General features: G+C 74.9%; 58 protein-coding genes and 4 tRNA genes (1 of these 62 cut by a window edge). 12 read left to right on the plus strand and 50 right to left on the minus strand.

The window, feature by feature from the left end; translation table 11 throughout:
• The 5 genes from carB to pyrR form a co-directional block, all read right to left on the minus strand.
• Nucleotides 1-791, minus strand: the 5' end (the start) of a protein-coding gene (carB, locus tag BLS21_RS11250; RefSeq protein WP_091217920.1) for a carbamoyl-phosphate synthase large subunit. It extends 2,539 nt beyond the left edge of the window; the window shows 791 of its 3,330 coding nt (coding positions 1-791); it begins with the start codon at nt 789-791; its stop codon lies beyond the left edge, outside the window.
• A gap of 64 nt (nt 792-855) precedes the next feature.
• Nucleotides 856-2,028, minus strand: a complete 1,173-nt coding sequence (gene carA, locus BLS21_RS11255) for a glutamine-hydrolyzing carbamoyl-phosphate synthase small subunit (RefSeq protein WP_091217923.1) — start codon at nt 2,026-2,028, stop codon at nt 856-858.
• Nucleotides 2,025-3,326, minus strand: a complete 1,302-nt coding sequence (locus BLS21_RS11260; protein ID WP_091217927.1) for a dihydroorotase — start codon at nt 3,324-3,326, stop codon at nt 2,025-2,027. The genes carA and BLS21_RS11260 overlap by 4 nt, the downstream gene beginning before the upstream one ends.
• A 37-nt stretch (nt 3,327-3,363) precedes the next feature.
• The gene (locus BLS21_RS11265; RefSeq protein ID WP_091217930.1) at nt 3,364-4,287 is read right to left on the minus strand and encodes an aspartate carbamoyltransferase catalytic subunit; all 924 of its coding nucleotides are present in this window, start codon (nt 4,285-4,287) and stop codon (nt 3,364-3,366) included.
• Nucleotides 4,284-4,868: a bifunctional pyr operon transcriptional regulator/uracil phosphoribosyltransferase PyrR gene (gene pyrR / locus BLS21_RS11270; RefSeq protein ID WP_091217933.1), complete on the minus strand. Its 585-nt coding sequence runs from the start codon at nt 4,866-4,868 to the stop codon at nt 4,284-4,286. The genes BLS21_RS11265 and pyrR overlap by 4 nt, the downstream gene beginning before the upstream one ends.
• A gap of 217 nt (nt 4,869-5,085) precedes the next feature.
• Between pyrR and bldD the strand changes: the two genes are divergently transcribed.
• Nucleotides 5,086-5,637 (plus strand): transcriptional regulator BldD, encoded by a 552-nt coding sequence (gene bldD, locus BLS21_RS11275; protein WP_091217936.1) that lies wholly within the window; start codon nt 5,086-5,088, stop codon nt 5,635-5,637.
• A gap of 109 nt (nt 5,638-5,746) precedes the next feature.
• Here the strand turns inward: bldD and nusB are convergent, their stop codons facing one another.
• From nusB to BLS21_RS11350, 15 genes are all read right to left on the minus strand, one after another.
• Nucleotides 5,747-6,154 (minus strand): transcription antitermination factor NusB, encoded by a 408-nt coding sequence (nusB, locus tag BLS21_RS11280; protein ID WP_091217938.1) that lies wholly within the window; start codon nt 6,152-6,154, stop codon nt 5,747-5,749.
• A gap of 10 nt (nt 6,155-6,164) precedes the next feature.
• Nucleotides 6,165-6,725, minus strand: a complete 561-nt coding sequence (gene efp, locus BLS21_RS11285) for an elongation factor P (RefSeq protein ID WP_091217941.1) — start codon at nt 6,723-6,725, stop codon at nt 6,165-6,167.
• Nucleotides 6,726-7,841 carry a M24 family metallopeptidase gene (locus BLS21_RS11290; RefSeq protein ID WP_091217944.1) on the minus strand — a complete coding sequence of 372 codons (1,116 nt, stop codon included), beginning with the start codon at nt 7,839-7,841 and terminating at the stop codon, nt 6,726-6,728.
• Entirely contained in the window at nt 7,838-8,272 is a 435-nt protein-coding gene (gene aroQ / locus BLS21_RS11295) for a type II 3-dehydroquinate dehydratase (RefSeq protein WP_091217947.1), read from the minus strand. The genes BLS21_RS11290 and aroQ overlap by 4 nt, the downstream gene beginning before the upstream one ends.
• Before the next feature lie 73 nt (nt 8,273-8,345).
• Nucleotides 8,346-9,443, minus strand: a complete 1,098-nt coding sequence (gene aroB / locus BLS21_RS11300; RefSeq protein ID WP_091217950.1) for a 3-dehydroquinate synthase — start codon at nt 9,441-9,443, stop codon at nt 8,346-8,348.
• A complete protein-coding gene (locus tag BLS21_RS11305; RefSeq protein WP_091217952.1) occupies nt 9,440-10,000 on the minus strand; it encodes a shikimate kinase in 561 nt (186 codons plus the stop codon). Before BLS21_RS11305 ends, aroB begins: the two co-directional genes overlap by 4 nt.
• Entirely contained in the window at nt 9,997-11,190 is a 1,194-nt protein-coding gene (gene aroC / locus BLS21_RS11310; protein ID WP_091217955.1) for a chorismate synthase, read from the minus strand. The genes BLS21_RS11305 and aroC overlap by 4 nt, the downstream gene beginning before the upstream one ends.
• Before the next feature lie 130 nt (nt 11,191-11,320).
• Nucleotides 11,321-11,995, minus strand: a complete 675-nt coding sequence (locus BLS21_RS11315) for a prepilin peptidase (RefSeq protein ID WP_091217958.1) — start codon at nt 11,993-11,995, stop codon at nt 11,321-11,323.
• Between the two features lie 5 nt (nt 11,996-12,000).
• Nucleotides 12,001-12,804 (minus strand): shikimate dehydrogenase, encoded by an 804-nt coding sequence (locus tag BLS21_RS11320; RefSeq protein WP_091218437.1) that lies wholly within the window; start codon nt 12,802-12,804, stop codon nt 12,001-12,003.
• Nucleotides 12,801-14,438 carry an endolytic transglycosylase MltG gene (mltG, locus tag BLS21_RS11325; RefSeq protein WP_091217960.1) on the minus strand — a complete coding sequence of 546 codons (1,638 nt, stop codon included), beginning with the start codon at nt 14,436-14,438 and terminating at the stop codon, nt 12,801-12,803. Before mltG ends, BLS21_RS11320 begins: the two co-directional genes overlap by 4 nt.
• On the minus strand, nt 14,435-15,103 hold the full coding sequence (gene ruvX / locus BLS21_RS11330) for a Holliday junction resolvase RuvX (protein ID WP_217636094.1): 669 nt from the start codon (nt 15,101-15,103) through the stop codon (nt 14,435-14,437). Before ruvX ends, mltG begins: the two co-directional genes overlap by 4 nt.
• A 5-nt stretch (nt 15,104-15,108) precedes the next feature.
• Nucleotides 15,109-17,814, minus strand: coding sequence for an alanine--tRNA ligase (gene alaS, locus BLS21_RS11335; RefSeq protein WP_091217962.1), 2,706 nt, complete (start codon nt 17,812-17,814; stop codon nt 15,109-15,111).
• 62 nt (nt 17,815-17,876) lie between these two features.
• Entirely contained in the window at nt 17,877-18,155 is a 279-nt protein-coding gene (locus BLS21_RS11340; RefSeq protein WP_091217965.1) for a hypothetical protein, read from the minus strand.
• Nucleotides 18,155-18,580 carry a DUF948 domain-containing protein gene (locus BLS21_RS11345; protein ID WP_091217968.1) on the minus strand — a complete coding sequence of 142 codons (426 nt, stop codon included), beginning with the start codon at nt 18,578-18,580 and terminating at the stop codon, nt 18,155-18,157. Before BLS21_RS11345 ends, BLS21_RS11340 begins: the two co-directional genes overlap by 1 nt.
• Before the next feature lie 147 nt (nt 18,581-18,727).
• A complete protein-coding gene (locus BLS21_RS11350; protein WP_091217971.1) occupies nt 18,728-20,059 on the minus strand; it encodes a replication-associated recombination protein A in 1,332 nt (443 codons plus the stop codon).
• A 36-nt stretch (nt 20,060-20,095) separates the two neighbouring features.
• Here BLS21_RS11350 and BLS21_RS11355 point away from each other — a divergent pair, with 36 nt between their 5' ends.
• On the plus strand, nt 20,096-20,956 hold the full coding sequence (locus BLS21_RS11355; protein ID WP_091217974.1) for an aldo/keto reductase: 861 nt from the start codon (nt 20,096-20,098) through the stop codon (nt 20,954-20,956).
• Nucleotides 20,957-21,716: 760 nt separating this feature from the next.
• Complete coding sequence (locus BLS21_RS11360) at nt 21,717-21,944, plus strand: DUF559 domain-containing protein (protein ID WP_091217977.1); 228 nt, start codon at nt 21,717-21,719, stop codon at nt 21,942-21,944.
• An 89-nt stretch (nt 21,945-22,033) separates the two neighbouring features.
• Here the strand turns inward: BLS21_RS11360 and aspS are convergent, their stop codons facing one another.
• Genes aspS through BLS21_RS11380 form a run of 4 tightly spaced genes read right to left on the minus strand, consistent with a single transcriptional unit; the run spans nt 22,034 to nt 26,772 of the window.
• Nucleotides 22,034-23,809: an aspartate--tRNA ligase gene (aspS, locus tag BLS21_RS11365; RefSeq protein ID WP_091217980.1), complete on the minus strand. Its 1,776-nt coding sequence runs from the start codon at nt 23,807-23,809 to the stop codon at nt 22,034-22,036.
• A 37-nt stretch (nt 23,810-23,846) separates the two neighbouring features.
• Nucleotides 23,847-24,833, minus strand: coding sequence for an aldo/keto reductase (locus BLS21_RS11370; protein WP_245700315.1), 987 nt, complete (start codon nt 24,831-24,833; stop codon nt 23,847-23,849).
• The gene (gene hisS, locus BLS21_RS11375; protein ID WP_091217985.1) at nt 24,830-26,092 is read right to left on the minus strand and encodes a histidine--tRNA ligase; all 1,263 of its coding nucleotides are present in this window, start codon (nt 26,090-26,092) and stop codon (nt 24,830-24,832) included. Before hisS ends, BLS21_RS11370 begins: the two co-directional genes overlap by 4 nt.
• Nucleotides 26,089-26,772, minus strand: a complete 684-nt coding sequence (locus BLS21_RS11380; protein WP_091217988.1) for an MBL fold metallo-hydrolase — start codon at nt 26,770-26,772, stop codon at nt 26,089-26,091. The genes hisS and BLS21_RS11380 overlap by 4 nt, the downstream gene beginning before the upstream one ends.
• 153 nt (nt 26,773-26,925) lie before the next feature.
• Here BLS21_RS11380 and BLS21_RS11385 point away from each other — a divergent pair, with 153 nt between their 5' ends.
• From BLS21_RS11385 to BLS21_RS11395, 3 genes are read left to right on the plus strand one after another with little or no spacing between them, the layout of a single operon-like run.
• Nucleotides 26,926-27,753: a peptidylprolyl isomerase gene (locus BLS21_RS11385; protein WP_091217991.1), complete on the plus strand. Its 828-nt coding sequence runs from the start codon at nt 26,926-26,928 to the stop codon at nt 27,751-27,753.
• Nucleotides 27,750-28,469 (plus strand): peptidylprolyl isomerase, encoded by a 720-nt coding sequence (locus tag BLS21_RS11390; protein ID WP_091217995.1) that lies wholly within the window; start codon nt 27,750-27,752, stop codon nt 28,467-28,469. The genes BLS21_RS11385 and BLS21_RS11390 overlap by 4 nt, the downstream gene beginning before the upstream one ends.
• Complete coding sequence (locus tag BLS21_RS11395; RefSeq protein WP_091217998.1) at nt 28,466-29,125, plus strand: class I SAM-dependent methyltransferase; 660 nt, start codon at nt 28,466-28,468, stop codon at nt 29,123-29,125. Before BLS21_RS11390 ends, BLS21_RS11395 begins: the two co-directional genes overlap by 4 nt.
• A 6-nt stretch (nt 29,126-29,131) precedes the next feature.
• Here the strand turns inward: BLS21_RS11395 and BLS21_RS11400 are convergent, their stop codons facing one another.
• From BLS21_RS11400 to BLS21_RS11500, 21 genes are all read right to left on the minus strand, one after another.
• Nucleotides 29,132-30,127 (minus strand): acyl-CoA dehydrogenase family protein, encoded by a 996-nt coding sequence (locus BLS21_RS11400; protein WP_091218000.1) that lies wholly within the window; start codon nt 30,125-30,127, stop codon nt 29,132-29,134.
• 65 nt (nt 30,128-30,192) lie between these two features.
• On the minus strand, nt 30,193-32,670 hold the full coding sequence (locus BLS21_RS11405; protein ID WP_091218003.1) for a RelA/SpoT family protein: 2,478 nt from the start codon (nt 32,668-32,670) through the stop codon (nt 30,193-30,195).
• 92 nt (nt 32,671-32,762) lie between these two features.
• Nucleotides 32,763-33,356, minus strand: a complete 594-nt coding sequence (locus BLS21_RS25555; protein ID WP_091218442.1) for an adenine phosphoribosyltransferase — start codon at nt 33,354-33,356, stop codon at nt 32,763-32,765.
• A complete protein-coding gene (secF, locus tag BLS21_RS25135) occupies nt 33,353-34,765 on the minus strand; it encodes a protein translocase subunit SecF (RefSeq protein WP_245700317.1) in 1,413 nt (470 codons plus the stop codon). The genes BLS21_RS25555 and secF overlap by 4 nt, the downstream gene beginning before the upstream one ends.
• On the minus strand, nt 34,762-36,489 hold the full coding sequence (secD, locus tag BLS21_RS11420) for a protein translocase subunit SecD (protein ID WP_091218006.1): 1,728 nt from the start codon (nt 36,487-36,489) through the stop codon (nt 34,762-34,764). Before secD ends, secF begins: the two co-directional genes overlap by 4 nt.
• A 14-nt stretch (nt 36,490-36,503) precedes the next feature.
• Nucleotides 36,504-36,839, minus strand: a complete 336-nt coding sequence (yajC, locus tag BLS21_RS11425) for a preprotein translocase subunit YajC (RefSeq protein ID WP_091218009.1) — start codon at nt 36,837-36,839, stop codon at nt 36,504-36,506.
• A 155-nt stretch (nt 36,840-36,994) separates the two neighbouring features.
• Nucleotides 36,995-38,119: a Holliday junction branch migration DNA helicase RuvB gene (gene ruvB / locus BLS21_RS11430; protein ID WP_091218013.1), complete on the minus strand. Its 1,125-nt coding sequence runs from the start codon at nt 38,117-38,119 to the stop codon at nt 36,995-36,997.
• A complete protein-coding gene (ruvA, locus tag BLS21_RS11435; protein WP_091218016.1) occupies nt 38,116-38,757 on the minus strand; it encodes a Holliday junction branch migration protein RuvA in 642 nt (213 codons plus the stop codon). The genes ruvB and ruvA overlap by 4 nt, the downstream gene beginning before the upstream one ends.
• 61 nt (nt 38,758-38,818) lie before the next feature.
• Entirely contained in the window at nt 38,819-39,385 is a 567-nt protein-coding gene (gene ruvC, locus BLS21_RS11440) for a crossover junction endodeoxyribonuclease RuvC (RefSeq protein WP_091218019.1), read from the minus strand.
• Between the two features lie 156 nt (nt 39,386-39,541).
• Nucleotides 39,542-40,291 carry a YebC/PmpR family DNA-binding transcriptional regulator gene (locus BLS21_RS11445; protein WP_091218022.1) on the minus strand — a complete coding sequence of 250 codons (750 nt, stop codon included), beginning with the start codon at nt 40,289-40,291 and terminating at the stop codon, nt 39,542-39,544.
• Between the two features lie 76 nt (nt 40,292-40,367).
• Nucleotides 40,368-41,021, minus strand: a complete 654-nt coding sequence (pdxT, locus tag BLS21_RS11450) for a pyridoxal 5'-phosphate synthase glutaminase subunit PdxT (protein WP_091218025.1) — start codon at nt 41,019-41,021, stop codon at nt 40,368-40,370.
• Nucleotides 41,022-41,046: 25 nt separating this feature from the next.
• A complete protein-coding gene (locus BLS21_RS11455) occupies nt 41,047-42,168 on the minus strand; it encodes a heparan-alpha-glucosaminide N-acetyltransferase domain-containing protein (protein ID WP_091218027.1) in 1,122 nt (373 codons plus the stop codon).
• A 4-nt stretch (nt 42,169-42,172) separates the two neighbouring features.
• Complete coding sequence (gene pdxS / locus BLS21_RS11460) at nt 42,173-43,096, minus strand: pyridoxal 5'-phosphate synthase lyase subunit PdxS (protein WP_091218032.1); 924 nt, start codon at nt 43,094-43,096, stop codon at nt 42,173-42,175.
• A 41-nt stretch (nt 43,097-43,137) separates the two neighbouring features.
• Entirely contained in the window at nt 43,138-43,686 is a 549-nt protein-coding gene (locus tag BLS21_RS11465) for a LemA family protein (RefSeq protein ID WP_091218035.1), read from the minus strand.
• 11 nt (nt 43,687-43,697) lie between these two features.
• A complete protein-coding gene (locus BLS21_RS11470; protein WP_091218037.1) occupies nt 43,698-44,915 on the minus strand; it encodes a glycosyltransferase family 4 protein in 1,218 nt (405 codons plus the stop codon).
• Nucleotides 44,915-45,976: a phosphatidylinositol mannoside acyltransferase gene (locus BLS21_RS11475; RefSeq protein ID WP_091218040.1), complete on the minus strand. Its 1,062-nt coding sequence runs from the start codon at nt 45,974-45,976 to the stop codon at nt 44,915-44,917. Before BLS21_RS11475 ends, BLS21_RS11470 begins: the two co-directional genes overlap by 1 nt.
• Nucleotides 45,973-46,641, minus strand: coding sequence for a phosphatidylinositol phosphate synthase (pgsA, locus tag BLS21_RS11480; RefSeq protein ID WP_091218043.1), 669 nt, complete (start codon nt 46,639-46,641; stop codon nt 45,973-45,975). Before pgsA ends, BLS21_RS11475 begins: the two co-directional genes overlap by 4 nt.
• 1 nt (nt 46,642) lies before the next feature.
• Nucleotides 46,643-47,221 carry an HIT family protein gene (locus tag BLS21_RS11485; protein WP_091218045.1) on the minus strand — a complete coding sequence of 193 codons (579 nt, stop codon included), beginning with the start codon at nt 47,219-47,221 and terminating at the stop codon, nt 46,643-46,645.
• Complete coding sequence (gene thrS / locus BLS21_RS11490) at nt 47,218-49,245, minus strand: threonine--tRNA ligase (RefSeq protein WP_091218048.1); 2,028 nt, start codon at nt 49,243-49,245, stop codon at nt 47,218-47,220. Before thrS ends, BLS21_RS11485 begins: the two co-directional genes overlap by 4 nt.
• Nucleotides 49,246-49,327: 82 nt before the next feature.
• Nucleotides 49,328-49,882 (minus strand): MOSC N-terminal beta barrel domain-containing protein, encoded by a 555-nt coding sequence (locus tag BLS21_RS11495; RefSeq protein ID WP_091218050.1) that lies wholly within the window; start codon nt 49,880-49,882, stop codon nt 49,328-49,330.
• A complete protein-coding gene (locus BLS21_RS11500; RefSeq protein ID WP_091218445.1) occupies nt 49,879-50,256 on the minus strand; it encodes an HNH endonuclease in 378 nt (125 codons plus the stop codon). Before BLS21_RS11500 ends, BLS21_RS11495 begins: the two co-directional genes overlap by 4 nt.
• Nucleotides 50,257-50,516: 260 nt before the next feature.
• Here BLS21_RS11500 and BLS21_RS11505 point away from each other — a divergent pair, with 260 nt between their 5' ends.
• Complete coding sequence (locus BLS21_RS11505; RefSeq protein WP_091218053.1) at nt 50,517-51,062, plus strand: dihydrofolate reductase family protein; 546 nt, start codon at nt 50,517-50,519, stop codon at nt 51,060-51,062.
• Between the two features lie 52 nt (nt 51,063-51,114).
• Here BLS21_RS11505 and BLS21_RS11510 read toward each other — a convergent pair.
• The 4 genes from BLS21_RS11510 to BLS21_RS11525 form a co-directional block, all read right to left on the minus strand.
• Nucleotides 51,115-51,186: transfer RNA gene (locus BLS21_RS11510), tRNA-Val, on the minus strand.
• A 25-nt stretch (nt 51,187-51,211) separates the two neighbouring features.
• Nucleotides 51,212-51,685, minus strand: a complete 474-nt coding sequence (locus BLS21_RS11515) for a TIGR02611 family protein (protein WP_091218056.1) — start codon at nt 51,683-51,685, stop codon at nt 51,212-51,214.
• A 14-nt stretch (nt 51,686-51,699) separates the two neighbouring features.
• Nucleotides 51,700-52,581 (minus strand): anti-sigma factor, encoded by an 882-nt coding sequence (locus BLS21_RS11520; RefSeq protein WP_091218058.1) that lies wholly within the window; start codon nt 52,579-52,581, stop codon nt 51,700-51,702.
• Nucleotides 52,578-53,225, minus strand: a complete 648-nt coding sequence (locus tag BLS21_RS11525; RefSeq protein ID WP_091218448.1) for a sigma-70 family RNA polymerase sigma factor — start codon at nt 53,223-53,225, stop codon at nt 52,578-52,580. Before BLS21_RS11525 ends, BLS21_RS11520 begins: the two co-directional genes overlap by 4 nt.
• A 213-nt stretch (nt 53,226-53,438) precedes the next feature.
• Here BLS21_RS11525 and BLS21_RS11530 point away from each other — a divergent pair, with 213 nt between their 5' ends.
• From BLS21_RS11530 to BLS21_RS11545, 4 genes are all read left to right on the plus strand, one after another.
• Complete coding sequence (locus BLS21_RS11530; RefSeq protein ID WP_245700319.1) at nt 53,439-53,798, plus strand: SsgA family sporulation/cell division regulator; 360 nt, start codon at nt 53,439-53,441, stop codon at nt 53,796-53,798.
• 87 nt (nt 53,799-53,885) lie between these two features.
• Nucleotides 53,886-53,958: transfer RNA gene (locus tag BLS21_RS11535), tRNA-Gly, on the plus strand.
• A 41-nt stretch (nt 53,959-53,999) separates the two neighbouring features.
• Nucleotides 54,000-54,070, plus strand: a tRNA-Cys gene (locus tag BLS21_RS11540).
• Nucleotides 54,071-54,115: 45 nt separating this feature from the next.
• A tRNA-Val gene (locus BLS21_RS11545) sits at nt 54,116-54,187 on the plus strand.
• Nucleotides 54,188-54,500: 313 nt separating this feature from the next.
• On the opposite strand, the gene coaE is transcribed toward BLS21_RS11545, so the two are convergent.
• Entirely contained in the window at nt 54,501-55,097 is a 597-nt protein-coding gene (gene coaE, locus BLS21_RS11550; protein WP_091218065.1) for a dephospho-CoA kinase, read from the minus strand.
• Nucleotides 55,098-55,243: 146 nt separating this feature from the next.
• On the opposite strand from coaE, the gene BLS21_RS11555 reads away from it, so the two are divergent.
• Nucleotides 55,244-55,516: a hypothetical protein gene (locus BLS21_RS11555; protein WP_091218068.1), complete on the plus strand. Its 273-nt coding sequence runs from the start codon at nt 55,244-55,246 to the stop codon at nt 55,514-55,516.
• The last annotated feature ends 160 nt before the right edge of the window (nt 55,517-55,676 follow it).

Consider the following 55,676-nt stretch of genomic DNA (forward strand, 5'->3'; position numbering starts at 1 on the left):
ATCCGCTGGTACTCGCGGTCGGTGAGGGTCATCGCCGGGGCGACGGTCACCGAGTCGCCGGTGTGCACGCCCATCGCGTCGACGTTCTCGATCGAGCAGATGACCACCACGTTGTCGCTGCGGTCGCGCATCAGCTCCAGCTCGTACTCCTTCCAGCCCAGCACCGACTCCTCGATGAGGACGGTGTGCACCGGGGAGTCGGCCAGGCCGTGGGAGGCCATGCGACGCAGGCTGGCCTCGTCGGTGGCGAAGCCCGAGCCCAGCCCGCCCATGGTGAAGCTCGGCCGGATGACGACCGGGTAGCCGACCTCGGCGGCGGTGTCCAGCGCCTCCTCCACCGACGAGCAGACCCGCGAGCGCGGGGCGTCGGCGCCGATGGACCGCACGATGTCCTTGAACTGCTGCCGGTCCTCGCCGCGGTTGATGGCGTCGACGTCGGCGCCGATCAGCCGGACGCCGTACTTCTCCAGCACGCCGTTCTCGTACAGGCCGATGGCGATGTTGAGCGCGGTCTGCCCGCCGAGGGTGGCCAGCAGCGCGTCGGGGCGCTCCTTGGCGATCACCTTCTCGACGAACTCCGGGGTCAGCGGCTCGACGTAGGTGGCGTCGGCGATCTCCGGGTCGGTCATGATCGTCGCCGGGTTGCTGTTGACCAGGCTGACCCGCAGCCCCTCGGCCTTGAGCACCCGGCAGGCCTGGGTGCCGGAGTAGTCGAACTCGGCGGCCTGGCCGATGAGGATCGGCCCCGAGCCGATCACCATCACGTGGTGGATGTCTGTCCTCCTCGGCACGATCAGGCCTCCTGTCCGTCACGTCGGCCGCTGACGTCGTGCGCGTACCGCTGCACGTGTCGCATCAGGCGCTCTTCTCCGCGGTGCTGTGCTCGACCCGCGGCGGCGGCCCACCGGCCTGCGCGTCCCCGGTGCGGGCGGTCTCCATGAGGTCGACGAACCGCTGGAACAGCGGCGCGGCGTCGTGCGGGCCGGCGGCGGCCTCGGGGTGGAACTGCACGCTGAACGCCGGCAGGTCGAGGCAGCGCAGCCCCTCCACCACGTCGTCGTTGAGGCCCACGTGGCTGACCTCGACCCGCCCGTAGGGGGTGTCGGCCGGCCGGTCCAGCGGCGCGTCGACGGCGAAGCCGTGGTTGTGGCTGGTCACCCGCACCGTGCCGCTGACCCGGTCGAGCACCGGCTGGTTGAGGCCGCGGTGGCCGAAGCGCAGCTTGTAGGTGCCCAGGCCCAGCGCCCGGCCGAGGATCTGGTTGCCGAAGCAGATGCCGAACAGCGGCCGGCGGGCGTCGAGCACCCCGCGCACGGCGTCGACCGCGTAGTCGGCGGCGGCCGGGTCGCCCGGGCCGTTGGAGAGGAAGACGCCGTCGGGACCCGCCTCGAGGAGGTCCTCGGCGGTCGCGGTGGCCGGCAGCACGTGCGTCTCCACGCCGAGCTCGGCCAGGTGCCGCGGGGTGGCGGTCTTGATGCCGAGGTCGAGCGCGGCGATGGTGAACCGCTTCTCCCCCACCGCCGGGACGACGTAGGGGTCGTTCGCGGTGACCGACGGCGCGAGGTCGGCGCCGCTCATGCTCTCCGATGCGCGCACCCGGGTCAGCAGCTCCTCGGCCGAGAGGCCCTCGCTGCTGATGCCGGCGCGCATCGCGCCGCGCTCGCGCAGGTGGCGGGTCAGCGCGCGGGTGTCGATGCCACTGATGCCGACGACGCCCTGCTCGGCCAGCTCGTCGTCCAGGCTGCCGGTGGCCCGCCAGTTGGCCGGGCGGCGGGCGGGGTCGCGGACGACGAAGCCGGCCACCCAGATGCGGCGGCTCTCGTCGTCCTCCTCGTTGACCCCGGTGTTGCCGATGTGCGGCGCGGTCATCACCACGATCTGGCGGGCGTAGCTGGGGTCGGTCAGCGTCTCCTGGTAGCCGGTCATCCCGGTGGCGAACACCGCCTCGCCCAGCGTCGTCCCGACCGCGCCGTAGGCCTCGCCCCGGAACGTGCGCCCGTCCTCCAGGACGAGCAGCGCCTCTGTCACTTCTGAGCCTTTCCGTCGAGCACGGTGGGGACGCCCCGCAGGAACGTCGCGACCACTCGGCCGGGCAGCTCCCGACCGGCGTAGGGGCTGTTGCGGCTGCGGCTGGCCAGCGCGGCGGGGTCGACGACCGCGCGCGCTCCCGGGTCCAGCAGCAGCAGGTTGGCCGGCTCGCCCGGGGCCAGCGGGCGGCCGTGTGCCTCGAGACCACGGCCGTCGAGCCGGCCGATGGCCGCCGGGCGGGTCGACATCCGGTCGGCGACGCCGCGCCAGTCGAGCCGGCCGGTCTCCAGCATCGTCGCGACGACCACCGACAGCGCCTGCTCCAGGCCCAGCATCCCGGGCCGGGCGTGCGCCCACTCGGTCTCCTTGTCCTCGACCGCGTGCGGCGCGTGGTCGGTGGCCACCGCGTCGATCACGCCCTCGGCCAGCCCGGCGCGCAGCGCCTCGACGTCGGCGTCGGTGCGCAACGGCGGGTTGACCTTGAAGACCGGGTCGTAGCCCTCGGCGCACTCGTCGGTGAGCAGCAGGTGGTGCGGGGTGACCTCGGCGGTGACCTGCACCCCTCGGGACTTCGCCCAGCGGAGGATCTCCACCGAGCCCGCGGTCGAGACGTGGCAGACGTGCAGCCGGGCGCCGACGTGGTCGGCGAGCAGCACGTCGCGGGCGATGATCGCCTCCTCGGCGGCGGCCGGCCAGCCGGTCAGCCCGAGGCGGGCGGAGCGGTCGCCCTCGTGCATCTGCGCGCCGACGGTGAGCCGCGGCTCCTCGGCGTGCTGGGCGACCACGCCGTCGAGCGCCTTGACGTACTCCAGCGCCCGGCGCATCAGGGCGGGGTCGGCGACGCAGTGGCCGTCGTCGGAGAAGACGCGCACCCGCGCGGCGGAGTCGGCCATCGCACCGAGCTCGGCCAGCCGCTCCCCCCTCAGCCCCACGGTCACCGCGCCGACGGGGACGACGTCCACCAGGCCGGCCTCCTGGCCCAGGCGCCACACCTGCTCGACGACGCCGGCGGTGTCGGCGACCGGGTCGGTGTTGGCCATGGCGTGCACCGCGGTGTAGCCGCCCAGCGCGGCGGCGCGGCTGCCGGTCTCGACGGTCTCGGCGTCCTCCCGGCCGGGCTCGCGCAGATGGGTGTGCAGGTCGACCAGGCCGGGCAGCGCGACCAGCCCGGCGGCGTCGACGACGTCGGCGCCGGGGACCGACAGCGACGCGCCGATCGCCGCGATCCGGCCGTCCTCCACCAGGATGTCGGCGGCGTCCTCGCCGTAGGGGCGGGCGCCCGTGATCAGGGTGCTCATGCCGCGTCCCCTCGCTCCCTGGCGCTCGCTGCGATGCTCACTCACCCGCGCGTCCTCCCAGCAGCAGGTAGAGCACGGCCATGCGCACGGAGACCCCGTTGCCGACCTGCTCGACGATCGTGGAGCGGACCGAGTCGGCCACCTCGGCGGCGATCTCCATCCCGCGGTTCATCGGACCCGGGTGCATGACGATCGCGTCGTCGCCCAGGGCGCCCATCCGGTGGGCGTCCAGCCCGTAGCGGCGGCTGTACTCGCGGGCGCTGGGGAAGTACGAGGCGTTCATCCGCTCGGCCTGGACCCGCAGCATCATCACCACGTCGGCCTTGGGCAGGACGGCGTCCAGGTCGTAGGAGACCTCCGCCGGCCAGCTGCCCACCCCGACCGGGAGCAGCGTCGGCGGCGCGACCAGGGTGACCTCGGCGCCGAGGGTGTGCAGCAGCCGCACGTTGGAGCGGGCCACCCGGCTGTGCAGCACGTCGCCGACCACCGCCACGCGCACGCCCTCGAGCCGGCCCAGCCGGTGCCGGATCGTGTAGGCGTCCAGCAGCGCCTGGGTCGGGTGCTCGTGGGTGCCGTCGCCGGCGTTGACCACGCTGCCGCGCACCCAGTTGGCCAGCCGGTGCGGGGCGCCCGACGCCGAGTGCCGGACCACGATGGCGTCGGAGCCCATCGCCTCCAGCGTGAGCGCGGTGTCCTTGAGGCTCTCGCCCTTGGAGACGCTGCTGCCCTTGGCGGAGAAGTTGATGACGTCGGCCGACAGGCGCTTGGCGGCCAGCTCGAAGGAGATCCGGGTGCGGGTGGAGTCCTCGTAGAAGAGGTTGACCACCGTCCGTCCGCGCAGCGTGGGCAGCTTCTTGACCTCGCGGCCGGCCAGCGCGGCGTCGATCTGCGCGGCGGTGTCGAGCACCAGCGTCGCGTCGGCGCGGTCCAGGTCGGCGGCCTCCAGCAGGTGCCGCTTCACTGCTCGCCTCCCGTGACCAGGACGGCGTCCTCGCCGTCGACCTCGGCCAGCCGGACCCGCACCGACTGGCTGCGCGAGGTCGGCAGGTTCTTGCCCACGTAGTCGGCGCGGATGGGCAGCTCGCGGTGGCCGCGGTCGACCAGCACCGCGAGCTGCACCGCGCGCGGGCGGCCGAGGTCGCGCAGCGCGTCCAGCGCCGCCCGCACGGACCGGCCGGAGTAGAGGACGTCGTCCACCAGGACGACGAGGCGGCCGTCGATGCCGCCCTCGGGCAGCACGGTCTCCTCCAGCGCGCGGACGCCGCGCATCCGCAGGTCGTCGCGGTAGAGCGTGATGTCTACGGTGCCGACGTCGACCGGGAAACCGGAGAACGCCTCCACGCGGGCGGCCAGCCGGCGGGCCAGCGGGGCGCCGCGGGTGGGGATGCCGACGAGGACCACGTCGGCGCGGCCGTCGTCCCCCGCGCACTTCTCGATGAGCTGGTGGGCCATCCGGTCGACCACGCGGGTCACGTCGGCGGCGGAGAGCACTGCGGACGGCGACGCTGCGTCGCCGTGGGCGTGCTCGGTCGTGCGGGCCATCAGGCCTCCTTCCCCGCCTCACGGGACGGGTCGTTAAAGGAGTGGTCGGACCGGGACCGACGGTACTGCACGCTGCGATGTGACCCGCGACGCGCCGGGGTGGGCGTGATCGGGTCCCGTGTGACCCGGAGGAGTGTCCCGGTGTCCTTGGACCCGCTCGACCAGTACGCTCCGTGACGACAACCCGCCCCCGACGACGGACAGTGAGCAGGAAGCGATGAGCACCGACTACTCACGGGCCCTCGGTGCCCGGCTCCGCGCCATCCGCAACCAGCAGGGCCTCTCGCTCCAGGGAGTCGAGGACAAGTCCCACGGCCGCTGGAAGGCAGTGGTCGTGGGCTCCTACGAGCGCGGCGACCGCGCGGTGACCGTGCAGCGGCTCTCCGAGCTGGCGGTCTTCTACGGGGTCCCGGTCTCCGAGCTGCTGCCCGACCCGCGGCCCAGCTCGGCGGTCACCTCGACGACGAAGATCGTGCTGAACCTCGAGTCGCTGGGCTCGCTGCCTGCGGACGAGGCCGGCCCGCTGGCCCGGTACGCCTCGACCATCCAGGCGCAGCGCCACGACTACAACGGCAAGGTCCTCTCCATCCGCGCCGAGGACCTCAAGTCGCTGGCGATCATCTACGACATGAGCCCCGACGAGCTGACCAGCCGGCTCATCGAGTGGGGCGTCCTCTCCCCCGGCATGGAGAGCGTCGTCGGCTTCGGCGGCGACGAGGACGAGGACGAGGTCAACCCGAACTGGGAGCGCCGCCGCACCCCGCGCTGAGCACCGAACGCCGAGGACCCACTCCGACGATCGGAGTGGGCCCTCGGCGTTCTGGCCCCGTCCCGGGGCTCGCCGCGAGCGGGCGAGCGGTGCGGAGGACGGGGTCCTCTCAGCTGGTCGGGACCTCGGCGTCGAGGATCGCGCCCAGGACGCCGTTGACGTAGGACGGCGAGTCGTCGGTCGACAGCGACCGGGCGAGCTCGACGGCCTCGTCGATGACGACCGGGTCGGGCACGTCGTCGACCCACAGCAGCTCGAACACCGCCATGCGCAGGATCGCGCGGTCGACGTCGGGCAGCCGGTCGATCGACCAGCCGTGCGCGTGCCGGTCGATCAGCTCGTCGATGCGGTCGGCGTGCTCGGCCACCCCCTCGACCAGCCGGACGGCGTGGTCGGGGATGGGCGGCGAGGCGAGCGCCACCCGCTCGCGGAGCAGCTCCAGCGGGTCGCTGCCTCGGACGTCGGCCTCGTAGAGGACGTCGACGGCGCGCTTGCGCGCCTTGCTTCGGGCAGCCATGCGAGCGGCGTCAGTTGGCCCGGCCGAGGTACCGGCCGTCGCGGGTGTCGACCTTGAGCCTGTCGCCGGTGTTGACGAACAGCGGGACCTGGATCTGCGCGCCGGTCTCCAGGGTGGCCGGCTTGGTGCCGCCGGTGGAGCGGTCGCCCTGCAGGCCCGGGTCGGTGTGCTGCACGACCAGCTCCAGGGTCACCGGGAGCTCGACGTAGAGGGGGGTGCCCTCGTGGACGGCGACCACGACCTCGGTGTTCTCCAGCAGGTAGTCCGCGCCACCGCCGACGGTCTCGGCGGGGACGTGGATCTGGTCGTAGGTCTCGCCGTCCATGAAGACGAAGTCGGTGCCGTCCTTGTACAGGTACGTCATGCTCCGCTTGTCGACGGTGGCGGTGTCGACCTTGGTGCCGGCGTTGAAGGTCCTGTCGACGACCTTGCCCGAGAGCACGTTCTTCAGCGTGGTGCGGACGAACGCGCCGCCCTTGCCCGGCTTGACGTGCTGGAACTCGGTGACGGTCCAGAGCTGGCCGTCGAGGTTGAGGACCATGCCGTTCTTGAGGTCGTTGGTGGTAGCCATCTAGAGGACCAGCAGTTCCTTGCTCGTGAGGGTCAACAACTCGGGCTCGTCGTCCGTGACGATCAGCGTGTCCTCGATCCGGACACCGCCGTGGCCGGGCAGGTAGACCCCCGGCTCCACGGTGACGGCCATGCCGGCGGCCAGCCTACCCGCGCCCAGCTGCCCGATGCCCGGCGCCTCGTGGATCTCCAGCCCCACCCCGTGGCCCAGGCCGTGGGTGAAGTGCTCGGCGTGACCGGCGGCGGCGATGACGTCGCGGGCGGCGGAGTCGACGGCCACCACGTCGGCGCCCACGGCCAGCGCGGCCCGGCCCGCCGCCTGCGCGGCCGCGACGAGCCCGTAGACCTCGCGCTGCCAGTCCGCCGCCTCCCCGAGCACGACCGTGCGGGTCATGTCGGAGTGGTACCCGTCGACGGTCGCGCCGAAGTCCAGCTTGAGGAAGTCGCCCGGCCGCAGCTCGGTGCTGTCGGGCCGGTGGTGCGGGATGGCGGAGTTCGCGCCGGTGGCCACGATCGTCTCGAAGGACGGCGCCTCGGCGCCCATCGACAGCATGCGGGCGTCGAGCTCGCGGCCGACCTGCCGCTCGGTGCGCCCGGGCCGCAGCGCGCCCTCGGCGGCCAGCTCGGCCAGCGCCGCGTCGGCGACCGCGCAGGCGCGGCGCAGCGCGTCGACCTCGTCGTCGTCCTTGACGGCGCGCAGCGCCTCCACGGCCCGCCGCACGCTGGTCAGCTCCGGCACCGTGCCGCCGGCGGCGGCGTCGGCGAGCACCGACTCCAGCGCGCGCAGCCCGTCGACGGTCAGGTGGTGGCTCTCGTAGCCGATGCGCCGGGCGGTCGGGCCACCTGATCGAGGCAGCACCGCCTCACGGGCGAGGGCGGAGACGGTGGCGCGGTCGACCAGCAGCTCGACGTCGGGCACCTGGGTGCCGGCCTGGGTCGTGTAGCGGCCGTCGGTGCCGAAGACGTCGGCGCCGTCGGTGCGCAGCAGGAGCGCGCCGTTCGAGCCGGTGAAGCCGGTCAGGTACCGCACGTTGAGCAGCTCGGTCACCAGGACGGCGTCCAGACCGCGGTCGGCCGCCGTCGCCCGCAGCCGCTCCCTCCGCTCGGCGTACCTCACGAGACCCCCTGCGCGGCCAGCCAGCGCAGCGCCAGCACGTAGCCCTGCACGCCCAGCCCGGCGATCACCCCGTCGGCGACCGCCGAGACGTAGGAGTGGTGCCGGAACTCCTCGCGCTTGTGGATGTTGCTGATGTGCACCTCGACCAGCGGGGCGGTCAGCATCGCCAGCGCGTCGCGCAGCACCACCGAGGTGTGCGACCAGCCGCCCGGGTTGAGCACCACCGGGTCGCCGGCGTCAGCGGCGGCGTGCACCCAGCGCAGCAGCTCGCCCTCGTCGTCGGTCTGCCGGACCCGGACCTCCAGGCCCAGCTCGTCGCCCGTGGCCGCGATCAGCTCGACCAGCTCCGCGTGGGTCGTCGTCCCGTACTTCTCCGGCTCGCGCGTGCCGAGACGGCCGATGTTGGCGCCGTTGAACACCTGGACCGTCACGTCGTCTCCTCGCTGGCGCTTGTCGTCGCCGTGCCGAAACGTGCCCCGTCCCTGCGTGACCTCGCGAGCCCGGTCACGCGGGCACTCCTCCACCGACGGCCGCCCACGCGGCGTCGAGCCAGGCCTGGTCGGGGTCGGCGAGGATGCGCGGGTTGCCGATGCCGTCCAGGACGACGAACCGCAGCGAGGCGCCGCGGGCCTTCTTGTCCACCCGCATGACCGTCTGGATGCGCTCCCAGTCCCCGGTGTAGCGGGTCGGCAGCCCCATCGCGGCGACCAGGCGGGCGTGCCGGTCGACCTCGGCGCGGGTCAGCAGCCCCGCCTGGCCGGCCAGCTCGGCGGCGAACACCAGCCCGACGGCGACCGCCTCACCGTGCCGCCAGCCGAAGTCCTCCACCCGCTCGATGGCGTGGGCCAGCGTGTGCCCGTAGTTGAGGAACTCGCGCACGCCGGTGTCGTAGAGGTCCGCCCCCACCGCGTCGGCCTTGACCCGCACCGCGCGCTCGATGAGCTCCTCGGTGTCGCGGCGGCCGGTGGGGTCGGCCTCGAGCAGGTCGAGGACGGCGGGGTCGGCGATGAAGCCGCACTTGACCACCTCGGCCATCCCGGCGCGGAACTCCGCCTCGGGCAGCGCGGCGAGGACGTCGGTGTCGGCCAGCACGGCCACCGGCGGGTGGAACGCGCCGACGAGGTTCTTGCCCGCGCCGGTGTTGATGCCGGTCTTGCCGCCGAGCGCGGCGTCCACCATGCCCAGCACGCTGGTGGGCACCTGGACGACGCGCACGCCGCGGGTCCAGGTCGCGGCCACGAACCCGGCGAGGTCGGTGACCGCACCCCCGCCCACGCCCACGACGGCGTCGGACCGGGTCAGCCCCAGCCGGCCCAACTCCTCCCACACGCCCGCGGCGACCGCGGCGGTCTTGGCCGCCTCCCCGTCGGGGACGACGACGGCCTCCGCGGCCACCCCGGCGGTCTGCAGCGTCTCGACCAGCCCGCCGGCCAGCCCGGCCAGCGGGGGCGCGTGGACGACGGCGGCGCGGGCGGTGCCGTCGAGCACGGTGCTGGTCAGGCTGCCCAGCTCGTGCCGGGCACCGGGCCCGATGACCACGTCGTAGGGCCGCTCGCCCGGGACCGTGACCCGCCTGCGCGTCGCCCGTCCGCTCCCGCTCACGGTGTGGCCCGCACGGGGATCGCGGCCGCCACCTCGTCGACGACCTCACCGGGCGCGCGCCCGCCGGTGGTCACCGTGACGGTGGCGACCTCGGCGTACAGCGGCGCCCGCGCGGCGAGCAGCGTGCGCAGCGCGGCCCGCGGGTTGAGGCCGAGCACCGGGCGGGTGCGGCCCAGCCCCACCCGCTGGGCGGCCGAGGCCAGGTCGACGTCGAGCCAGACGACGGTGCCGCCGGCGCGGGTGTAGCCGGTCAGCCGCTCGCGCGTGACCGCGCTGAGCACCGCACCGCCACCGAGGGCGAGGATCCCGTCGTGCTCCTCGAGCGCGACCGCGACGGCCTGCTCCTCCAGCGCTCGGAAGTGCGCCTCGCCGAGGTCGATGAACAGGTCGGCGACCCGCTGGCCGGTGCCGGCCTCGACGTCGGCGTCGGTGTCGCGGAAGGCGATCCCGAACCGGTCGGCCAGCGCGGTGCCGACCGTGGTCTTGCCCGACGACGGCGGCCCGACCAGGACCAGCAGCGGACGGCGTGCCCCGGCCGGTGGACCCCCGGTGCTCATCGGATCGTCAGCGCGTCGAGGTAGGCGCGCGCGTTCCGGCGGGTCTCGGTCAGGGAGTCGCCGCCGAACTTCTCCAGCGCGGCGTCGGCCAGCACCAGCGCCACCATCGCCTCCATCACGACGGCGCCGCGGGGCACCGCGCAGGCGTCGCTGCGCTGGTTGATGGCCACGGCCGGCTCGCCGGTGGCGACGTCGACGGTGGCCAGTGCCCGCGGCACCGTCGAGATCGGCTTCATCGCGGCGCGCACCCGCAGCACCTCGCCGTTGGTCATGCCGCCCTCGATGCCGCCGGCGCGGTCCGACAGCCGCTGGATGCGGGCCTCGCCGTCGCCACCGGGGGCCAGCACGATCTCGTCGTGGGCCACCGAGCCGCGGCGGCGGGCGGTCTCCAAGCCGTCACCGACCTCGACGGCCTTGACCGACTGCACGCCCATGAGCGCGGCGGCCAGCCGCGAGTCCAGCCGGCGGTCCCAGTGCACGTGGCTGCCCAGGCCCGGCGGCAGGCCGTGCACGACCACCTCGACGACCCCGCCGAGGGTGTCGCCGTTCTTCCGGGCGTCGTCGACCTCGGCGACCATGAGCGCGCTGGTCGCAGGATCCGCGCAGCGCACCGGGTCCTCGTCGACGCGGGGGTTGTCGTGGGGACCGGGCACCACGCCGTCGGGGACGACGACCGGACCGATGCCGACCACGTGGCTGACCACCTCGACGTCGAGGGCCTGGCGCAGGAACGCCCGTGCGATCGCGCCGAGGGCGACCCGGGCCGCGGTCTCCCGCGCGCTGGCCCGCTCGAGCACCGGCCGGGCGTCGTCGAAGCCGTACTTCTGCATGCCGGCCAGGTCGGCGTGCCCCGGGCGGGGACGGGTGAGCGGCGCGTTGCGGGCCTGGCCGGCGAGCACCTCGGGGTCGACCGGGTCGGCGGACATGACCGTCTGCCACTTCGGCCACTCGGTGTTGCCCACCTGGACGGCGATCGGCCCGCCCAGCGTCAGCCCGTGCCGGATCCCGCCGGTCAGCGAGACGACGTCCTGCTCGAAGGACATCCGGGCGCCGCGGCCGTGGCCGAGGCGGCGGCGGGCGAGGTCGAGGTCCAGGTCCGGCGTCGTGACCCGGACGCCGGCGGGCAGGCCCTCGAGGATGGCGGTGAGCTGCTGGCCGTGCGACTCACCGGCGGTCAGCCAGCGCAACATGACCGTGATTGTGCCAGTTGGAGGACCCCCTTCCTCCCCACCCTCCGAGGAGGGACCCCGTCCGCCTCACCGCTCGCAGGCTCGCCGGCTCGCCTCTGGACGGGGCCGCCCCGGAGAGGGGGCCGCCCGCTCAGGTGGGCAGGGCCGGACTCCCCAGCGCCAGGGCGAGTGCTGCGCCCACCAGCAGCGGCGGACCGAACGGCAGCGCGGTGCGCCAGCCGGCCCGCCCGGCGGCGACCAGGGTCACCGACGCCGCGGCGCCGGTGACCAGGCCGAGGAACACCCCGGCCAGCAGCGCACCCCAGCCGACCCAGCCCAGCACCAGGCCGAGCAGGCCCAGCAACTTGACGTCGCCGAAGCCGAGCCCCCGCGGGGAGAGGACGGCAGCGCAGGCGGCCAGCCCGAACGCGGCCGCGCCGGCCAGCACGGCGCGCAACAGCGCCGTCCAGGTGCCGAGCGCGACGGCGTCGACCACCAGTGCCGTGGCCACCGCCGCGTACGCCGGGACGGTCACCCGGTCCGGCAGCCGGTGCACGGCCAGGTCGACCTGCGCGAGCACCACCCCGGCTCCCCCGGCCCAGGCCAGCGCGACGGTGCCCGGCCGCACGCCGGCGGCCAGCAGCGCGCCGGCCAGCGCCAGCGCGACCAGGGCGACGGTCAGCGCGGTGCGCAGCGGCCCGGCCGGCGCCGTGTCGTCCCGCCGGGCCAGCCGGACCGACACCCGCGCCAGCCACGGGCCCAGGGCCAGCCCGCCGGCGAGGGCCAGGGCGGCGATCGTGCCGAGCGGGAGGTCCGCGGCGGGCACGCCGGTCAGCGGTGGCCGACGGCGGCGTCGAGCGCGCCGCGCATCGCCACGAGCGGCGCCGGCTGCCCGGTCATCAGCTCCACCTGGGCGGTGGCCTGCCAGAACAGCACCTCGAGGCCGCCCACGACGGTGCCGCCGGCCTCGGTGACCGCGGTCGCCAGCGGCGTCGGCCAGGGGTCGTAGAGGACGTCGAGGACCGTCTGCTCCGCCGTCCAGGGCAGCCGCGCGACCGCCGGCTGGCCGCCGACCGGCACGGTGCTGACCACGACCTCGGCGTCGACGACGGCCGAGGCCAGCGAGACCACCGTCGTCGGGACGCCGAGGGTGTCGAGCACCCGCAGCAGGTCCCCGGCGCGGCCCGGCTCGCGGACGACGACGTCGACGTGCGTGGCGCCCAGCGAGGCCAGCGCCACCGCCGCGGCCGCCGCCGTCCCCCCTGCGCCGACGATCGCGGCGCGGTCGACCGAGGTGACCCCGGCCTGCTGCAGGGTGGTGCCGACGCCGAGGACGTCGGTGTTCTCCGCCCGCCAGCCCGCCTCGGTGCGCACCAGCGTGTTGGCCGCGTGCAGCAGGCGCGGCAGCGGCTCCACCACGTCGGCGACGTCGGCCGCGGCCTGCTTGCACGGCATCGTCACCGAGAAGCCGCGCCACTCCTCGCCGAGCCCGGCCAGCAGCACCGGCAGGTCCTCCGCGCCGACGTCCAGGGCGTCGTAGGTCCAGTCGTCGAGGCCCAGCGCCGCGTAGGCGGCCCGGTGCAGCAGCGGGGACAGCGAGTGCCCCACCGGGCGGCCGAGGACTGCCGCCCTCACCCGCCCGGCTGCTCGCGCAGCCACTGCTGGAACAGCAGCACGTTCTGCTGGTGCTCCTCGGCGGTGCGCGCGAAGCGGGTCTCGCCGGTGTCTGGGTCGATGACGACGAAGAAGCGCCAGTCGCCGGGGGCCGGGGCGAGCACCGCCTCGATGGCCTGCTCGCCGGGGTTGCCGATCGCGCCCGGCGGGAGCCCGGGGTGCACGTAGGTGTTGTACGGCGAGGGGTTGGCGCGGTCCTCGGGGGTGGTGGTGATCCCGGACTTGCCGTTGGCGTAGTTCACCGTGGTGTCCAGCTGCAGTGGCATGCCGTCGGCGAGCCGGTTCTCCAGCACGCGGGCCACCATGGCCATGTCCTGGGGCGAGGCGGCCTCGGCCTGCACGATGCTGGCCTTGGTGAGCACGGTCAGCCGGTCGGCCTCGGGCACCTGCAGCGCGTCGAGCGCCTGGTCGGTCCGGGTCACCATGCTGCGGAGCACGGCGGCGGGGGTGTCGTCGGGCTCGACGTCGTAGGTGGCCGGGAACAGGAAGCCCTCGAGCACCCCGTTGGCGTAGGCCGGCAGTCCGATCGCGGCGGGGTCGGCGGCCACGGCCTGCAGCTCCGGCAGCGGCGTCCCGGTCTGCTCGGCCAGCAGGGTGAGGGTGGCGGCCACGGTGAGGCCCTCCCGCACGGTCACGCGGGTGACCTGGCGGGCCGCGGGGTCCAGCAGCAGGTCCAGGGCGGCCTGGCCGCTCATCTGGGAGCGCAGCGCGTAGACGCCGGGCTGGATGCCCGTGGCGGCCGGCTCGGTCTCGGCGGCGTCGACGAAGGGGCCGGGCGAGGCGATGACGCCCTCGGCCACCAGGGTGCGGGCGATGTCGCTGAGGGTGTCGCCGGAGGAGACGCGCACCTCGACGGTGCCGCTGCCCTGCCCCGTGTAGTCCTCACCGCCCGGGTTGACCAGGCCGATCAGCGCCTTGCCGCCGTAGAAGATGCCGCCCACGAGGCCGGCGAGGACCAGCAGGGACAGGACGACGGCCAGCGGGCTGCGCCGACGGTGCGGGCGGCCGGAGCCACGACCGCCGCCGGGCGGCTCGTCGGCGTGGTACTCGCCGGAGTGGTACTCGCCGGAGTGGTACTCGTCGGCGTGGTGCTCCCGCTCGGCGCGCCGGCCGCGGCGCCGGCGGCCGACGTCGTGGGTGCCGGAGGCGCCGAGCACCTCCAGCCCGCCGGTGGAGTCCGCGTCGTCCCACTCGGAGGGCTCGGCGGGGTGCACCGCGGTGTCGTCGGCGTCCGCGCCGGGGACGGCGGGGACGGCACCCAGCCCGACCGTGGCGTCGTCGGCGGCGCCGTCGGGACGGCGGGAGAGCCGGGACCAGGCGCCCGCGGGCATCGGGGGCAGGTCGGGCAGCGGCTCGGAGGGGTGCGGGGGCCGCGGGTACCGCTGGTCGCCGGCGTGTGCGACCGGGCCGGGCAGCGGGCCGGTGCTGCGGTCCTCGACCCGGCGGCGGCGCGGAGCGGGGCCGGCGTGGCGGCCCTCGTCCCCGACCGGCGGCCGGCTGGGCATCGATGCCAGCCAGGCCGACGCGGGCACGCCGCTCGGGGACTCGGGAGAGGCGTGCCGACCCCGCCGCCCCAGCGGGGTCGGGTCGCTCACGAGCGCTCCCGCTGCGCGTCCAGATAGGCCTGGAGGATGACCACGGCCGCGGCCTGGTCGATCACCGGACGCTGGCGACGGCTGTCGAGACCGTTCGCCCGGAGGGAGCTGGCTGCGGTCACGGTGGAGAGCCTTTCGTCGACGAGGTGCACGGGCACGGAGCCGATGCGCCCGGCGAGTGCCCGAGAGTAGGCACGCGCCTCCTTCGCCGACGCGCCCGACGCACCCGAGAGGTGCCTCGGCTCCCCCACGATCACCTCTGTCACCTCGTGTTCCGCGACGAGCGCGGCGATGCGGTCGAGGTCGGACTCGTCCCGCGCCCGCTGCACCGTCTCCAGCGGGCTGGCCAGCGTGCCGGTGGGGTCGGAGATCGCCACGCCGACGCGCACGCTGCCGACGTCGATGCCCAGCCGGCGGCCCTGCCGCCGCGGCCGCGGCGGGATGGGCAGGCCGCCGGGCAGCCCACCGGAGAGGTCGATCTGCGCGGTCTCGTGCCGCACCGGCGGGAAGCCGGCGCGCAGGTCGATCTGCTCGGTCGCGTGGTGCACCGGCTCCTGCGGCCGGGCGGGCGGGGTGGCGCGCGGCCGCGACGGGGGGACGGCGGGCCGCCCCTGCATCGGGCGCTCGCCCGCCGGACCGGTCTGGTCGGGGTGCTGACTGGGCACTCCGCTCACCTCCCTGCGGCGGTCGCGACCGCCTGTTCGCCGGCCTGCAGGGCCGCTGGGATGCCCGCGGGGTCGGTACCGCCCCCCTGGGCCACGTCTGGCTTGCCCCCGCCACGTCCGCCGACCGGGGCGGCGGCCGCGCGCAGCACGTCGCTGGCGCTGAGCCCGCGCTCCTGAGCGGCCGGGTTGAGGGCCGCCACGAGAGCCACCTTGCCCCCCGACTCGGACGCGAGCAAGACCACCGCCGGACGGTCGGCGGGCAGCCGACCCCGGACGTCGAGGGCCAGTGTGCGCAGGTCGCCGCCGCCCAGTCCGCCCGGCGCGCCGGTGACCACGGACACGCCACCCACGTCGCGCGCGCCGGCCGCCAGCTCGCCGGCCGCGGCCAGGGTCTGCTGCGCGCGCAGCTCGGCGAGCTCCTTGTCCACGTCGCGCAGCCGGGCGAGCATGCCGCTGACCCGCTCCAGGACGGTGTCGCTCGGCGTCTTGAGCAGCTCGCCGAGCTGGCGCACGAGGTCGCGCTCGCGGGCCAGGTAGCGGAAGCCCTCCAGGCCGACGACGGCCTCCACGCGGCGGGAGCCGGAGCCGACCGACGACTCGCCGGTCAGCGCCAGCGTGCCGATCTGGGCGCTGCCCTGCACGTGGGTGCCACCGCACAGCTCCCGCGACCACGGGCCGCCGATCTCCACGACGCGGACCTGCTCGCCGTAGGTCTCGCCGAACAGCGCCAGCGCGCCGATGGCCTGGGCCTCGGGCAGCGTCATGTAGCTGGCCCTCACCCGGTGGTCGGCCCGGACGGCGGCGTTGGCGACGTCCTCGATGTCGTGCCGCTGCTGCGCCGACAACGCGCCCTGCCAGGCGAAGTCCAGCCGCAGGTAGCCCGGGCGGTTGTAGGAGCCCGACTGCAGCGCCTGCGGGCCGAGCACCTGGCGCAGCGCGGCGTGCACCACGTGGGTGCCCGAGTGCGCCTGGCAGGCCGACAGCCGCCACTCGCGGTCGACCTCGGCGGTCAGCTCGGCGCCCTCCCGGAGCTCGCCCTCGAGCACCCGCACCTGGTGGGCGACCAGGCCCTTGACCGGGCGCTGCACGTCGAGCACCTCGGCGCGACCGCCGTCCCAGGTCAGGCTGCCTGCGTCGGCGACCTGGCCGCCGGACTCGGCGTAGAACGGCGTGCGGTCGAGCACCACGCGGGTGATCTCGCCCGGACCCGCGGGGGTGCTCGGCGCGTCCTCCTCGGCGGCGAGCTCGGCGACCAGGCCCAGCACGCGGGAGTCGGTGCGCAGCGTCTCGTAGGCCCGCCAGTCGGTGGGGCCGTGCTCGGCCAGCAGCCGGCGGTAGGCGAGGACGTCGACCGAGCCGGTCTTCTTGGCGCGGGCGTCGGCGCGGGCCCGGTCGCGCTGCTGCTGCATGAGCGCGCGGAACCCCGCCTCGTCGACGGTCACGCCCTGCTCGGCGGCCATCTCGAGGGTGACGTCGATCGGGAACCCGTAGGTGTCGTGCAGGGAGAAGGCCTGCTCTCCGGAGAGGGCCGGCGCCCCCACGGCCTTGGCCTCGCGGACGGCGGTGTCGAACAGCGCCGTCCCGGAGGCCAGCGTGCGGCGGAACGCCTCCTCCTCGGCGTAGGCGACGGCGGCGATGCGGGCGAAGTCGGCCTCGAGCTCGGGATAGCTGGCCTTCATGGCGTCCCTCGACACCGGCAGCAGCTCGGGCAGGGTGGCCTCGTCGACGCCGAGCAGCTTCATCGAGCGGACCGCGCGGCGCAGCAGCCGGCGCAGGATGTAGCCGCGGCCCTCGTTGCCGGGGGTGACGCCGTCGCCGATGAGCATCAGGCTGCTGCGCACGTGGTCGGCCACGACCCGCAGCCGGACGTCGTCGTCGTGGCCTTCCCGCCCACCCGCGCCGTAGCGCACCCCGGCGATCTCGGCGGCCCGGTGCAGCACCGGGGCGACCTCGTCGATCTCGTAGAGGTTGTCGACGCCCTGCAGCAGGTAGGCCACCCGCTCCAGGCCCATGCCGGTGTCGATGTTCTTCTTCGGCAGCTCGCCGACGATCCGGAAGTCCTCCTTGCTCCGGACGTCGGTGAGCTCGTACTGCATGAAGACGAGGTTCCAGATCTCCAGGAACCGGTCGCCGGCCGTGTCGACCAGCGGGCCGCCGTCAGGGCCGAACTGCGGGCCCCGGTCGAAGTAGATCTCGCTGCACGGGCCGCCCGGGCCGGGCTGGCCGGTGTGCCAGTAGTTGTCCTTCTTGCCCAGCCGCTGGATCCGCTCGACCGGCAGACCCGCGATGCGGTGCCACGCCTCGGCGGCCTCGTCGTCGTCCAGGTAGACGGTGACCCAGATCCGCTCCGGGTCGAAGCCGAGCCCGCCGTCGTCCACCGAGCCGGTGACGAGGTCCCAGGCGTGCTGGATCGCCCCCTCCTTGAAGTAGTCACCGAAGGAGAAGTTGCCGTTCATCTGGAAGAACGTGCCGTGGCGGGTGGTCTTGCCCACCTCCTCGATGTCGAGGGTGCGCACGCACTTCTGCACGCTGGTCGCCCGCGGGTAGGGCGCCGGCTCCCGGCCGGTCAGGTACGGGATGAACGGCACCATGCCGGCCACGGTGAACAGCAGGGACGGGTCCGGGGAGACCAGCGAGGCACTGGGGACGACGGTGTGCCCGCGGCTGGCGAAGTGCTCCAGGAAACGGCGGCGGATCTCGGCGGTCTGCATGTCCTACTCGGTCTGGGAGGCGCGGTCGGCCGGGGTGCGGCCTCCCGCGGGGAGGAGGGAGCTCAGCGGTCGGTGGCGTGCCGGCCGGGCAGCTGGGCCGGACCGGCCTCGGGCAGCGGCGCGTCCAGGCCGGTGCCGGCCCGCAGCTCGTGCTCCCGCTCGGCCATCGCCGCGCGCACGTCGGCACCGAAGTCGCCGATGGCGTCGGCCAGGTCGCGCAGGCCCTCGGCCACCGAGGCGCCGATGCCGGCCGGCGTCATCCGCTCGGCCGCGCGGGAGACCTTGCGGACGACGAGGGCGCCGATGGTGATGCCCATGGCGAGCCAGAACAGCCGGCGCATCAGGCGGCCCGCCGGGCGGCACGGCGCGCGCGGCGCTCGGCCTTGTCACGGGCGGCCGCGTCGGCGATCGCCTGGCCCTCGCGCTTCTTGCGGGCAGCGCTGCGCACCCCGTAGCTGAACGCGGCCACCTTGATCAGCGGGCTGCCCAGGGTGGCGGCGACGACGCTGCTGAGGGCGGCGACGTTGCTCGAGACGTTGGCGGCGTTGCCGGTGATGTCGTCGACCCGCTCGAGGTTGCTGTTGACGTGGGCGACCGTCGTCGACGCCTGGCTCAGGATCGGGCCGCTCTGCTCCCGCGTCTGCCGGATCGTCAGCGTCGCCTCGTCCAGCGTGCGACCCAGCTTGAGGATCGGGACGGCGAGCAGCACCACCAGCAGCACCAGCGCCAGCGCTGCGATCAGTCCGGCCCACTCTCCTGCGGACACCCGGTCCTCCTGGTTCTTCGGCCGTGCTTCTCGGCGATGTGGTTGCTCGGCGTCCGGGCTCGCGCCGCCGGCGCCGCCGGCGGGCGTCGGCCCGGCGTGGTCACAGTAGTCGGGGGTCCCGACGCCCGTCCGTGCCCCGCCGGTCGGTCACCGGCCCCGCCGGATGATCGCGCGCAGCCTGGCCAGCCGCGCTCCGATCGTCGCCTCGGCACCGCGGTTCGTGGGCCGGTAGTAGTCCCTGCCCACCAGGGCGTCCGGCGGGTACTGCTGCGGCACCACGCCGTCGGGGTGGGCGTGCGGGTAGACGTAGGTCCCCCCGTGGCCGAGCTTCTTCGCGCCCGCGTAGTGGGCGTCGCGCAGCCCCGGCGGCACCGGCCCGGCCAGCCCCGCGCGCACGTCGGCGACCGACTCGCCCATCGCCACGGTGACCGCGTTCGACTTGGGCGCCGTGGCCAGGTGGACGACGGCCTGCGCCAGCGGGAAGTGGCCCTCCGGCATGCCGATGAAGGCCACCGCGTCGGCGGCGGCGACGGCGGTCTGCAGCGCCGTCGGGTCGGCCATGCCGATGTCCTCGCTGGCGGAGATGACCAGCCGGCGCGCGATGAAGCGCGGGTCCTCCCCCGCCTCCACCATGCGCGCCAGGTAGTGCAGCGCCGCGTCGACGTCGCTGCCGCGGATGGACTTGATCAGCGCGCTGGCGACGTCGTAGTGCTGGTCGCCGGACCGGTCGTAGCGCACCGCGGCCTGCGCCACCGCCGTCTCCAGGGTGGCGAGGTCGATCTCGGCGAGCCCGGCCGCCTGGGCCGCGCCGGCGCCGGACTCCAGCGCGGTGAGCGCCTTGCGCCCGTCACCGCCGGCGATGCGGACCAGGTGCTCCTCGGCCTCCGCGTCCAGCGTCACCGCGCCGTCGAGCCCGCGGTCGCTGGTGAGGGCGCGGCGCAGCAGCCTGCGGACGTCGTCGTCCGACAGCGGCTGCAGGGCCAGCACCAGGCTGCGCGACAGCAGCGGGCTGACCACGGAGAAGAACGGGTTCTCGGTGGTGGCGGCGATGAGGCTGACGATCCGGTCCTCGACCGCCGACAGCAGGCTGTCCTGCTGGGTCTTGGAGAACCGGTGCACCTCGTCGATGAACAGCACGGTGCGCCGGCCGGCGTAGGTCAGCTCGCGCTTGGCGCCCGCGATGACCGCGCGGACCTCCTTGACCCCGGCGTCGAGCGCCGACAGCTGCACGAACTGCCGCTTGGTGGCCAGCGAGATGACGTGCGCGAGCGTCGTCTTGCCGGTGCCCGGGGGGCCGTAGAGGACCAGCGACATCGGCTCGTCGGCCTCGACGAGCCGGCGCAGCGGCGCGCGCGGGCCGAGCAGGTGGGACTGGCCGACGACCTCGTCCAGCGACCGCGGCCGCATGCGGACGGCGAGCGGGGCGCCCGGGTCGACGCCGGAGCCCTCCGGTGCCGGCTCGTCGAACAGCGAACTCACGGGTGGGAACGCTACCCGCGGGGCACGACAGCCCCCGTGCAGCAGCGACGCATCGGGAACCAGACCGTCAGTGCCATCGGGCTCGGGGCGATGCCCCTGTCCACCAAGACCGACCGGCCCTCCCGCGAGGACGCCGTCGCCACGGTCCACGCCGCGCTGGACGCCGGCGTGACCCTGATCGACACCGCCGACGCCTACGCCGCCGACGAGTCGGAGTTCGGCCACAACGAGTCCCTCGTGGCCGAGGCGCTGGCCTCCTACGGCGGCGACACCTCCTCGGTGCTCGTCGCCACCAAGGGCGGGCACACCCGGCGCGGCGCCGACTGGGAGCTCGACGGGTCGCCGGCGTACCTGCGCCGCGCCTGCGAGGACTCCCTGCGCCGGCTGGGTGTCGACGCCATCGGCCTCTACCAGTTCCACCGGCCCGACCCGGACACGCCGTGGGAGGAGTCGATGGCCGGGCTGCGGCAGCTGGTCGACGACGGGCTGGTGCGCCTGGCCGGCATCTCCAACGCCGACATCGCGCAGATCGACGTCGCCCGCTCGATCGTGGGTCCGGCGCTGGCCAGCGTGCAGAACCAGTTCTCCCCCGGCTGGCGGTTCTCCGCCGACGAGCTGGCCCACTGCGAGGCGCACGAGCTGGCCTTCATCCCGTGGAGCCCCTTCGGCGGGGTGTCCGCGGCCGGCTCGCTGCAGTCCACCGCGCCGGCGTTCGCGGAGGTCGCCGGGGAGCTGGGCGTCTCGGTGTACCGCGTGACGCTGGCCTGGCACCTGGCCCAGTCCGAGGTCGTCGTCCCGATCCCCGGGGCCTCGCGGCCGGCGTCCATCCAGGACTCCGCGGCGGCCGCCGACCTGCAGCTGACCCCCGAGCAGCTCGCCCGCCTCGACGCGGTCTGAGCAGCCGCGCTCGTCAGCGACCTCGACTGCTCACTCGGCCGCCGTCCACAGGGCACTCGTCCTCCCACCGGTCCGGGCGGCGCCGCCTGCTGAGCCGATGGCCTGGCCACGGTCGTCCGCGTGGCCGACGACGAGATGGCACCCCCTGCACCTGGGCCGACGCTCGAACGGCCGGGATGACCCGGGCGCAGCCGGGGGACGTCGGCGTGCGCGTGACCCGTGGCGCGTGCGTGTCCCGCTCGGTCCCGCTGGCCCTGCCGGCCGCCGGCACGTCGGCGCTGCGGGTGCTCCCGGTCGGCACCGTCGTGTCACACGGGACCGCGGCCGCGCTGCTCGGTGCGCCGGTACCGGCCACCTGGCCGCTGTGCGTGAGCGTGCCGCCGGAGAGCTGCCGGCCGCGTCGCCGACGGGTGCGCGTGCACGTACGGAACCTCGGACCTGGCGACGTGGTCGAGCACCTCGGCCTGCCCGTCACGAGCGGTTCGCAGACCCGGCTGGACCTCGCCGCCGAGCTACCGGACGACGAACTCGTCGCCGTCGGGGACCCCCTCCACCGGGGCGGTCACCTCGACCCGGGTTCGCTGTCCCGCCGCCTGGACCGGGCGGACGGCGTGCGCGGCGTCATCCGAGCACGGGGGTGGCACCGGTGCGGTCCCGACGGGCGATGTCCCGGCCCGGGAGCCTCGTCCGGTGCTGGCCGATCCAGGCAGGGCTCCCTCACCCTCGACCTCAGGGTGAGATCGGCGATCCCTCCGGGCGGGTGGCTGCTCACGCAGACCTGGGCTGGCCGGCATGGAGGGTCGCCGTCGAGTACGAGGGACGGCAGCACGCGGATCGCCAGCAGTTCGGCCGCGACGTCGAGCGCTGCTCGCGGATGGCCGCCGACGGCTGGCTCGTCGTCCGGCTGAGCGCCGCGCACCTGCGCCGGCCGGACGACGTGGTGGACCTGGTCCCCCGGGCGCTGCGCAGCCGCGGGGCGGTCTGGTGAGCCGACTGAGCAGGTGCGGTCGCCGCCACGCGACGGCACTCCGCGCGGGGCGACCGCACCTGCTCACTCGGGCACCAGGTGGCGCGACCTCACTTCGTCGGGTCGGAGGGCCCCGGGGCGCCCGGCTCGCCGGGGAGGGCGGGCTCCTCGGGCTGGGCGTCGATGCCGGCCTCCTTGCGCTGCGCCTCGGTGATCGGCGTCGGCGCACCGGTCAGCGGGTCGTACCCGGCGCCGGTCTTCGGGAAGGCGATGACCTCGCGGATGGAGTCCACCCCGGCCAGCAGCGCGCAGGTGCGGTCCCAGCCGATCGCCGCGCCGGCGTGCGGCGGCGGACCGTAGGCGAAGGCCTCCAGGAAGAACCCGAACCGCTCGCGGGCCTCCTCCTGCGACATCCCGAGGGTCTCGAACACCCGCTCCTGCAGGTCCGCGTCGTGGATCCGGACCGAGCCGCTGGCCAGCTCGTTGCCGTTGCACACCAGGTCGTAGGCATCCGACAGCGCAGCACCCTTGTCCTCGGCGAACCGGTCCCGCCAGTCGGGCGTCGGCGAGGTGAAGGGGTGGTGGGTGAACGTCCAGGAGCCGTCCTCGGTCTCCTCGAACATCGGGAAGTCGACGACGAACAGGAACGACCACGTGCCCGGCTCGATCAGCTCCAGACGCCTGGCGATCTCGTTGCGCGCGGCGCCGAGCAGCTCCTGGGCCTGTCGGCGTGGGCCGGCGGCGAAGAAGACGCAGTCCCCGGGCTGCGCGCCGACGGCGGCGACGAGGCCCTCGCGCTCGGTGTCGGAGATGTTCTTGGCGACCGGCCCGCCGAGGGTGCCGTCCTCGCCGACCGTCACGTACGCCAGGCCGCGGTGCCCCCGCGACCTCGCCCAGTCCTGCCAGGCGTCGAACGCCCGCCGCGGCTGCGAGCCGCCGCCGGGCATCACGATCGCGCCGACGTAGGGGGCCTGGAACACCCGGAACGGCGTCTGCGCGAAGTACTCGGTCAGCTCGGTGAGCTCGATGCCGAAGCGCAGGTCGGGCTTGTCCGAGCCGAAGCGGTCCATCGCCTCGCGGTAGGTCATCCGCGGGATCTCGGGGATCTCGTAGCCGGCCAGCTCCCGCCACAGCGCGCCCACGACCTCCTCGCAGACCGCCAGGACGTCGTCCCGCTCGACGAAGCTCATCTCGAAGTCCAGCTGGGTGAACTCCGGCTGTCGGTCGGCGCGGAAGTCCTCGTCCCGGAAGCAGCGGGCGATCTGGTAGTAGCGCTCCAGCCCGCTGATCATGAGCAGCTGCTTGAACAGCTGCGGGGACTGCGGCAGCGCGTACCACTTGCCCGGCTGCAGCCGCACCGGCACGAGGAAGTCGCGGGCGCCCTCGGGCGTGGACCGGGTGAGCGTCGGCGTCTCCACCTCGACGAACCCGTGCCGGGCCATCACCTCGCGGGCGATGCGGCTGACCTCCGACCGCAGCCGGATGGCCTGCGCCGGGCCCTGCCGCCGCAGGTCGAGGTAGCGGTACCGGTAGCGGACGTCGTCCGAGGCGGCCTGGTCGGTCTCGATCGGGAACGGCAGCGGCGCCGACGGCGAGAGCACCCGCAGCTCGGCCGCGGCCACCTCGATCTCGCCGGTCGGCAGCTCCGGGTTCTCGTTGCCCTCCGGGCGGCGGCGCACCTCGCCGGTCACCAGCACGCAGAACTCGTTGCGGAGGGCGTGCGCCTCCTCCTCGCGGACGACGACCTGGACGTAGCCCGAGGCGTCGCGCAGGTCGACGAAGACGACGCCGCCGTGGTCGCGGCGGCGGGCGACCCAGCCGGCGAGGGTGACGGGAGAACCGGCGTCGGACGCGCGCAGCGTGCCGGCGTCGTGGGTGCGGAGCACGGGAGTGCCTTTCAGGAGGGGCGGGTCGGTGAGGAGCTCACCAGCGGTCGTGGACGTGCGCGCGGATGCGCTCGTCGTAGACGCGCTCGAGGTCGGAGAGCTGGGCGTCGGTGAGCGGCGGGAGGTCGGCCGCGGCGACGTTGCCGCGGACCTGCTCGACGGTCCGCGCGCCGGGGATGACCGTGGTGACGCCCGGCTGGTCGATCACCCAGCGCAGCGCGAACGCCGCCGTCGGGGCGTCGCCGGCGATCGCGGCCACCTCGCGGGCGGCGGCGACCCCGACCTCGAACGGCACGCCGGCGAAGGTCTCGCCGACGTCGAAGGCCTCGCCGTGCCGGTTGAAGTTCCGGTGGTCGTCGGCCGGGAAGGTCGTCGACTCGTCGTACTTGCCGGTCAGCAGCCCGCTGGCCAGCGGCACCCGGGCCAGGATGCCGACGCCGGCCTTCGCCGCGGCCGGCAGCAGCTCCTCGAGCGGCTTGCGCCGGAAGACGTTCAGGATGACCTGGATGGTCTGCACCCCGGGGTGCTGCAGCGCGGTCAGGCCCTCGGCGACGGTCTCCACCGAGACGCCGTAGGCGGCGATCGCGCCGTCCTCGACGAACGAGTCGAGCGCGTCGTAGACCCGCTGGTCGGAATAGACCGCCGTCGGCGGGCAGTGCAGCTGCACCAGGTCCAGGGTGTCCACGCCGAGGTTGCGCCGGGACCGGTCGATCCAGGCCCGCAGGTTCTCCGGCGTGTACTGCGCGGCCTCGAACGGGTCGGCGCGGCGGCCGGCCTTGGTCGCCACGAACGGCCGCTCGGAGCGGGCCACCAGCGCCCGGCGGATGCGCTCCTCGGAGCGGCCGTCGCCGTAGACGTCGGCCGTGTCGAGCAGGGTGACCCCGGCGTCGAGCGCGGCGTCGAGGACGTCGGCCGCGCTGTCGTCGTCGACGTCCCCCCAGTCACCGCCCAGCTGCCACGTGCCCAGGCCGACGACGCTGACGTCGGCTCCCGTCCGGCCCAGCGGCCGCTGCTCCATGCTCATGCCTCCACGCTCGCACGCACCCGCTCGAACAGCTCGCCGACCGGGACGGGGTGCTGCTCGCCGGTGCGCATGTCCTTCAGCTGGCCGACGCCCTCGGCCAGGTCGCGCTCGCCGATGACGACGACGTGCGAGGCGCCCGACCGGTCCGCGGCCTTCATCGCGCCCTTGAGCCCGCGCCCGCCGTACACGGTGTCGGCCGAGACGCCGGCCTGGCGCAGCTGCCCGACCAGGCGCACCGCCAGCCGCTTGGCCTCCTCGCCCAGCGGGACGACGAAGGCCTGCACGCCGGTCGCCACGCCGACGTCGAGGCCCTCGGCCTGCACCGCCAGCAGCGTCCGGTCGACGCCGACGGCGTAACCGATGCCGGAGACGTCGGGGCCGCCGAGGGCCGCCGAGAGCCCGTCGTAGCGCCCGCCGCCGCCGATCGCCGACTGCGCGCCCAGGCCGTGGTGCACGAACTCGAACGTCGTCTTCGTGTAGTAGTCCAGCCCGCGCACCAGCCGCGGCGCCTCGGTCCAGGTCACGCCGAGGTCGGTCAGGTGCTGGCGGACGGCGTCGTAGTGCGCCCTGGTCGAGTCCGAGAGGTGGTCGACCATCAGCGGCGCCTCGTCCAGCTGCGCCTGCACCTCGGGCCGCTTGTCGTCGAGCACCCGCAGCGGGTTGATCTCCGCGCGCCGCCGGGTCTCCTCGTCCAGGTCGAGCTTGTCCAGGTAGGCGACGAGCTGCTCGCGGTACTGCGGCCGGCAGGTCGAGTCGCCCAGCGAGGTCAGCAGCAGCTCGAAGTCGGTCAGCCCGAGGTCGCGGAAGCCCTGCACGCCCAGCGCCACCACCTCGGCGTCCAGCGCCGGGTCGTCGACGCCCAGTGCCTCCATGTCGACCTGGGTGAAGTGCCGGTAGCGGCCGGCCTGCGGGCGCTCGTAGCGGAACGCCGAGCCGACCGTCCACAGCTTCACCGGCAGCGCGCCGGTGTGCAGCCGGTGCTCGATGAAGGCCCGCATCAGCCCGGCGGTGAGCTCCGGGCGCAGGGTCAGCGAGCGGCCGCCGCGGTCGTCGAAGGTGTACATCTCCTTGGTCACGACGTCGGTGGACTCACCCACCCCGCGGGAGAAGACGGCGGTCTCCTCGAACACCGGCGTCTCGACGTAGCCGTACCCGGCCCGGCGCAGCGGCGCGGTCAGCGTCTCGCGGACGGCGAGGAAGCGCTCGGACTCCGGCGGCAGGACGTCGAAGGTGCCCTTCGGGGCGGTCAGCCCGCTCACAGCCCCCGGCCCTTCGGTGCGCTCGCCGCCTGGGCCAGGTAGGGGTTCGTCGCCCGCTCCCGGCCGATCGTGGTCGCCGGGCCGTGCCCGGGCAGCACCACCGTCTCGTCGTCCAGCGGCAGGACGACGTCCTGCAGCGAACGCAGCATGTCCTCCCACGACCCGCCGGGCAGGTCGACCCGGCCCACCGAGCCGGCGAAGAGCACGTCACCGGCCAGCAGCCCGGGGGCCTCACCGAGGTCGAGGGAGAAGACGACCGACCCCCGGGTGTGTCCGGGCGCGTGCCGCACCGTCAGCTCCACGCCGGCCAGCGACAGCACCGCGCCGTCGTCCAGGGGCTTCACGTCGCTGGGGTCGGGCAGCCGGACGCCGGCGATCAGGGGGGCCAGCTGCGGGCCGTGCCAGCGGGCGGGGTCGGACAGCATGCCGAAGTCGCGCGGGTGCAGGTAGGCGGGGATGTCGTAGCCGTCGCAGACCGGGAGCACGGAGAAGGTGTGGTCGAGGTGGCCGTGGGTCAGCACGACGGCGACCGGCTTGAGGCCGTCGTCGGCGAGCATCCGGGCGAGGGGCTCGACGGCGTCCATGCCGGGGTCGACCACCACGCACTCCTGCCGGGGCCCGGAGGCGACCGCGTAGCAGTTGGTGCCGAACGCGCCGGCCGGGAACGAGCGGATGAGCACCCGTGCAGGTTACGCGGGGCCCGCGCGGCGCTCCGGACCTTCCCGCTGTCAGGGAACGGCCAGGCTCGACACCTAGACTCGGGGCTTCGACCAGCGGGGCGCGGGCGCACCAGGACGTCCCCCCGCAGCCGTCCGTCTCGAGGAGTACCACCCGTGCCGAGCAACAAGCAGCGGCGGGAGGCCGCCCAGCGGCGCCTGCAGCGCCAGTTGGAACGCCGCGCCGAGCTGGCCAGGAAGCGTCGCCGCAACGTGCTGATCGGGGTGACCGCCGCCGCGGTGGTGCTCGTCGTCGGGGTCGTCCTGCTGCTCACCGGCACCGGCGGGGACGACACCGATCCCGCGGCCGCGGCGCCCCCCGCCCCCAGCAGCGCCGCGGCGGCCACGACGAACCCCGACGGCACCGTCTCGTGCACCTACGCCCCCGACGAGTCGGGCAACCCGGACCTGCAGGACGTCGGGACGCCGCCGAACCCCGAGGCGACGCCGACCCAGGGCACCAGCACGCTGCTGATGAGCACCGACCAGGGCGACCTCACGCTCACCCTGGACCGTGCCGAGGCGCCCTGCGCCGCGGCGAGCTTCACCTATCTGGCACAGCGGTCCTTCTTCGACGGCAGCCCCTGCCACCGACTGGTCAACCAGCCCGGCTTCGGGGTGCTGCAGTGCGGTGACCCGACCGGCTCGGGCTCCGGCGGCCCCAGCTACAAGTACGCCGAGGAGGTCACGCCGGAGACGACCTACCCGCGGGGCACGATCGCCATGGCCAAGACCGCTGCGCCGAACACCACGGGCAGCCAGTTCTTCCTCTGCTTCGTCGACACCCAGCTGCCGCCGGAGTACACCGTCGTGGGCACGGTCGACGAGGCGGGACTGGCCGTGCTCGACGAGATCGCCGCCGGCGGCATCGCGGGCGTCGGCCCCGAGGGTGACGGCGCGCCGAGCACTCCGGTGACGATCGAGACGATGACCGTCGTCTCGTGACGTCCCGGCTCCGGGTCGCGGCGGGACTGCCCGCGATCCTCATCGCGGTGGCCGGGTGCTCCGGCACGGTCACGGGAGCGACCGGGAGCACTGGCCCGACCAGGGACCCGAGCGTCGGCGCCACCACGCCGACGGGAGTCACGACGACCTGCGAGTTCGCGGACGCCGACTCGACGAACCCCTACCTCATCGAGGTGGACCCGCCGGACGAGGTGGTCCCGGCGGACGGGACCACGGACCTGCAGGTCACGACGAACCTGGGCGACCTCGTGCTCACCGTCGACCACGGGACCGCGCCCTGCGCGGCCGCCAGCCTCGTGCACCTGGCCGGCACCGGGTTCTTCACCGGCACTGCGTGCCACCGTGAGGTCGACAACGACGTGGTCAGGATGCTGCAGTGCGGCGACCCGACCGGCACCGGCGTCGGCGGGCCGACCTACACCTCGCCCACCGAGGTCACCGGCGAGGAGACCTACCCGCGCGGCACCATCGCCATGGTGAACAGCGGCCAGGGCGTCGACGGCAGCCAGTTCTTCCTCGTGTGGGGTGACAGCCGGCTGCCGCCGGTCTACACCGTCGTGGGCACCGTCGACGAGGCCGGCCTGGCCGTGCTCGACCTGGTGGCGGCCAACGGCAACGACGGCTCGCTGGACCCCAGCCCCGGCGGCGGCGCGCCGACCGTGCCGGTGACCATCGAGTCGGTCACCGTCGCGTGACGGGCCCGGCCGCGCCCGACCCCTACGCGGGCTTCCCGCCGGGCTTCTTCGAGCGCGCCGACGAGCGGGACGACGCCGTCTTCTACGCCCCGCCGCGGCTGGTCACGCACATCGACGACGCCGCGATCGCCGCGGTGGGCGAGCTCTACGCCGAGCTCGGCGTCGACGGCTCCGCGCCCGCCCCCCGGCGGGTGCTGGACCTCATGTCCTCGTGGGTGTCGCACTTCCGCACCCCGCCGGCGGAGCTGGTGGTGCTCGGCATGAACGCCGCGGAGCTGGCGGCCAACCCGGCGGCCACGCAGCGGCTGGTGCACGACCTCAACGCCGACCCGCGGGTGCCGCTGCCCGACGCCGACGTCGACGCCGTCGTCTGCTGCGTGTCGATCGACTACCTCACCCGGCCGATCGAGGTGCTCGCCGAGGCCGGGCGCGTGCTGCGCCCCGGCGGGCCGCTGGCGGTCACCTTCTCCAACCGCTGCTTCCCCACCAAGGCCGTCCGCGGCTGGCTGGCCACGGACGACCACCAGCACGGCCGGGTGGTCGCCGAGCTGGTCCGCCGGACCGGTCTGTTCGACGAGCCGCGCGTCGAGCTCCGCACGCCCCCGGGCGTCGGCGACCCGCTGTACGCGGTGACCGCCACCCGGCTGGCGGGCTGAGGGGCGTCAGCCCCCCGCCGCGCCCAGCCGGACCAGCAGCTCCGCCCTGATCGCCGGGCGCGAGCCGAACACCAGCAGGAACGCCGCCTCCCGCGCCGTCCGCTCGGCGACCGAGCCGGTGCGGACGGCGGAGCTGCCGGTGGCGGCCACCAGCGCTCCGGAAGCACGGTGCGCGAACGCCGCCGCGGCGGCTCGCGCGCCCGGCAGCCCGGCCGGCCCGGCGGTGTCCAGCCCGGTGCGGACGGCGGCCAGCTCGTCGTCCAGCGGGGACGGGCCGACCAGCCGGGTGCAGCGCAGCGCCAGGCCGAGTGCCAGCGAGCCGTTGAGCCGCAGCCCCGCGGCGTCCCCGGCGAGCAGGTCGGCCAGCGGCGCGGTGTGCAGGAGCCGGCCGGCGGGGACGCGGTGCCCGGTGAGCCGCAGCTCGACGGTGCGGCTGGCGGCCACGGCGACCATCGGCTGCGGGGTGGCGGTCAGCGTCGGGCCGTCCCGCGCGTCGGCCAGCACGAACAGGACGTCGTCGCCGTCCCGCGCGGCCACGAGCACCAGGTCGACCAGCCCCCAGCCGGTCACCCACGGGACGGCGCCGTCGAGCACCAGCTCCGCGCCGTCCCGCCGGGCGCGGATCGCCGGCGGGCCCGGCCGCAGCGCCGCCTGCAGCGCGATGCCGGCCCGCCGCCGGCCGGCGCAGAGGTCGGCGAGGAAGGCCGCGCGCAGCTCCGGCGGCCCGGCGCTCCTCAGCCGGCCGACCACGCCCAGGTGCTGCAGCCACACGAACGTCGTCGCCAGGTCACCGGCGGCCAGCTCCTCGACGACCGCCGCCACCGTGGCCGGGTCGGCGTCCGCTCCCCCGGCCTCCGCCGGTCCGGTCAGTCCGTGGAACCCGGCGTCGGCGAGCCGGTCGAGGTGCGTGCGCGGCACGGAGCCGGCGGCCTCGACCGCGGCGGCCTCCGGCGCGAGCAGGTCCGCGGCGAGGCCGCGGGCAGCGGCCACGGGGTCGGTCACCCGGGCATCCTCGCCCGGCCCCGTCCCGGGCCCCGCCCTGAGCCTGCGGAGGGCGGAGCCCTCCGTCACGCCGTGATGCGCTCCACGTCGAAGACGCCCTCCACATTGCGCACGGTCTGCAGCACCGCACCCAGGTGCGCCGGGTCGGCCAGCTCGAAGGTGAACCGGCTGATGGCGACGCGGTCGCGGCTGGTCTGCACCGACGCCGACAGGATGTTCACCCGCTCGTCGGCCAGCGCCTTGGTGACGTCGGAGAGCAGGCGGTGCCGGTCGAGCGCCTCGACCTGGATGGCCACCAGGAACACCGACCCGGGCTGGGAGGCCCACTCGACCTCGACCAGACGTTCGGGCTTGCGCTGCAGGTCGGCGGCGTTGGTGCAGTCGGTGCGGTGCACGCTCACCCCGCCGCCGCGGGTCACGAAGCCGAGGACGTCGTCACCGGGCACCGGGGTGCAGCACTTGGCGAGCTTGGCCCACACGTCGGTCATGCCGTGGACGACGATGCCCGGGTCGCCGCCGGAGGCGCGGCGGTGCACCGGGCGGCGCATCGGGATGGTGGTCTCGGCGATGTCCTCGATCGCGCCCTCGGTGCCCCCGAGCGCGGCGATGAGCTTCTCGACGATCGACGACGCGGAGATCTGGTGCTCGCCCACCGCGGCGTAGAGCGCGGTGACGTCGGCGTAGCGGAGGTCCTTGGCCAGGGTGCCGAGCGCGTCCCCGCCGAGCAGCCGCTGCAGCGGCAGGCCCGCCTTGCGCATCGCCCGGGTCAGGGCCTCCTTGCCCGCCTCGACGGCGTCCTCGCGGCGCTCCTTGGTGAACCACTGCCGGATCTTGGTGCGGGCGCGGGAGGAGCCGACGAAGGCCAACCAGTCCTGCGAGGGGCCGGCGGCGGGCGACTTGGAGGTGAAGATCTCGACGACGTCGCCGTTGTTGAGCTTGCTGTCGAGGGACACCAGCGTGCCGTTGACCCGGGCGCCGATGCAGCGGTGGCCGACCTCGGTGTGCACCGCGTAGGCGAAGTCCACCGGGGTGGCGTTGCCCGGCAGGCTGACCACGTCGCCCTTGGGCGTGAAGACGAAGACCTCCTGCGGGCCGAGGTCGTACCGCAGCGTCTCCAGGAACTCGCCGGGCTCCTGCGCCTCCCGCTGCCAGTCCAGCAGCTGGCGCAGCCACAGCATGTCGTCGGGCGACCCGGTCTTGGCGCCCCGGCCCTCGCCCGGCCCCGGTCGGCCGCCGGACTTCGCCTTCTCCTTGTACTTCCAGTGCGCGGCGATGCCGTACTCGGCGGTGCGGTGCATGTCGTGCGTGCGGATCTGCAGCTCGACCGGCTTGCCCTGCGGCCCGATGACCGTCGTGTGCAGCGACTGGTACATGTTGAACTTCGGCATCGCGACGAAGTCCTTGAACCGGCCGGGCACCGGCTGCCAGTGCGCGTGCATGATGCCCAGCGCCGCGTAGCAGTCGCGCACCGAGTCGACCAGGATCCGGATCCCCACCAGGTCCCAGATGTCGGTGAAGTCGCGGCCGCGGACGATCATCTTCTGGTAGATCGAGTAGTAGTGCTTGGGCCGGCCGGTGACGACGGCCTGGATGCCCGCGGCCCTGAGCTGGTCGGTGACGGCGGCGGTGACCTCGGCCAGGTAGGTGTCGCGGGACGGCGCCCGCTCGGCGACCAGCCGCACGATCTCGTCGTAGCGCTTCGGGTAGAGGGTCGCGAAGGCGAGGTCCTCGAGCTCCCACTTGATGGTGTTCATGCCCAGCCGGTGGGCCAGCGGGGCGAGGATCTCCAGCGTCTCGCGCGCCTTCTTCTCCTGCTTCTCCGGCGGGAGGAAGCGCAGCGTGCGCATGTTGTGCAGCCGGTCGGCGAGCTTGATGACCAGCACCCGGGGGTCGCGGGCCATCGCCACGATCATCTTGCGGATCGTCTCGGCCTGGGCGGCGTCGCCGAGCTTGACCCGGTCGATCTTGGTGACGCCGTCGACGAGGTGGGCCACCTCCGGGCCGAACGCCTCGGTGATCGACTCCAGCGTCTGCCCGGTGTCCTCGACCGTGTCGTGCAGCAGCGCGGCGACCAGCGTCGTGGTGTCCATGCCGAGCCCGGCCAGGATCGTGGCCACGGCCAGCGGGTGGGTGATGTAGGGGTCACCGCTCTTGCGCTTCTGCGTGGCGTGCGCGGCCTCGGCGACGTCGTAGGCCCGCTGCAGCAGCGCCAGGTCGGCCTTGGGGTGGCTCTGCCGGTGCAGCGCGGCGAGCGGCTCGAGCACCGGGCGGACCAGCCCGCTGCGCTGGCCGGCGACGATGCGGCGGGCCAGCCGGTCGCGGACCCGGCGCCGCGGCGCGCCCGCGTGGGTGTCGTGCTCGCCGGGGGGCTCGGTGCCCACGTCGTCCGGGCGGCGGACCACCGGTCGGCTCGGCAGCGGCGACCGGTCACCGTTGTCGGTCGTCCCGCTCCCGGCCGGCAGCGCCGGCGCCGCGTCACCGGCCGGCAGGACCGGCGCGTCGGCCCGCGTGGCAGCCACGTTGGTGGCGGCGTCGGGGCCCATGGCGACTCCTGCCCAGAGGTCGGTCGGGTGACCCTCCCCATGCTAGACGTGGAGGACCCGCTCGCGACCCCACCTGGGGAGTCGTCTGGCTCTCAGGTGGTCCAGAGGGCGTGGACGGCGTGCGGGGCCAGCCGCTGCCGGCCCGCCAGCTCGGCCAGCTCGATGACCACCGAGACCGCCACGACGACCCCGCCGAGCGCCTCGACCAGCTGGATGCTGGCGCCCAGGGTGCCGCCGGTGGCCAGGACGTCGTCGACCAGGAGGACCCGCTGCCCCGGCGTGAGGGAGTCCGTGTGCACCTCGAGGGTCGCGGTGCCGTACTCGAGGGTGTAGTCCGCCGAGAGCCGCTCGCGCGGCAGCTTGCCGGCCTTGCGGACCGGCACCACGCCGACGCCGGCCTCCAGCGCCACCGCGGCGGCGAGCAGGAAGCCGCGCGCCTCGACGCCGACGACGACGTCGTAACCGGGGTCGCCGCGGCCCGGCGTGGCCAGGGCGGCGGCACGCGGGTCCACGAGGGACGGCGCGGCCAGCCCCTCGACCATCCGGCGGAAGGCCGGCCCGTCGGCGAAGACCGGCGTCAGGTCGCGGAAGACGACCCCCGGCTGGGGGAAGTCCGGGATCTCGACGGCGTGCGAGGCGATCAGCTCGTCCAGCGGGGTGCTGTCCGCCGCAGCGCCGGCGCTCACCGGCGCTTCCGCCCGCCGGCTCGGCGGTTGCCGGGCTGCTCGGGCCGGGCGCCGGGCCGCGGCGCGGCGGTCGCCCCGCTGCGGGCGGGGGGCGCCGTCCGCCCCGTGTCCGGACGCACCGACTCCGGCGACTCGACCACCACGTCGGCCTGCACCGGTCCCAGGTCCTCCTCGCGCTCGGCGAGGGCGACCCCGGACGCCCGGCGGGCGGTGCCGCCCGCGCGGCGGGCGCTGGCCACCGGGCCGGCCGCGGTCGCGCGAGCGCCGCCCTGGCGGGCCTGGGAGGCGCGACGGGCCAGCACCCGGCGGCGCAGCGCCTGCACCTCCGGCTCGCGCTCCTTGAGGTCGGCGACGATCGGCGTGGCCAGGAAGATCGACGAGTAGGCGCCCGCGGCCAGGCCGACGAACAGCACCAGCGCGAGGTCCTTGAGCGTCCCGACGCCGAGCAGCCCGGCGCCCACGAACAGCAGGCCGGCCACCGGCAGCAGCGCGATCACCGAGGTGTTGATCGAGCGCATCAGCGTCTGGTTGACCGCCAGGTTGGCCGCCTCGCCCCAGGTCATCCGCGCCGACCTGTCCAGGTCGCGCACGTTCTCGTCGACCTTGTCGAAGACCACGACGGTGTCGTAGAGCGAGAAGCCCAGGATGGTGAGGAACCCGATCACCGTCGAGGGGGTGACCTCGAAGCCGACCAGCGCGTAGACACCGGCGGTGACCACGACGTCGTGCAGCAGGGCCGCGATCGCGCCGACCGCCATCTTCGGCTGGAACCGCAGCGCCAGGAAGGCCATGACGGCGACCAGGAACACCACCAGCGCGACGAGCGCCTGGTTGGTGATGTCCTGCCCCCACTCGGCGCTCACCGCCTCGGGGCTGACCTGGTTCGGCTGCACGCCGGCCGCCCCGGCGACGGCGTCCACGACCGCGCGCTCGGTGTCGTTGTCCAGCGCGCCGGTGCGCAGCAGCAGCGTGTTGCCGCCGACCACCTGCGCGGAGGCCACCTCGGCACCGGCGTCCTCCGCGGCCTCCTGCACCTCGGCGAGCTGCTCGCTGGAGCCCGGCAGCCGGAAGCTGTTGCCGCCGGCGAAGTCGATGCCGAAGTTGAAGCCCTTGATGCCCACCACGGCGATGCACAGCACCACCACGACCGCGGTGACCAGGTAGATCAGCCGGCTGCGGCCGACGACGTCCAGCCCGGCCTCGCCGTTGTAGAGCCGGTGCGCCAGCGAGCCACGGCGCGGCGGACGCCCGCCGGTCCCGCCCTCGCGGGGCAGGCCGGCCTCGTCCAGCGCGGTCTCGTCGGCGGCCGCGGCGGCGTCGGCGGTCGCGGTGTCGGCTGCCGCTGCCTCGTCGGCGTCGGTGCCCACCGGCAGCTCGTCGGCGGCCGGTCGGGGATCGCGGCCGGTCATGCGTGGCTCCTGTCCTGCGCGGTGCGGCCGGTGCCGGCGGCGACGAGCTCCCGCTCGGCGGCGGGACGACGTCCCGGAGCCGCGCGCGGGCGGTCGAGGCTGCGGCCCAGGCCGGAGAAGCGGCTGCTGCCGAACACGCGGTAGCGGGCCAGCACCGCCATCAGCGGGTGGGTGAAGAGGAAGACGACGACCAGGTCGAGCACCGTCGACATGCCCAGGGTGAACGCGAAGCCTTTCACGTCGCCGATCGCCAGCACGTAGAGGATCGCCGCGGCGAGGAAGCTGACCGCGTCGGCCGAGAGGATCGTGCGCCGGGCGCGGACCCAGGCCCGCGGGACCGCCGAGCGCAGCGTGCGGCCCTCGCGGATCTCGTCCTTGAGGCGTTCGAAGTAGACGACGAACGAGTCCGCGGTGATGCCCAGCGACACGATGAACCCGGCGATGCCGGCCAGGCTGAGCGTGAAGCCGATCTGCCGGCCCAGGACCACCAGGACGGCGTAGACGACCACCGCCGACAGCACCAGGCTGGCGATCATGACCAGGCCGAGCAGCCGGTAGTAGAGCAGCGCGTAGACGAACACCAGCGCGATGCCGATGGCGCCGGCGATCAGGCCGGCCTGCAGCTGCTCGGCGCCCAGCTCGGTGGAGATGGACTGCGCGGTCGCCTGGGTGAAGGTCAGCGGCAGCGCGCCGTAGCGCAGCTGGTTGGCCAGCTCCTCGGCGCTCTCCTGGTCGAAGGAGCCGGTGATCGTGGTCGGGTTGCTGGTGATCGCACCCTGGATGGTCGGGGCGGAGATGACCCGCCCGTCGAGGGTGAAGGCGACGTTGGAGCCGACGTTGGCCGCGGTGTACTGCGCCCAGGTCTGCTCGGCGTCGGTCTCGAAGTCCAGCAGCACGACCCACTCGCCGGTGGCCTGCTGGGTGCCGGCGCTGGCGTCGGAGACCTGCGTGCCCTCGATGATCGCCGGGCCGAGCAGGTACTTGGCCGACCCGTCCTCGGTGCACGCGGCGACGAAGCTCTCCGGCAGGTCCACCTCGGGGGTGGTGTCCTCCGGGTCGCAGGTCAGCGCGGCGTACTCGGCCGCGGCCTGCTCCTGCGTGACCGGCGGGGCGCCGGGCTGGGGCAGCGAGGGGTCGGCGACGGCGTCGTCGGAGGGCGCGGCGGGATCGGTCGGGGTGGCCGGCTCGCTCGGCGCGGCGGAGTCCGTGGGCGCGGCCGGGTCGGTGGGCGCGGCCGGGTCCGTCGGCGCGGCGGGGTCGCCGGGTGCCGCGGACTCCCCGGCGGCCGGGGACTCCCCGGCGGCCGGGGTCTCCTCGGCGGCCGGGGTCTCCTCGGCGGCCGGGGCGGCCGGCTCGGGGCCCTGGATCACCGGGCGGAAGCGCAACTGCGCGGTCTGGCCCAGCTCGCGCGCCTGCTCGCCGTCGTCCCCCGGGACGGAGATGACGATGTTCGAGTCGCCCTCGGTCACCACCTCGGCCTCCGCGACGCCGAGGCCGTTCACCCGCTGCTCGATGATCTGGCGGGCCAGCTCGAGCTCGGTGGGGTCGGGGGCCTGGCCGTCGGGTGTGGCCGCGGTCAGGGTCACCGTCGTCCCGCCGCGCAGGTCGAGGCCGAGCTGCGGCGTGCGGGTGTCGCCGGTGAGGAAGACGAGGCCGTACAGGACGGCGACGACGAGCAGGAAGGCGCCGAAGTACCGGCGCGCGGGGAGTGTGCGTTGGGCCACGAGGAGGCTCCGGGTCAGCGGGTGCGGTCGGCCGGGCCGCCGTCCGCGTCGTCCCCCGGCAGGACCGTGCCGTCGGTGGCCGGGTCGGCCACCGCGGGCTTGCGGACCTCGAGGACCGCCTGCCGGGCGAAGGTCACGACCACGCCGGGGGCGATCTCCAGGTCGACGGTGCCCTCACCGAGGGCGACGACGGTGCCGTGCAGGCCGGCCGTCGTCATGACCGGCGTGCCCGGGACCAGCGACTCCTGCAGCGCCCGCTGCTGCTCCTGGATCTTCTTGCGCTGCCGCGCCGGGACGACGATGAGCAGCACGAAGGCCAGCACGAGGATGACGAGCGGGAACAACTCCACGACAGATGTGCCTCTCTACCGCGGCGTACCGGCCGCGGTGGGTGCGGCCCGGGACGGGACCGCTCGGGTGCGTCGGCTGCGGCGCGGGGCATCCGGGCGACCGTGCAGGACGCGCGCGGCGACGCCGGACGAGTTGCGCGCCAGCGCTCCGCAGTCTAGGCGTCGAACAGGGTCTCTGACGACGAACCCGGGGCCTGTGGGTCGGCTGTGACCCGGCCGAGGGGGACGCCGCCGCGCGGCAGCGGCTGGCCGAGGTGCTGCCAGGCCGCCTCGGTGGCCACCCGGCCGCGGGGCGTGCGGGCCAGCAGGCCGGCGCGGACGAGGAACGGCTCACACACCTCCTCCACGGTGTGCGGCTCCTCCCCCACGGCCACCGCGAGCGTGGCGACGCCCACCGGGCCGCCGCCGAACTTGGTGACCAGTGCCTCCAGGACCGCACGGTCGAGCCGGTCGAGGCCCAAGTGGTCGACGTCGTAGAGGGCCAGCGCCGCCTCGGCGACCGCCCGGGTGACCCGGCCGTCGGCGCGCACCTCGGCGTAGTCGCGGACCCGGCGCAGCAGCCGGTTGGCGATGCGGGGCGTGCCCCGGGACCGGCCGGCGATCTCGGCCGATCCGTCGGCGGTGAGCTCGACGCCCAGCAGCGCGGCGCTGCGGGCCAGCACCCGCTCGAGCTCGGCCGGCTCGTAGAACTCCATCTGGCCGACGAAGCCGAAGCGGTCGCGCAGCGGCCCGGTGAGCAGGCCGGCGCGCGTGGTCGCGCCGACCAGCGTGAACGGGTTGATCTCCAGCGGGATGGCGGTGGCCCCCGGCCCCTTGCCGACGACGACGTCGACCCGGAAGTCCTCCATCGCCATGTAGAGGAGCTCCTCGGCCGGACGGGCGATCCGGTGGATCTCGTCGATGAAGAGCACGTCGCCGGGCGCCAGGTTGGACAGCATCGCGGCCAGGTCGCCGGAGCGCTCGATCGCCGGGCCGCTGGTGATCTTCACCGACGTCCCCAGCTCGGAGCCGATGATCAGCGCGAGGCTGGTCTTGCCCAGCCCGGGCGGGCCGGAGAGCAGTACGTGGTCCGGCGGGCGGCCGCGCCGCTTGGCGCCCTCGAGGACCAGCTCCAGCTGGCGGGCCACCTTGGGCTGGCCGATGAAGTCGGCCAGCGAGTGCGGGCGCAGCGCCGACTCGACGACCCGCTCCTCGTCGCCGGCACCCGCCGACACCGAGAAGTCGCGGGACTGGCCCTCCGCCGGCTCCGCGGACAGCCCACGGTCGAACGGGCCGCTCATGCCCGGCCCAGCAGCCGCAGCGCCTGGCGCAGCAGGACGGCGACCTCCACCGAGCCGGTCGCGGCGACCTGCTCGTCGGCCAGCGGGGCGAGCTGGACGATCGCCGCGTCGGCCTCCTTGCCGCTCCAGCCCAGCCCGACCAGGGCCGAGGCCAGCTGGTCACGCCACGGGGCGACCGGGGTGACGGCGGGCAGGCCCGCGGGCGCGGCCGCGTCGTCCAGCCGGGTGTCGACCGAGGTCGTGCCCAGCCGGTCGCGCAGCTCGAGGATGAGCCGCTCGGCGCCCTTCTTGCCGATGCCCGGCACCTGCGTGAGCGCCTTGACGTCGGCCATCGACACCGCGCGGCGCACCTCGCGCGGCGGGTGGATGGCGAGGACGGCCTGGGCCAGCCGCGGGCCCACGCCGTTGGCCGTCTGCAGCAGCTCGAACAGCTGGCGCTCGTCGTCGTCGGCGAAGCCGTAGAGGGTGAGCGAGTCCTCCCGCACCACCAAGCTGGTCGCCAGCCGGGCGCTCTCCCCCACCTGCAGCCGCGCGATGGTGCCCGGCGTGCACTGCACGGCCAGGCCGATGCCGCCGACCTCGACGACCGCGCCGTCCGGCGACACCGCGGCGACCCGGCCGCTCACGCTCGCGATCACCGTCGCGCTCCCGCCAGGATCGGCACGCGGCCCTGGACGGGCACGCCGGTCAGCAGTGTGATCACCGCGACACCCCCTGCCAGCGCGGCAGCGTCCGCTGCACGACCGGCGCGCCGATGCCGCCGGCCAGCGCGGCCACCTTCAGTCGCTGCTGCGCCGGGCCGCGCCACGCGTGGCACACGGCCAGGGCCAGCGCGTCGGCGGCGTCGGCCGGCTTGGGCGGGGACGCCAGCCCCAGCACCCGGGTGACCATCAGGGTGACCTGCTCCTTGTCCGCGCGGCCGCTGCCGGAGATGGCGGCCTTGACCTCGCTGGGCGTGTGCCAGGCGACCGGCCGGTCTGCCTGCGCCGCGGCCAGCGCGGCCACGCCCGCGGCCTGCGCCGTCCCCGTGGCGGTGCCCTTGTTGTTCTGGGTGAAGACCCGCTCGATCGCCACGACGTCGGGCCGGTGCTCCCGCAGCAGCGCGGTGACGGCGGTGTGCAGCTCCAGCAGCCGCAGCTCCAGGTCGAGCTCCGCGGCGGTGCGCACGACCCCCACGCCGACGGCCGTCGGCCGCGCGCCGGGACGCCCGTCGACCACCCCCCACCCACACCGGGTGAGGCCCGGGTCGATGCCGAGCACCCGCATGGAGGCGCCTCCTGACGTCAGCCGAACTGGTGTTCGACCCACGCTAACCGCCCCGGACGACAGCCGGGCGCGACACGCCACGCGAGGTGGTGGAACGGCCACCCTCCAGGGGCCCGCGCCGAGCTCGCGAGGCGTGGGGGGAGGGTGGTCCTCCACCTAGATCCTCTCGAGCACCTCGTCGGACACGTCGTAGTTGGCGAAGACGTTCTGCACGTCGTCGCAGTCCTCGAGCGCGTCGATGAGCCGGAAGACCTTGCCCGCGGCCTCCTCGTCGAGCTCGACCGAGACGCTGGGCACGAAGCCGACGTCGGCGGAGTCGTAGTCGATGCCGGCGTCCTGCAGGGCGGTGCGCACCGCGACCAGGTCGGTCGGCTCGCAGACGACCTCGAAGCCGTCGCCCTGGTCGCGCACCTCCTCGGCCCCGGCGTCGAGCACGGCCATGAGCACGGTGTCCTCGTCGACGGTGTCGGACTTCGGCACCACGATGACCCCCTTGCGGGAGAACAGGTAGGAGACCGAGCCGGGGTCGGCCATCGACCCGCCGTTGCGGGTCATCGCCGTGCGGACCTCCATGGCCGACCGGTTCTTGTTGTCGGTCAGGCACTCGACGAGGACGGCGACCCCACCGGCCGCGTAGCCCTCGTAGGTGATCGTCTGGTAGTCGACGCCGCCGGCCTCGAGACCGGCGCCGCGCTTCACCGCGCGGTCGATGTTGTCGTTGGGCACCGAGCTCTTCTTCGCCTTCTGGATGGCGTCGAACAGCGTCGGGTTGCCGGCCGGGTCACCGCCGCCCGTGCGAGCCGCGACCTCGATGTTCTTGATCAGCTTGGCGAACAGCTTGCCGCGCTTGGCGTCGATCCCGGCCTTCTTGTGCTTGGTCGTCGCCCACTTGGAGTGGCCGCTCACGAGTCCTCCTCGCTGACGCTCGTCAGCCGCGTTCGCGGCCGGCCGACGGTGACCATTGGTGGACTCGCAGGCTCGTTCACGACGGCTGTCCCTTCTCCTCGCCGGCAACGCCGGCCCTCTCGGCCAGGTGGCGTCGGACGATGTCGACGAACAGCGCGTGCACCCGGCGGTCCCCGGTCAGTTCGGGGTGGAAGCTGGTGGCCACCAGGTTCCCCTGGCGGACCGCGACGATCCTACCGTCGGCGGCTCCGCCGACGACCCGGCCGAGGACCTGCACACCCTCGCCCGCCTCCTCCACCCACGGTGCCCGGATGAAGACGGCGCGCACCGGGCCGCCGGCCACGCCCTCGATCTCGACCTGCGACTCGAACGAGTCGACCTGCCGGCCGAAGGCGTTGCGCCGCACGGTCACGTCCAGCCCGCCGATCGTGACCTGGTCGGCCGGGGCGTCCAGCAGCCGGTCGGCCAGCATGATCATGCCGGCGCAGGAGCCGTAGACCGGCCGCCCGCCGGCCACCGCCGCGCGCAGCGGCTCCAGCAGGCCGAACCGGGCGGCGAGCTTCGCCATGGTCGTCGACTCCCCGCCGGGGACGACGAGCGCGTCGACCGCCGCCAGTTCCTCGGGACGGCGGACGGTCACCGCCTCGGCACCGAGGGCGGACAGCGTCGCGAGGTGCTCCCGGACGTCTCCCTGCAGGGCCAGCACACCGACGACGGGCTTCCTCGACACGAGGGACCAGGCTACGGACCCCGGCTCAGGGCCCGGCCGCCCGCCGCGAGCTCCAGGTCAGCAGCCGCTCCAGCGGGCCGCGGCCCAGCGGCCACCGCCACGCCGACGCCAGCACCAGGGCGGTGAGGGTGAACCGCGCCCACAGGCCCCAGTCGTCGGAGGAGTCGGCCTCCAGCAGCCAGATGGCCGCGATCTGCGCGGTGTAGACCGACAGCGCCAGCGCACCCACCGAGGCCAGCGGGTACGCCAGCCGCGGCAGCAGGTCGGCGACCACCAGGCACACCCCGATGACGGCGACCGCGACCCCGCCGGAGCCGACCACCTCGAACGTCGTCGACGTGTGCGGCTGGGCGCCGGCGAACCAGGCCGGGTCCCACGGGCCCGAGGCGCCGAAGCCGGCCTCGATCCCGTCCAGGTCCTGCCCCGGCGCGAGCTGCCGGGTGCTCATCCAGCCGCCGAGGTAGCCCAGCACCGCGGCGCCGGTCCCGCCGGCGACCAGAGCGGCGCGGACCCGGGGCGCCCCCAGGTCCGACCGGCCGACCGCGAGCCCGACCAGCACGAAGGCCAGCCAGACCGCCGCCGGGTAGTAGCCGGTGAACAGCAGGAACGTGAAGGCGTCACCCTCCTCGTCCAGCCCGGTGGCGTACTGCCCGACCGCGAGGGTGAGCGGCGGCGCGGCCAGGGCGACGACGCCGGCCGCGAACAGCAGGCGCGCGGGCGGCCAGCGCAGGAAGGGCAGCGCGAGGACGAAGAGCACCGCGTAGACGCCCAGGATGATCGCCACGAAGGTGTCGAGCAGCTCCAGGACGCCGCCGATCGCGAACACCCAGGCGGCGCGGACCAGGACGCGGGTGCGGACCCGGGCGAGCTCCTGCCCGGTGGCCGGCGTGCGGCCGCCGGAGATCAGCGCGATGGAGACGCCGGCCAGCGTGGCGAACAGGATCGACGAGCGGCCGTCGACCACCGCCCGCCAGGTGGCCGGGTCCCAGCTCAGCTCGCCGGTCGCGCCCAGGTGGGCGCCGAACATGCCGAGGACGGCGAGCCCGCGGGCGACGTCGACGCCGCCGATCCGCCGTCCCGACGCGGTCTCCCGCGCCGGGACGGCGATGGCGCGGGCGCCCTCGACGTCGTCCCGCTGCGCCGTCATGGGGTCACCAGCCGCGGGTGGCGTACCGCTCGCTCTCCGGCAGCGTGGCGACATTGATGCCCACCATCGGCTCGCCGAGCCCGCGCGAGACCTTGGCGATCACATCGGGGTCGTCGTGGAAGGTGGTCGCCTGCACGATGGCCGCGGCCCGCTGCGCCGGGTCGCCGGACTTGAAGATGCCCGAGCCGACGAAGACGCCCTCGGCGCCCAGCTGCATCATCATCGCGGCGTCCGCCGGGGTGGCGATGCCGCCCGCGGTGAAGAGCACGACCGGCAGCTTGCCCAGCCGGGCCACCTCGGCGACCAGGTCGTACGGGGCCCGCAGCTCCTTGGCGGCGACGAACAGCTCGGTCGCGTCGAGGGTGCCCAGCCGCCGGATGCCGGCGCGGATGGCCCGCATGTGCCGCACGGCCTCGACCACGTTGCCGGTGCCGGCCTCGCCCTTGGAGCGGATCATGGCCGCGCCCTCGGCGATCCGCCGCAGCGCCTCGCCCAGGTCGGTGGCGCCGCAGACGAACGGCACGGTGAACCCGCTCTTGGCGATGTGGTGCGCCTCGTCGGCCGGGGTGAGCACCTCGGACTCGTCGATGTAGTCGACCCCGAGGCTCTGCAGCACCTGCGCCTCGACGAAGTGGCCGATGCGGGCCTTGGCCATGACCGGGATGGAGACCGCGTCGACGATGCCCTGGACCATGTCCGGGTCGCTCATCCGCGCGATGCCGCCCTGGGCGCGGATGTCGGCGGGCACCCGCTCGAGGGCCATGACGGCGACCGCGCCGGCGTCCTCGGCGATCCGGGCCTGCTCGGGGGTGACGACGTCCATGATGACGCCGCCCTTCAGCTGCTCGGCCATGCCGCGCTTGACGGCCTCGGTGCCGGTGGTGCCGGTGCCGGTGGTGCCGGGAACGGTCGTGCTGTGCTCTGCCACGGAACTGCCTCGGTCTCGGACGTCGGGAGGGGCCCTCGATGCTACGGGCGCGCGCGGCCGCCCCCGGCGGCGCTGCCGGTGACCTCGCGCAGGTCGTCCTCGATGTCGAAGAACCGCGGCAGGGGCCGGGAGGCGTGCAGCCGCAGCAGGCTGGGCAGCCGGCGGGTGCGCAGCGCGGCGGTGTCGCGGACGGCGTCGTTGTAGAAGCGCCGGGCCAGCCCCAGCCGGGTCGCCGTCGCGTCCAGGTCAGCCCGCAGCGCGGCCGGCACGCCGGGCAGGTCGGCGGGCAGCTCGCGCAGCTCGCGGCCCAGGGCGTTCTCCGCGAGCTCGCGGTCGCCGGTCCGGGGCGCGCGGACCTCGCGGACGCACGCCGCCAGCCGGGCGGCCCGCTCCTCCCCCACCGCGCCCGCGTGGTGGCAGGCGAGCTCGGCGGCCAGGGCGGCACGCCGCGTGAGCTGGCAGTCCAGGGCCGTCCAGGCCCGGTCGACCCGGGCCTCCAGCCGGCGCAGCCGGGTCAGCGTCCACGCCACCCAGGCGGCCAGCAGCAGGACGACGACGACGGCGAGCAGCAGCCAGACGTCGGGGGTCACGACGGGTCAGGCTAGCGCTGCACCCACCGCCGCAGGGCCGATCGAGCCGGTGCGTCCCCCGCGGACCGCGCGAGGTCGGCCAGCCGGTCGTCGTCGGACGCGGTGACCGCGCCGCTGCCGGGCAGCGCGACGGTCTCGTAGACGGCGAGCACCCGGCGGGCCACCACCGACCAGTCGTACTCCGCGGCCACCCGGCGGCCGGTCCCGGACAGCCGCGCCCGGCGCCCGGCGTCGGCCAGCAGGTCCGAGAGGGCGCGGGCGAGGTCGCGGGCGTCGCCGCGGCGCACCAGGACACCGGCGGCGCCGTCCTCGAGCACCGCGGCGAAGGCGTCCAGGTCACTGGCGACGACCGGTGCCCCGGCCGCCAGCGCCTCGATGAGCACGATGCCGAAGGACTCCCCCAGCAGGTTCGGCGCGCAGTACACGTCGACCGACCGCAGGAACGCCCCCTTCTCCGCCTCGGTGAGCTCGCCGAGCAGCGAGACGTGCGGTGCGAGGTCCTCACCGAGCAGGTCCCGGACGGCGTCGGGGTCGCCGCGGCCGGCGATGAGCAGCTGGGCGCCGGGGTGCCGGCGGACGACGGTGCGCATGGCCTCCAGCAGGACCGGCAGGCCCTTGCGCGGCTCGTCGTAGCGGCCCAGGAAGCCGATGGTCGGCCCGTCGACGCCGCGGGTGTGGCCCGGCAGCGGGGGCCCCTCGGCGAACGCGCGGACGTGCACGCCGTTGGGGATGATCACCGCGTCGCCGCCGAGGTGCTCGACCTGCACGCGGCGGGCGAAGTCCGACACCGCGATCCGCCCGGAGATCTTCTCCAGCCACGGCCGGACGACCGGGCCCCAGGCGGCCAGCATCCTCGACCGGACCGTGGCGGCGTGGAAGGTGGCCACGATCGGGCCCTCGGCCATCATGCAGACCAGCAGGCCCACCGACGGCGGCGCGGGGTCGTGCACGTGGACGACGTCGAAGTGGCCCTCGCGCAGCCAGCGGCGCACCCGGGTGGCGCTGACCGGGCCGAACTGCACGCTGGCCATCGAGCCGTTGTACGGGATGGGCACGGCGCGCCCGGCCCACGTCGCGTACTCGTCGGGCAGCGACTCCTCGCGCTCGGCAGGAGCGAGCACCTCGACGTGGTGGCCCAGCCCGCGCAGCGTCTCGGCCAGGTCGCGCACGTGGTACTGCACCCCGCCGGGGACGTCCCACTGGTAGGGGCAGACCAGCCCGATGCGCATCAGGGGCTCTCCACCTCGGTCCGGCTCGGCGAGCTCGCCGGAGCACGTCCCGCCGGCGGGTCGGGCGGGACGTCGTCCCAGATCCGGCCGAGCACGTGCCAGTCCTCGGGGCGCTCGGCGAGGCCGGCGGTGAACGCGTCGGCCACGCCCTGCATCGCGGCGGGGACCCGGTCGCGGAGCCGGCCGGGCCCGTCGACCGGCACCTCGGGCCGGACCTCGAAGGCCCAGCCGCGGTCGGTGAACCGGCAGATCGCGGGGTGCAGGGCGGCGCCGGTCCGGGCCGCCAGCAGCGCGGGCCCACCGGGCATGGTCGCGCGGCGGCCGAAGAACTCCACCGGCACGCCGCCGGCGCCCAGGTCGCGGTCGACCAGCAGACACACCCAGCCGCCGCCGTCCAGCCACTCGCGCAGCACCGCCGAGCTCGGCCGCGGCCCCCCGGTGAGCGGCACCACCCGCATGCCCAGGGTCTCGCGGAACGCCAGGAACCGCCGGTAGAGCGACTCCGGTCGCAGCCGCTCGGCCACCGTCATGAAGGGGCCGTCCAGGAAGTCCACCAGCCACACGCCGGCGGCGTCCCAGTTGCCGCTGTGCGGCAGAGCGAAGACCACGCCGCGGCCGTCGGCCCGGGCCCGCTCCATGTGCTCGACGCCGGAGCTCACGGTGTCGGCCACGATCCGCTCCCGGGACAGCCGCGGCAGCCGGAACGCCTCCTGCCAGTAGCGGGCGTAGGAGCGCATCCCCCGCGTGGTCAGCTCGTCCAGCGCGGCCTCGTCGAGCCGGCCGCCGGTCGCGACGCGGAGGTTGGCGCGCAGCTGGCGCACCCCGCGGCCCCCTCGCGCGGCGGCCCATCGGCCGGCGGCGTCGAAGGCGCCGCGCGCCACCGGCTCGGGCAGCGCCCGGACCGCGCGCCAGCCGGCGGCGTGGCCGAGGTCGGTCAGCTGCGCCGTGGCCCGGGCGCGCAGCCCCGCCCGGCCGGGGACCAGCCGGAGCCCGGCCGCCGTCTGCGGCCCCGTCCCCGTCGACCCCGCCGTCGCGGCGTCCGCCCCGGGCGCGTCGGTCACGGCCGGGAGGGTGGGGTCGACGGCAGGGTGGGCGGCGCGGACGGCGGCGGGGTCGGCAGGGCCCGGCCGCGGGCCTGGCGGTGGACCTCGGCGAACCGCTGCGCCACGGTGACCGCGCTGCCCACGGTCAGCACCCACAGGGCCACGTGCAGCGCGTACGGGATGCCCAGGCCCAGGAAGCCGGTGCCCACCAGCACGAGGATCAGCCGCTCGGTGCGCTCCACGACCCCGACGTCGCAGGTCAGCCCCATGCCCTCGGCGCGGGCCTTGACGTAGGAGGTGAGCACGCCGAGCACCAGGCACAGCAGCGCCAGCAGCACGATGAGCCGGTTGTCGCCGGCCCCGGAGAACCACCAGACCAGCGCGCCGAAGATCGCGGCGTCGGCCGCGCGGTCGCCGGTGGAGTCCAGCACCGCGCCGAACACCGAGCCGCCGCCACGGGCCCGCGCGAGCGCGCCGTCGAGCATGTCGAGCAGCACGAAGACGGTGACGGTGAACGCGCCCCAGAACAGGTGTCCGGTCGCGATCAGCCCGACCGCGCCCGCGATCGCCCCGAGCGTGCCGACGAGCGTGACCGTGTCCGGGGTGACCCCGGCCCGGGCCAGCCGGGCCACGACCGGTGCCCAGAACCGGCCCACCGCCGCGCGGGCGTTGACGCCGAGCACCTCAGACCCCCGGGGTGGGCCGGCCGTCCGGCCAGTGCTGTGCGAGCAGCGCCCGGGTCTCGCGCAGCACCTGCGGCAGCACGCGGGTCAGGCCGATGACCGGCATGAAGTTGGTGTCCCCGCCCCAGCGCGGCACGGCGTGCTGGTGCAGGTGGTCGGCGATCCCGGCGCCGGCGACCGAACCCTGGTTCATCCCGATGTTGAAGCCGTGCGCCCCGGACACCGCGCGCACCACCCGCATGGCCGTCTGGGTGAACTCGCCCAGCTCGGCGACCTCGGCGGGCGTGAGGTCGGTGTAGTCGGGCACGTGCCGGTACGGCACCAGCATCAGGTGGCCGGCGTTGTACGGGTACAGGTTGAGGACGGCGAAGACGGTCTCGCCGCGCGCGACGACCAGCCCCTCCTCGTCGTCCATCTGCGGGATGAGGCAGAACGGGCAGTCGTGGGCGCCCGTGGGCTTGCCCTCCCCGCGGATGTAGGCCATCCGGTACGGCGTCCACAGGTGCTCGAAGACCGCCGTCGGACCGTCGTCGTCGCTGGAGACGGCGACCTGGAAGGTCTCCTCCGAGTCGGTGGTCATCCGGCCACCAGCGCCTCGGCGGTCGGGTCGGTGTTGGCCCGGCCGGCGACCCACTCAGCGATCGCGGCGACCGCCTTCTCGACGGGGACGCCGTTGTGCTGGCTGCCGTCGCGGAAGCGGAAGGAGACCGCGCCGGCCTCGGCGTCGGTCGCCCCGGCGATGAGCACGAAGGGCACCTTCTGCTTGCTGGCGGTGCGGATCTTCTTCTGCATCCGGTCGTCGGAGTCGTCGATCTCCACCCGGATGCCGCGTGCGCGCAGCTGCAGCGCCACGTCGCGCAGGTGGGGCACCTGCTCGTCGGTGACCGGGATGCCGGTCACCTGCACCGGCGCCAGCCACGCGGGGAAGGCGCCGGCGTAGTGCTCGGTGAGCACGCCGAAGAACCGCTCGATCGAGCCGAACTTCGCCGAGTGGATCATCACCGGCTGCTGCCGGGAGCCGTCGGCGGTCGTGTACTCGAGGCCGAAGCGGGCCGGCTGGTTGAAGTCGTACTGGATGGTCGACATCTGCCAGGTCCGGCCGATGGCGTCGCGCGCCTGCACGGAGATCTTCGGGCCGTAGAACGCCGCGCCGCCCGGGTCGGGCACCAGCTCCAGCCCGGTCTCCCGCGCCGCCTCCTCGAGCACCGCGGTGGCCACCGCCCACTCCTCGTCCGAGCCGATGAACTTCTCGGAGTCCCCGCGGGTGGACAGCTCCAGGTAGTAGTCGGTCAGCCCGAAGTCGTCGAGCAGGCCCAGCACGAACGCCAGCAGGTGCCGGATCTCGCCGGGCGCCTGCTCCGGGGTCACGTAGCTGTGCGAGTCGTCCTGGGTCAGCCCGCGCACCCGGGTCAGGCCGTGCACGACACCGGACTTCTCGTAGCGGTAGACCGAGCCGAACTCGAAGAAGCGCAGCGGCAGCTCGCGGTAGGACCGCCCGCGCGACCTGAAGACCAGGTTGTGCATCGGGCAGTTCATGGCCTTGAGGTAGTACTCGCTGTTCTCCAGCTCCATCGGCGGGAACATGGTGTCGGCGTAGTACGGCAGGTGCCCGGAGGTCTCGAACAGCCCGCGCTTGCTGATGTGCGGGGTGCCGACGTAGTCGAAGCCCTCCTCGATGTGCCGCCGGCGGACGTAGTCCTCCATCTCCCGCTTGACCACGCCGCCCTTGGGGTGGAAGACGGCCAGGCCGGAGCCGATCTCGTCGGGGAAGCTGAACAGGTCCAGCTCCACGCCCAGGCGCCGGTGGTCGCGGCGCTCGGCCTCGGCGAGCTGCTCGAGGTAGGCCTTGTGCGCCTCCCTGCTCTCCCAGGCGGTGCCGTAGACGCGCTGCAGCTGCGGGTTCTTCTCGCTGCCGCGCCAGTAGGCGGCCGCCGACCGGGTGAGGGAGAAGGCGGGGATGCTGGAGGTGCGCGGCAGGTGCGGACCGCGGCACAGGTCGGTCCACACCAGGTCGCCGGTGCGGGCGTCCCGGTTGTCGTACATGGTCAGCTGCGCGCCGCCGACCTCGACGTCGGCACCGTCATCCGAGGACGCGGCCTCGCCACCCTTGAGGCCGATCAGCTCGAGCTTGAACGGCTCGTGCGCGAGCTCGGCCTGCGCGTCGGCGTCGCTGATCTCGCGGCGGGAGAAGTACTGACCGGCCTTGACGATCTCCTGCATCCGCTTCTCGAGGGCCTTGAGGTCCTCGGGCGTGAAGGGCCGCTTGGGGGCGAAGTCGTAGTAGAAGCCGTTCTCCACCGGCGGGCCGATGCCCAGCCGGGTGCCCGGGAAGAGGTCCTGCACGGCCTGGGCCAGCACGTGCGCGGTCGAGTGCCGGATCACCGCGCGACCCTCGGGGCTGGCGGCGGGCACCGGCTCGACCTCGGCGTCGGCCTCGGGGGCCCAGGCGAGGTCCCTGAGGTCACCGGTCGCCAGGTCCCGGACGACGACCGCGCCGTCGGGGCCCTTGAGCGGGGTCCCGGCCGCCTTGAGCGCGTCCTGGGCCGTCGTCCCGGCCGGCACCCGGATCGGGGCGGGAGCGGCGAGGGTGGGCGCGGCTGACACGGGAGCTCCTGCGGGGTCGGTGAACGGGCATCTCCGAGCCTAGTGCGCGGCGCACGTCACCCCGGGACGACGCCCGGCCGGCTCAGCCGGGCAGCACCTCGACGCGGTCGCCGACCCGCACCGTCCCCGGCCGCCGGACCTCGGCGTACACGCCCAGGCAGTGCTTGGGGGTGCGGGTGACCGCGATCTCGACCTCACCGACGCGCACGGTGCGCCCGACCCACGACCGCTCGTCCTCGTCCTCGGGCAGGTCGAGCAGCAGGTTGGCGCGCGGGTCGTCGGCCGAGCAGCCCTCCGGGACGTCGCCGGCGGCGGCGCGCGCGATCGCCCGGCGGCTGACCAGGTGCACCGCCGCGGCGTCCACCTGCGGCTGCCCGGACCGCTGCAGGCGCACCGGCCGGCCCAGCACCTCGGTCAGCGTGATCGTGTCGGCCTCGTCGTCCCCGGTGGCGACGACCTCGCCCATCTCGGGGGTGCTCTTGACCGTGACCCGCTCCCCCGTCGTGACGTCGACGACGGACCACGCGCGGTCGCCGACCAGGCCCGCCGGCCCCACCTCGGCCTCCCGGACGGTGCGCCCGGCGAGGCTCTTCACCGGGTAGACGCTCACCTGCACGACGCTGCCAGCACCGGTCACGAGGCGACCGTACGTCCTCCCCCCGCGGAGGGCGGCCGCCGGCGCAGCCGGCGCCGCTGCGCGTCGAGGTAGGGCCGCGCCCTGCGCTGGCCGCCCTCGCGGTCGATGGCCGCCTGCAGCGCGTCCAGCGCCCGGGCCAGCCGGTCGGCGTCGGGCTGCCAGCCGCGGCGCTCGCACTCCTCCAGCCAGTCGACCGGCGCCCGGTGGCCGCGCTCGGCGTTGCAGCGGCGGCACGCGGCGACCTCGTTGGCCAGCCACGACGGGCCGCCCTTGAGCCGGGGGACGACGTGCTCGGTGGTCGGCGGGACGAGGCCGCCGAGGACCCGGCCGCACCAGATGCAGGTGTCGCCGTCCCGCTCGAGGACCTCGGTCATCCGTTCGGCGCGCCCGGGCTGGCGCGGTCGGACCGGCACGGGCGGGGCGGGCGGCCGACGGCGGGACACCGGACCGATGGTCCTCCTCGGTGCGCCCGCGTGCCGGGACGGCGTAAGCCGCGGGACCGCTGGATCGTGCCAGGACGGCGCGCTGCCCACCGATGAGAAACCGGGTGGGCCAGGGTCTCCTCGACGACACCGACCAGCGGCCCCCGCGGCGACCGCCGCAGCCGGGCCGCAGCACACACGGAGGAGCAAGCATGGGCGCGATCAGGGTGCACGAGTTCACCACCGTCGACGGGGTCGTCGACGCACCGATGTGGACCGTGGACTACGGGTTCCCCGACGACCTGGCCGCCTCGATCGGGGCGCTCACCGCCCCGGCGAAGGGCATCCTGCTGGGCCGCACCACCTTCGAGATGTTCGCGCCGGCCTGGTCCACGCGGACCGCCGAGGACGACGAGGGCGCGCCGTTCTTCAACGACACCCCCAAGTACGTCGTCTCCTCGACCCTCACCGACGCGGCGTCGGTGTGGCGCAACTCCACCGCGATCGGCGGATACGACGCCGGGCGGATCCGGGAGCTCAAGGAGCAGGGCGACCTCTACGTCAGCGGCAGCGCGACCCTCGTGCGGGCCCTGCTGGCCGACGGCCTGGTCGACGAGCTGCACCTGTACGTCTACCCGCTCGCCGTCGGCAGCGGCGCCCGGCTCTTCCCCGAGGGCAGCGCGCAGGAGCTGTCGCTGCTCGCCGTGGAGCGCCTGAGCAACGGGGTGGCCCACCTGACCTACGGCCCGGCCGCCTGACCCCGAGGACGACGAGAGGCCCGGGTCCGACGGACCCGGGCCTCTCGTGCTGTGGGCGATACTGGGTTCGAACCAGTGACCTCTTCGGTGTGAACGAAGCGCTCTACCACTGAGCCAATCGCCCCTGCGGCAGCCATTCTGCCAGACGCTCAGCGCCAGAGTGGCACCCACCCCGGCACCCAGTCCGGAACGCCCATGACGTGCAGCACGACGACCAGGACGCCGTAGACGAAGGCCGCGGTCGCCAACGCGACGGCGACCCGCACCCACGCCCGTTGCCGCCCCAGCCAGTCGGTCCACGCCCGGACGTGCCGGCGGGTGAAGTGCAGCAGCCGCTCGGCCCACCTGAACTCGGTGGCGAGCAGGAAGAGCCCGGCGATGACGGTGAGCCAGCCCGGCCCGGGCAACGGGATGGTGACCAGCCCGAACGCCACGACGAGACCACCGAGCACGCCCACGACCAGGCGGTAGCCGTGGTCGAGGGGACGGCGGGCGGCCAGACGCCGCCGCCAGTGCGTGGCCGCGACGCGCTCCCGCAGGCTGCGGTGGGGGTCCCCGGCCGCGTGGGCTCGCCGCGCACCGGACGCCGGGGTCCCCGGCTGCCCGGTGCCGGAGGGGGCCACCGTCTCCGGACCGCTCAGCTGGGCACCTCCCCCGACGCCACGATGTCGCTGGGCTCCGGCGGAGCCGAGCGCCCGGGCTCGAGGCTCACCGCGTAACCGGTGTAGGCGTCCAGCCCGGACGGCCCTGAGCCTACGGTGCACAGCGCCGGTTGCGGGGACGTGACGTCGAAGGTGCCCAGCGGCGCGGGCCCGCCTGCACCGGTCCCCCACACCACGTACGTCTGGTCCTGGTCGTTGGGCCTCAGGCCCTGGGTGACCACCTGCACCTGCCCCTCGCGTGCCACGACGGTGGCGACCGTCGCGCCGTCGGCGGTCAGCGGCGCGACCGTGGCCTGGCCCGGGGTCAGCAGCGCGTCGACCAGCTCGGCCTGCTCGGCGGCGGCGGCCCGGGCCTCCTCGCGGGCCGAGCTGAGCACCACGTTCCAGGTGCCCAGCGCGAGGATCGCCGCGACCGCGGCCGCCACGAGGGCGTTAGGCAGCACCCGACGCCAGCTGGACCGCGGGTCCACCGCGTCGACCGGGAAGGGGGCCCGGTGCGCACCCGTCGCCGGGGGCTCCGACCGGTGCACGGGAGCCGGGCGGTCGGGAACCGCGGGCGGGACCAGCGGCGTCCGCTCGCCCTGCCACGCCGGACGGGGCAGCGGCGCGGCCTCCTCCACCGCGGCGCGCAGCCGCTCGCGCAGCCGGTCCGGGGGGTCGACCGGGGGCAGGTCGCCGGCCAGGGCGCCCATGACGTCGGCGGTCTCGCTCACCGTCTGCCGGCACCGCGGGCAGGTCGGCAGGTGGGCCGCGAAGAGCTCCTCGTCCTCCGGCTCCAGGGCGTGCAGCGCCCAGCCGACGGCGAGCTCGTCGAAGGTCTCGTGTTCCCCGCGGCGAGGGTCCCGGGGGGCGGTCACCGGCTCGTCCCGTCGGCCGGCGCGGACTCGCCGAGGGCGCCGCCCGGGGCGACGCCCTCGCCGCCGAGCTCCTCGCGCAGCCGGCGCATCCCGGCGAGCATCCGGGTCTTGACCGTGCCCAGCGGCGTGCTCGTCAACGCCGCGACCTCCCGCTGTGTGTAACCGCCGTAGTAGGCCAGGGTCAGCGCCTCCCGCTGGGGGGCCGGCAGAGCGCCCAGCGCGTCCCGCACCTGCTCGGACACCACCCGGCTCCACGCCTCGTCCTCGACGTCGCGGGACGAGGTCGGCGTCGCCAGCGCCAGGTCGTCCTCGGCCCGGGTCTGCCGGCGGCGGTGCGACTCCTCGCGGCGGACGGCGTCGACGGCCTTGTGGTGGACCATCGCCAGCAGCCAGGAGGAGAAGGAGCCCCGCGCGACGTCGAAGGCCGCCGGGTCGCGCCAGACGGTGAGGAACACGTCCTGCACCACGTCCTCGGCCAGGACGTCGTCGGCGAGGATGCGCCGCGCGAGGGCGAAGGCCGGCCGGCTGTACCTGTCGTAGAGCTCGTCCACGGCGCTCCGGTCGCCCGCGCGCATGCGCAGGAGGAGGTCGGCGCCTGCCGGGCCGTCCCCGACACGCCGTCCCGAACTGCTCACGAGCTCCATCGTCACACGCGGTCTTCGCGACAGGCCCGCGACGCGGTTCAGGCGTGCTCGGAAGGGGCACACAGAGGAACGACACGCGCGGAGATCGTCCGGGCGTCACCTCGGTCAGGGAAGGTCGTTGTTCCAGAGATGATCAACCGCGCCACGCCTGGGTACACGTGCCCGACGACGCTGCACCTTGTCGGTCCGCAGTCGTGGACCGAGGTCCCGGCCTTGCTCAGCTACGAGGTGAGCGACCCGTTCGCCGTGCGGATCACCTTCGGCGACGGCGCGGAGGAGGACGGCATCTCCTGGCTCGTGGGCCGCGACCTGCTGCAGGTCGGCCTGGACCGGCCGGCGGGCGAGGGCGACGTGCGGCTCTGGCCGTCCCGGACGTCGGGCGACGTCCTCTTCCTGCACCTGCGCGCTCCCTCGGGCGAGGCGCTGTTCGAGGTGTCCCGCGGCACGGTTGCCGGCTTCCTGCAGCTGACCGCGGGCGTCGTCCCGTACGGCGAGGAGTCCTCGGTGCTCGAGGTGGACAGCGAACTGGCCGCCCTGCTGTCCAACGGCGGCGCCGACCCGACGGGTCGGTGACCCTCGGGGGGGGGACCCCCTGCGAACCCCCCTCCGAGGGTCGGGTATGGTTCTCCCTGCAAGACAGCGACACAGCAGGACAGCAACGCGGACGTGGCTCAGTTGGTAGAGCATCACCTTGCCAAGGTGAGGGTCGCGGGTTCGAATCCCGTCGTCCGCTCGGAACCTCGGGCGCTGGTCGTCAGATCGGCGCCCGCGTGCGGTGGAGTGGCCGAGAGGCGAGGCAACGGCCTGCAAAGCCGTCTACACGGGTTCAAATCCCGTCTCCACCTCGGCCCCGCCGAGATCGGTGGAGCGGACCGGCCGCAGGCCGGATCGGGCGATTGGCTCAGTGGTAGAGCGCTACCTTGACACGGTAGAGGTCACTGGTTCGAACCCAGTATCGCCCACAGCACGAGAGGCCCGGGTCCGGCGGACCCGGGCCTCTCGGCGTCTCGGGACGCCGGCGCCGAGCCGCCGTGACGTCGGCCACGGCCGCCGACGGGCCCGGGACGGCCGCGAGCGGCGACCAGCCCTCAGGCCCTGGTCCCAGCGTCTGGGCCACCCGAGCGGGACCCGCAGGTCCTCGTTCGAGAGCCACTGCAGGACCGCCAGGACGGCGAGGAGGCCGACCGCCCCGACCCGGATGCGGGCTGCTCCGTGCCGGGCGGCGTCGCGGTCCCGCGGGACGGACGGGTCGGCGGGCACGCCGCGCGTGTGCCGTCAGCCGAGGGCGGGGATTACCCGCTCGGCCCAGAAGCGCTCGACCTGCGCCTCCAGGTCCTCGACGGTGCGGCTGTTGTCCAGCACGACGTCGGCCACCGCACGCCGCTGCTCGTCGGTGGCCTGGGCCGCGATCCGGGCGCGGGCGTCCTCCTCGGACAGCCCCCGGCCGACCAGCCGCCGCACCCGGGTGTCCAGGTCGGCCTCGACGACGAGCACCAGGTCGTAGGAGCCGGCCTGGCCGGTCTCCACCAGCAGCGGCACGTCCTGCACCACCACGGCGTCCGGGGGCGCCGCGGCGACCAGCTCGGCGGCACGGGCCCGCACCAGCGGGTGCACGATGCCGTCGAGCCGACGGCGGGCCTCGGGGTCGGCGAACACCACGGCGGCGAGGGCCGGGCGGTCGAGGGCGCCCTCGGGGGTCAGCACCCCGCGCCCGAACGCCGCGACGACGGCCTCCAGGCCCGGCGTCCCCGGCTCGACGACCTCGCGGGCGATGCGGTCGGCGTCCACGATGAGCGCCCCGCGCGCGGCGAGCAGTCCGGCCACGGTGCTCTTGCCCGATCCGATCCCGCCGGTCAGCCCGATCCGCAGCACGCACGGACAGTAGCCACCGACGGGGGAACGGTCACGGAGGGGTAACACCCGGGCGCCCGGCCCGGCGCGTCGCTCCAGTCACACGTGCCCCATGGGCAACTCTCTGCTCGGCGATCTCCCCACGCCCCAGAGAGGCAGAACCGACCATGTCCCGTCCCGCGCACGCCGCCCCCTCGTCGACCCCCTCCGCCGTCCGGCGCGGCCCCGGTCGGCACCGGCTCGACCGCTCCACGGGCGTGCGCTGCACGGACCTGCCGATGGTCCGCGAGCGGCTGGAGCGCAACGGCGCCGTCCGCCCGCGCAACGCCTTCCTGCGCTGGCTGTCGGCGACCGCGCCGGCGGGCCGGCACACCTGGCAGTTCCTCGCGAACTCCGGCGGCCGCCCGCGCACCGCGTTCGCGATCATCCTCAGCCTCTGAAGGAGGACCCCGTCCTCCCCACCGGTCCGGCCCCCTGCGGGGTCCCCGCCGCGGGCCTGCGGGTGGCGGGGGCAGGGGTCCTCCACTCGTCCCTCCACGGGGATGGGAGGGACGACCGAGGCCCGGGACCCCGCGGGGTCCCGGGCCTCGGCCTCAGGTG

The organism is Geodermatophilus siccatus, assembly GCF_900103785.1.
Lineage (GTDB): Bacteria > Actinomycetota > Actinomycetes > Mycobacteriales > Geodermatophilaceae > Geodermatophilus > Geodermatophilus siccatus.

What these genes read in the sequence shown, in the direction of transcription:
- BLS21_RS11260 (WP_091217927.1), bottom strand. Translation starts at nt 3,326, where the DNA reads ATGAGCACCCTGATCACGGGCGCCCGCCCCTACGGCGAGGACGCCGCC.
- pyrR (WP_091217933.1), bottom strand. Translation starts at nt 4,868, where the DNA reads ATGGCCCGCACGACCGAGCACGCCCACGGCGACGCAGCGTCGCCGTCC.
- bldD (WP_091217936.1), top strand. Translation starts at nt 5,086, where the DNA reads ATGAGCACCGACTACTCACGGGCCCTCGGTGCCCGGCTCCGCGCCATC.
- nusB (WP_091217938.1), bottom strand. Translation starts at nt 6,154, where the DNA reads ATGGCTGCCCGAAGCAAGGCGCGCAAGCGCGCCGTCGACGTCCTCTAC.
- efp (WP_091217941.1), bottom strand. Translation starts at nt 6,725, where the DNA reads ATGGCTACCACCAACGACCTCAAGAACGGCATGGTCCTCAACCTCGAC.
- BLS21_RS11305 (WP_091217952.1), bottom strand. Translation starts at nt 10,000, where the DNA reads ATGAGCACCGGGGGTCCACCGGCCGGGGCACGCCGTCCGCTGCTGGTC.
- aroC (WP_091217955.1), bottom strand. Translation starts at nt 11,190, where the DNA reads ATGTTGCGCTGGCTGACCGCCGGTGAGTCGCACGGCCAGCAGCTCACC.
- alaS (WP_091217962.1), bottom strand. Translation starts at nt 17,814, where the DNA reads ATGCAGACCGCCGAGATCCGCCGCCGTTTCCTGGAGCACTTCGCCAGC.
- BLS21_RS11340 (WP_091217965.1), bottom strand. Translation starts at nt 18,155, where the DNA reads ATGCGCCGGCTGTTCTGGCTCGCCATGGGCATCACCATCGGCGCCCTC.
- BLS21_RS11370 (WP_245700315.1), bottom strand. Translation starts at nt 24,833, where the DNA reads ATGAGCATGGAGCAGCGGCCGCTGGGCCGGACGGGAGCCGACGTCAGC.
- BLS21_RS11405 (WP_091218003.1), bottom strand. Translation starts at nt 32,670, where the DNA reads ATGGGCCCCGACGCCGCCACCAACGTGGCTGCCACGCGGGCCGACGCG.
- secF (WP_245700317.1), bottom strand. Translation starts at nt 34,765, where the DNA reads ATGACCGGCCGCGATCCCCGACCGGCCGCCGACGAGCTGCCGGTGGGC.
- ruvB (WP_091218013.1), bottom strand. Translation starts at nt 38,119, where the DNA reads ATGAGCGGCCCGTTCGACCGTGGGCTGTCCGCGGAGCCGGCGGAGGGC.
- ruvC (WP_091218019.1), bottom strand. Translation starts at nt 39,385, where the DNA reads ATGCGGGTGCTCGGCATCGACCCGGGCCTCACCCGGTGTGGGTGGGGG.
- BLS21_RS11455 (WP_091218027.1), bottom strand. Translation starts at nt 42,168, where the DNA reads ATGACGGCGCAGCGGGACGACGTCGAGGGCGCCCGCGCCATCGCCGTC.
- BLS21_RS11470 (WP_091218037.1), bottom strand. Translation starts at nt 44,915, where the DNA reads ATGCGCATCGGGCTGGTCTGCCCCTACCAGTGGGACGTCCCCGGCGGG.
- BLS21_RS11485 (WP_091218045.1), bottom strand. Translation starts at nt 47,221, where the DNA reads ATGACCACCGACTCGGAGGAGACCTTCCAGGTCGCCGTCTCCAGCGAC.
- BLS21_RS11500 (WP_091218445.1), bottom strand. Translation starts at nt 50,256, where the DNA reads ATGACCGAGGTCCTCGAGCGGGACGGCGACACCTGCATCTGGTGCGGC.
- BLS21_RS11505 (WP_091218053.1), top strand. Translation starts at nt 50,517, where the DNA reads ATGGGCGCGATCAGGGTGCACGAGTTCACCACCGTCGACGGGGTCGTC.
- BLS21_RS11525 (WP_091218448.1), bottom strand. Translation starts at nt 53,225, where the DNA reads ATGGAGCTCGTGAGCAGTTCGGGACGGCGTGTCGGGGACGGCCCGGCA.
- BLS21_RS11555 (WP_091218068.1), top strand. Translation starts at nt 55,244, where the DNA reads ATGTCCCGTCCCGCGCACGCCGCCCCCTCGTCGACCCCCTCCGCCGTC.